The sequence below is a fragment of the Acidobacterium sp. FHG110202_01 genome (assembly GCF_059115305.1).
Window position 1 is genome coordinate 288,358 of the sequence record NZ_JBZYWJ010000002.1, and the last position, 57,671, is coordinate 346,028.

General features: G+C 56.3%; 52 protein-coding genes (1 of these 52 running past the window's edge). 31 read left to right on the forward strand and 21 right to left on the reverse strand.

Annotated features, from left to right (window positions below):
• Positions 1–108 precede the first annotated feature (108 nt).
• Entirely contained in the window at positions 109–336 is a 228-nt protein-coding gene (locus AC5S16_RS04485) for a hypothetical protein (RefSeq protein ID WP_493928831.1), read from the reverse strand.
• Between the two features lie 241 nt (positions 337–577).
• Here AC5S16_RS04485 and AC5S16_RS04490 point away from each other — a divergent pair, with 241 nt between their 5' ends.
• From AC5S16_RS04490 to groL, 4 genes are all read left to right on the forward strand, one after another.
• A complete protein-coding gene (locus AC5S16_RS04490) occupies positions 578–877 on the forward strand; it encodes a hypothetical protein (protein WP_493928832.1) in 300 nt (99 codons plus the stop codon).
• A complete protein-coding gene (locus tag AC5S16_RS04495) occupies positions 870–1,352 on the forward strand; it encodes a PIN domain-containing protein (RefSeq protein WP_493928833.1) in 483 nt (160 codons plus the stop codon). The genes AC5S16_RS04490 and AC5S16_RS04495 overlap by 8 nt, the downstream gene beginning before the upstream one ends.
• A gap of 186 nt (positions 1,353–1,538) precedes the next feature.
• Positions 1,539–1,850 carry a co-chaperone GroES gene (gene groES, locus AC5S16_RS04500; protein WP_493928834.1) on the forward strand — a complete coding sequence of 104 codons (312 nt, stop codon included), beginning with the start codon at positions 1,539–1,541 and terminating at the stop codon, positions 1,848–1,850.
• A gap of 98 nt (positions 1,851–1,948) precedes the next feature.
• Positions 1,949–3,616: a chaperonin GroEL gene (groL, locus tag AC5S16_RS04505; protein ID WP_493928835.1), complete on the forward strand. Its 1,668-nt coding sequence runs from the start codon at positions 1,949–1,951 to the stop codon at positions 3,614–3,616.
• Between the two features lie 234 nt (positions 3,617–3,850).
• Here groL and AC5S16_RS04510 read toward each other — a convergent pair whose 3' ends face one another.
• A complete protein-coding gene (locus AC5S16_RS04510) occupies positions 3,851–5,020 on the reverse strand; it encodes a S1C family serine protease (RefSeq protein ID WP_493928836.1) in 1,170 nt (389 codons plus the stop codon).
• Positions 5,021–5,131: 111 nt separating this feature from the next.
• Here AC5S16_RS04510 and AC5S16_RS04515 point away from each other — a divergent pair, with 111 nt between their 5' ends.
• From AC5S16_RS04515 to AC5S16_RS04535, 5 genes are all read left to right on the forward strand, one after another.
• Complete coding sequence (locus AC5S16_RS04515) at positions 5,132–5,599, forward strand: DUF58 domain-containing protein (protein WP_493928837.1); 468 nt, start codon at positions 5,132–5,134, stop codon at positions 5,597–5,599.
• 287 nt (positions 5,600–5,886) lie between these two features.
• Entirely contained in the window at positions 5,887–7,071 is a 1,185-nt protein-coding gene (locus tag AC5S16_RS04520; RefSeq protein WP_493928838.1) for a GGDEF domain-containing protein, read from the forward strand.
• 68 nt (positions 7,072–7,139) lie between these two features.
• Entirely contained in the window at positions 7,140–8,216 is a 1,077-nt protein-coding gene (locus AC5S16_RS04525) for a LacI family DNA-binding transcriptional regulator (RefSeq protein ID WP_493928839.1), read from the forward strand.
• 157 nt (positions 8,217–8,373) lie between these two features.
• On the forward strand, positions 8,374–8,883 hold the full coding sequence (locus tag AC5S16_RS04530; RefSeq protein ID WP_493928840.1) for a hypothetical protein: 510 nt from the start codon (positions 8,374–8,376) through the stop codon (positions 8,881–8,883).
• A 23-nt stretch (positions 8,884–8,906) separates the two neighbouring features.
• Positions 8,907–9,653, forward strand: coding sequence for a copper homeostasis protein CutC (locus AC5S16_RS04535; RefSeq protein ID WP_493928841.1), 747 nt, complete (start codon positions 8,907–8,909; stop codon positions 9,651–9,653).
• A 110-nt stretch (positions 9,654–9,763) separates the two neighbouring features.
• On the opposite strand, the gene fahA is transcribed toward AC5S16_RS04535, so the two are convergent.
• The 6 genes from fahA to AC5S16_RS04565 are packed head-to-tail and all read right to left on the reverse strand — an operon-like array spanning position 9,764 to position 16,096.
• Positions 9,764–11,050: a fumarylacetoacetase gene (gene fahA / locus AC5S16_RS04540; protein ID WP_493928842.1), complete on the reverse strand. Its 1,287-nt coding sequence runs from the start codon at positions 11,048–11,050 to the stop codon at positions 9,764–9,766.
• On the reverse strand, positions 11,050–11,922 hold the full coding sequence (locus tag AC5S16_RS04545) for a hypothetical protein (protein ID WP_493928843.1): 873 nt from the start codon (positions 11,920–11,922) through the stop codon (positions 11,050–11,052). Before AC5S16_RS04545 ends, fahA begins: the two co-directional genes overlap by 1 nt.
• Positions 11,919–13,232: a homogentisate 1,2-dioxygenase gene (gene hmgA / locus AC5S16_RS04550; protein WP_493928844.1), complete on the reverse strand. Its 1,314-nt coding sequence runs from the start codon at positions 13,230–13,232 to the stop codon at positions 11,919–11,921. Before hmgA ends, AC5S16_RS04545 begins: the two co-directional genes overlap by 4 nt.
• Before the next feature lie 60 nt (positions 13,233–13,292).
• On the reverse strand, positions 13,293–14,018 hold the full coding sequence (locus AC5S16_RS04555; RefSeq protein ID WP_493928845.1) for an SIR2 family NAD-dependent protein deacylase: 726 nt from the start codon (positions 14,016–14,018) through the stop codon (positions 13,293–13,295).
• Between the two features lie 3 nt (positions 14,019–14,021).
• Positions 14,022–15,353 carry a multicopper oxidase domain-containing protein gene (locus AC5S16_RS04560; RefSeq protein WP_493928846.1) on the reverse strand — a complete coding sequence of 444 codons (1,332 nt, stop codon included), beginning with the start codon at positions 15,351–15,353 and terminating at the stop codon, positions 14,022–14,024.
• Positions 15,350–16,096, reverse strand: coding sequence for a hypothetical protein (locus AC5S16_RS04565; protein ID WP_493928847.1), 747 nt, complete (start codon positions 16,094–16,096; stop codon positions 15,350–15,352). The genes AC5S16_RS04560 and AC5S16_RS04565 overlap by 4 nt, the downstream gene beginning before the upstream one ends.
• Before the next feature lie 265 nt (positions 16,097–16,361).
• Between AC5S16_RS04565 and AC5S16_RS04570 the strand changes: the two genes are divergently transcribed.
• From AC5S16_RS04570 to AC5S16_RS04600, 7 genes are all read left to right on the forward strand, one after another.
• A complete protein-coding gene (locus AC5S16_RS04570) occupies positions 16,362–16,964 on the forward strand; it encodes a YkgJ family cysteine cluster protein (protein WP_493928848.1) in 603 nt (200 codons plus the stop codon).
• A gap of 23 nt (positions 16,965–16,987) precedes the next feature.
• Positions 16,988–17,893 carry an SAM hydrolase/SAM-dependent halogenase family protein gene (locus AC5S16_RS04575; RefSeq protein WP_493928849.1) on the forward strand — a complete coding sequence of 302 codons (906 nt, stop codon included), beginning with the start codon at positions 16,988–16,990 and terminating at the stop codon, positions 17,891–17,893.
• A gap of 56 nt (positions 17,894–17,949) precedes the next feature.
• The gene (locus AC5S16_RS04580; RefSeq protein ID WP_493928850.1) at positions 17,950–19,617 is read left to right on the forward strand and encodes a tetratricopeptide repeat protein; all 1,668 of its coding nucleotides are present in this window, start codon (positions 17,950–17,952) and stop codon (positions 19,615–19,617) included.
• A 344-nt stretch (positions 19,618–19,961) separates the two neighbouring features.
• Complete coding sequence (locus AC5S16_RS04585; RefSeq protein WP_493928851.1) at positions 19,962–23,654, forward strand: TonB-dependent receptor; 3,693 nt, start codon at positions 19,962–19,964, stop codon at positions 23,652–23,654.
• A gap of 89 nt (positions 23,655–23,743) precedes the next feature.
• Entirely contained in the window at positions 23,744–24,727 is a 984-nt protein-coding gene (locus AC5S16_RS04590) for a tetratricopeptide repeat protein (RefSeq protein WP_493928852.1), read from the forward strand.
• A gap of 4 nt (positions 24,728–24,731) precedes the next feature.
• The gene (locus AC5S16_RS04595) at positions 24,732–26,483 is read left to right on the forward strand and encodes a tetratricopeptide repeat protein (protein ID WP_493928853.1); all 1,752 of its coding nucleotides are present in this window, start codon (positions 24,732–24,734) and stop codon (positions 26,481–26,483) included.
• Positions 26,484–26,588: 105 nt separating this feature from the next.
• The gene (locus AC5S16_RS04600) at positions 26,589–28,469 is read left to right on the forward strand and encodes a CRTAC1 family protein (RefSeq protein WP_493928854.1); all 1,881 of its coding nucleotides are present in this window, start codon (positions 26,589–26,591) and stop codon (positions 28,467–28,469) included.
• A 1-nt stretch (position 28,470) separates the two neighbouring features.
• Here AC5S16_RS04600 and AC5S16_RS04605 read toward each other — a convergent pair whose 3' ends face one another.
• Positions 28,471–29,463: a COX15/CtaA family protein gene (locus AC5S16_RS04605; protein ID WP_493928855.1), complete on the reverse strand. Its 993-nt coding sequence runs from the start codon at positions 29,461–29,463 to the stop codon at positions 28,471–28,473.
• A 242-nt stretch (positions 29,464–29,705) separates the two neighbouring features.
• Here AC5S16_RS04605 and AC5S16_RS04610 point away from each other — a divergent pair, with 242 nt between their 5' ends.
• Positions 29,706–30,842, forward strand: coding sequence for a glycosyltransferase family 4 protein (locus AC5S16_RS04610; protein WP_493928856.1), 1,137 nt, complete (start codon positions 29,706–29,708; stop codon positions 30,840–30,842).
• A gap of 69 nt (positions 30,843–30,911) precedes the next feature.
• Here AC5S16_RS04610 and proC read toward each other — a convergent pair whose 3' ends face one another.
• The 7 genes from proC to AC5S16_RS04645 form a co-directional block, all read right to left on the reverse strand.
• Positions 30,912–31,736, reverse strand: coding sequence for a pyrroline-5-carboxylate reductase (gene proC / locus AC5S16_RS04615; RefSeq protein ID WP_493928857.1), 825 nt, complete (start codon positions 31,734–31,736; stop codon positions 30,912–30,914).
• Positions 31,737–31,745: 9 nt separating this feature from the next.
• Entirely contained in the window at positions 31,746–33,419 is a 1,674-nt protein-coding gene (locus tag AC5S16_RS04620) for a DUF885 domain-containing protein (RefSeq protein ID WP_493928858.1), read from the reverse strand.
• A 163-nt stretch (positions 33,420–33,582) separates the two neighbouring features.
• Positions 33,583–34,488, reverse strand: coding sequence for a hypothetical protein (locus tag AC5S16_RS04625; RefSeq protein ID WP_493928859.1), 906 nt, complete (start codon positions 34,486–34,488; stop codon positions 33,583–33,585).
• A gap of 29 nt (positions 34,489–34,517) precedes the next feature.
• Positions 34,518–35,510, reverse strand: a complete 993-nt coding sequence (locus AC5S16_RS04630; protein WP_493928860.1) for a sigma-54-dependent transcriptional regulator — start codon at positions 35,508–35,510, stop codon at positions 34,518–34,520.
• 83 nt (positions 35,511–35,593) lie between these two features.
• A complete protein-coding gene (locus AC5S16_RS04635; protein WP_493928861.1) occupies positions 35,594–35,785 on the reverse strand; it encodes a hypothetical protein in 192 nt (63 codons plus the stop codon).
• Positions 35,778–36,455 carry an ABC transporter ATP-binding protein gene (locus AC5S16_RS04640; protein ID WP_493929190.1) on the reverse strand — a complete coding sequence of 226 codons (678 nt, stop codon included), beginning with the start codon at positions 36,453–36,455 and terminating at the stop codon, positions 35,778–35,780. Before AC5S16_RS04640 ends, AC5S16_RS04635 begins: the two co-directional genes overlap by 8 nt.
• Before the next feature lie 132 nt (positions 36,456–36,587).
• Entirely contained in the window at positions 36,588–37,961 is a 1,374-nt protein-coding gene (locus AC5S16_RS04645) for an efflux RND transporter periplasmic adaptor subunit (protein ID WP_493928862.1), read from the reverse strand.
• A gap of 292 nt (positions 37,962–38,253) precedes the next feature.
• Here AC5S16_RS04645 and AC5S16_RS04650 point away from each other — a divergent pair, with 292 nt between their 5' ends.
• The gene (locus tag AC5S16_RS04650) at positions 38,254–40,026 is read left to right on the forward strand and encodes a GWxTD domain-containing protein (RefSeq protein WP_493928863.1); all 1,773 of its coding nucleotides are present in this window, start codon (positions 38,254–38,256) and stop codon (positions 40,024–40,026) included.
• 145 nt (positions 40,027–40,171) lie between these two features.
• Positions 40,172–41,890 carry a carboxypeptidase-like regulatory domain-containing protein gene (locus AC5S16_RS04655; protein ID WP_493929191.1) on the forward strand — a complete coding sequence of 573 codons (1,719 nt, stop codon included), beginning with the start codon at positions 40,172–40,174 and terminating at the stop codon, positions 41,888–41,890.
• Between the two features lie 472 nt (positions 41,891–42,362).
• Here AC5S16_RS04655 and AC5S16_RS04660 read toward each other — a convergent pair whose 3' ends face one another.
• The 3 genes from AC5S16_RS04660 to AC5S16_RS04670 all read right to left on the reverse strand — a co-directional run bounded on the left by AC5S16_RS04660 (position 42,363) and on the right by AC5S16_RS04670 (position 45,236).
• The gene (locus tag AC5S16_RS04660) at positions 42,363–43,451 is read right to left on the reverse strand and encodes an isoaspartyl peptidase/L-asparaginase family protein (protein ID WP_493928864.1); all 1,089 of its coding nucleotides are present in this window, start codon (positions 43,449–43,451) and stop codon (positions 42,363–42,365) included.
• Between the two features lie 19 nt (positions 43,452–43,470).
• Positions 43,471–43,920 (reverse strand): CBS domain-containing protein, encoded by a 450-nt coding sequence (locus AC5S16_RS04665; RefSeq protein WP_493928865.1) that lies wholly within the window; start codon positions 43,918–43,920, stop codon positions 43,471–43,473.
• Positions 43,921–44,021: 101 nt separating this feature from the next.
• A complete protein-coding gene (locus tag AC5S16_RS04670) occupies positions 44,022–45,236 on the reverse strand; it encodes a threonine synthase (RefSeq protein WP_493928866.1) in 1,215 nt (404 codons plus the stop codon).
• A gap of 112 nt (positions 45,237–45,348) precedes the next feature.
• On the opposite strand from AC5S16_RS04670, the gene AC5S16_RS04675 reads away from it, so the two are divergent.
• The 10 genes from AC5S16_RS04675 to AC5S16_RS04720 all read left to right on the forward strand — a co-directional run bounded on the left by AC5S16_RS04675 (position 45,349) and on the right by AC5S16_RS04720 (position 54,894).
• Complete coding sequence (locus AC5S16_RS04675) at positions 45,349–46,251, forward strand: HAD family hydrolase (protein WP_493928867.1); 903 nt, start codon at positions 45,349–45,351, stop codon at positions 46,249–46,251.
• Positions 46,252–46,256: 5 nt separating this feature from the next.
• Entirely contained in the window at positions 46,257–46,991 is a 735-nt protein-coding gene (locus AC5S16_RS04680; RefSeq protein ID WP_493928868.1) for a lytic transglycosylase domain-containing protein, read from the forward strand.
• Positions 46,988–48,034, forward strand: coding sequence for a lysylphosphatidylglycerol synthase transmembrane domain-containing protein (locus tag AC5S16_RS04685; RefSeq protein WP_493928869.1), 1,047 nt, complete (start codon positions 46,988–46,990; stop codon positions 48,032–48,034). The genes AC5S16_RS04680 and AC5S16_RS04685 overlap by 4 nt, the downstream gene beginning before the upstream one ends.
• Before the next feature lie 73 nt (positions 48,035–48,107).
• Positions 48,108–48,938 (forward strand): MBL fold metallo-hydrolase, encoded by an 831-nt coding sequence (locus tag AC5S16_RS04690; RefSeq protein WP_493928870.1) that lies wholly within the window; start codon positions 48,108–48,110, stop codon positions 48,936–48,938.
• 61 nt (positions 48,939–48,999) lie between these two features.
• Complete coding sequence (gene nrdR / locus AC5S16_RS04695; RefSeq protein WP_493928871.1) at positions 49,000–49,482, forward strand: transcriptional regulator NrdR; 483 nt, start codon at positions 49,000–49,002, stop codon at positions 49,480–49,482.
• A 122-nt stretch (positions 49,483–49,604) separates the two neighbouring features.
• A complete protein-coding gene (locus AC5S16_RS04700; protein ID WP_493928872.1) occupies positions 49,605–50,621 on the forward strand; it encodes an isocitrate dehydrogenase (NAD(+)) in 1,017 nt (338 codons plus the stop codon).
• 74 nt (positions 50,622–50,695) lie between these two features.
• A complete protein-coding gene (locus AC5S16_RS04705; protein ID WP_493928873.1) occupies positions 50,696–51,460 on the forward strand; it encodes a carboxypeptidase regulatory-like domain-containing protein in 765 nt (254 codons plus the stop codon).
• Between the two features lie 205 nt (positions 51,461–51,665).
• The gene (asd, locus tag AC5S16_RS04710) at positions 51,666–52,730 is read left to right on the forward strand and encodes an aspartate-semialdehyde dehydrogenase (RefSeq protein WP_493928874.1); all 1,065 of its coding nucleotides are present in this window, start codon (positions 51,666–51,668) and stop codon (positions 52,728–52,730) included.
• Complete coding sequence (lysC, locus tag AC5S16_RS04715; protein WP_493928875.1) at positions 52,727–54,211, forward strand: lysine-sensitive aspartokinase 3; 1,485 nt, start codon at positions 52,727–52,729, stop codon at positions 54,209–54,211. The genes asd and lysC overlap by 4 nt, the downstream gene beginning before the upstream one ends.
• A gap of 2 nt (positions 54,212–54,213) precedes the next feature.
• Entirely contained in the window at positions 54,214–54,894 is a 681-nt protein-coding gene (locus tag AC5S16_RS04720; protein ID WP_493928876.1) for a 4-hydroxy-tetrahydrodipicolinate reductase, read from the forward strand.
• Here AC5S16_RS04720 and AC5S16_RS04725 read toward each other — a convergent pair.
• A complete protein-coding gene (locus AC5S16_RS04725; protein ID WP_493928877.1) occupies positions 54,885–55,226 on the reverse strand; it encodes an LbetaH domain-containing protein in 342 nt (113 codons plus the stop codon). The two genes, AC5S16_RS04720 and AC5S16_RS04725, sit on opposite strands and share 10 nt — an antisense overlap.
• 342 nt (positions 55,227–55,568) lie before the next feature.
• Here AC5S16_RS04725 and AC5S16_RS04730 point away from each other — a divergent pair, with 342 nt between their 5' ends.
• Positions 55,569–56,558: an aldo/keto reductase gene (locus AC5S16_RS04730; protein WP_493928878.1), complete on the forward strand. Its 990-nt coding sequence runs from the start codon at positions 55,569–55,571 to the stop codon at positions 56,556–56,558.
• A gap of 11 nt (positions 56,559–56,569) precedes the next feature.
• On the opposite strand, the gene AC5S16_RS04735 is transcribed toward AC5S16_RS04730, so the two are convergent.
• The gene (locus AC5S16_RS04735) at positions 56,570–57,268 is read right to left on the reverse strand and encodes an FkbM family methyltransferase (RefSeq protein WP_493928879.1); all 699 of its coding nucleotides are present in this window, start codon (positions 57,266–57,268) and stop codon (positions 56,570–56,572) included.
• A gap of 68 nt (positions 57,269–57,336) precedes the next feature.
• On the opposite strand from AC5S16_RS04735, the gene AC5S16_RS04740 reads away from it, so the two are divergent.
• A protein-coding gene (locus tag AC5S16_RS04740; RefSeq protein ID WP_493928880.1) for an FAD-dependent oxidoreductase crosses the window boundary here: on the forward strand, positions 57,337–57,671 show its 5' end (the start). The gene runs 1,348 nt beyond the window's last position; only the first 335 of its 1,683 coding nucleotides appear in the window; it begins with the start codon at positions 57,337–57,339; the stop codon falls past the right edge of the window.

Genomic DNA, 57,671 nt, shown 5'->3' on the forward strand with positions numbered 1-57,671 from the left:
GCTTGCACTTGTAGAGATGGTGCATCGAAAGTACGGATCGAAACAGAATTCAAAAAGCAGAAACGCCGCCCATAAAGGCGGCGTTTGCTTCTTGAACACTTCAGTTACTTACAAAGAGGACTCGATCTCGAAGCCCCACGCTTCCAGCAGCGCTTCAGGAATATACTTCGAGTTGCGGTTGCGGCGTGCCCACTCGCGCAGGCGCGTGGAGCGAATGTACTGATCTGGAGTGAGCTTGTATTCCTTCACAACCTGTTCGAAGGAAGTCACAGTAGGCACGACCGGACCGATGGGCTCCGGTTTGCCCCAGTTTGGATTACCACGACGTTTTGCCATTTTTTTTAATTACCCCTAGCAAGTAAGGTGACGTGCAGAATCTCCGGCGAAGAAAGGGATGGGATACCAACAGACCCGCCGGGAAGTCACAAACTCTTTTATTTTAGGTAGATTTAATTCAAAAATCAATAGAAAAACGGGCTTTGGAGAAACGCCTTCTGGCTAAAACACACTATTTTTAAATCGGCAAAACAATCATAGCCATGTTGCTATCTATCTAGAGAGGCTACTCTGAAAATAGGTGCTGAAATTCATTTTTGCACCGAATTTTGATTCGGTGTATCATGATGACATGAGAGCAAATGTGAATATCGATACGGAAGCCTATGCTTTTGCCTCAGCTTATGCGAGTGCAAAAGGAATCCCGCTCGGACGCGCGATCAGTGAGTTGTTGCGGCGAGCTGCAGAAGCACCGGAGCTTCCGGTCAGTGCGTCGTCAAAGCTGAAAACGGATGAATACGGTGTGCTGGTCGTCAAGGCAACAGGCCAGCCCATCACACCGGCGATGGTCAAGGTTGCTCTAGAGGAAGACTTTGACTAAAACCCGCTATCTGATCGACGCGAATGTGCTCATAGCTCGCGTTTTTGAAGGTCACATCCACCACTTTCTTGCCAGCACCTGGTTAGCAACCCCCGGCTTGAACTGGGGTCTGTGTCCTCTCTCAGAATCCGGATATATGCGCTATGCGACTGCGCCTGACCGGGGCAATCTCAGCATGAGCGAAGCTACCGCCGTTCTTGAAAAGCTGACACAGCTTCCGGGTTTCGAGTTCCATCCCTCAGCACAGGATTGGCGCACGCTGACAAAGCCATTCTTCAAGCGTTTACAGGGCTACAAGCAGGTCACAGATGCTTACCTGCTCGGCCAGGCCATTATGGAGAATCTTGTACTGGCGACCTTCGATAGCGCCATTTTGCATTTGGCTGGAGAATACAAGCAACATATTCACCTGCTAGAGCCCGGGTCCATGCAGGGGCAAAATGTGCACCGCTCGGAAGATATCGGTAGAATATGAGCGTAATTCACTCATATTTCATCTGGATTGCTTGACAAACCTCCAATCCCTTCTCTACATTAGCAGTCGAAGAGTGGAAGTGCTAAAGCATGGTTCGTACCCATCCACTCCTCAAGCTTGCAGTAAATTCCCAATTTTCAGCATTCAATATCGCGAGCAAATCTCGCGTGAAGGAGAAGCATCGCAATGGCAACTGCAACTGTAGCCACCACCTTTACTCCGCTGCACGACCGCATCCTGGTTCGCCGCGTGGAAGAGGCCGAGACCGTTCGTGGCGGCATCATCATTCCCGACACTGCCAAGGAAAAGCCGCAGGAAGGCGAAGTGATCGCCGTCGGCAAGGGCAAGTCGAACGAAGAGGGCAAGGTTTTCCCGCTCGATGTGAAGGCTGGCGACCGCGTTCTTTTCGGCAAGTACTCCGGCACCGAGATCAAGATCGACGGTGAGGAGTTCCTGATCATGCGCGAGGAAGAAGTCCTCGGCATCCTCAAAAAGTAGAACTATGGGTGCCCCAGGTTCGCGAAGCTAACCTGGGTTTTTCCACCAATCAAGAATTTACACGGAGCATAGGCTCCTCGTTGTAAGGAGAATTGAAAATGGCAAAGCAGATTCTGCACGGAGAAGATTCGCGTCAGGCAATTCTGCGCGGCGTGAACACTCTGGCCGACGCAGTGAAGGTGACGCTCGGTCCCAAGGGCCGCAACGTCGTCATCGAGAAGAAGTTTGGTTCGCCGACCATCACCAAGGACGGCGTGACCGTAGCCAAGGAAATCGAGCTGAAGGACGCGCTCGAAAACATGGGCGCGCAGATGGTGCGCGAGGTTGCATCGAAGACCTCTGATGTTGCCGGCGACGGCACCACCACCGCCACTGTTCTGGCCCAGGCCATCTATCGCGAAGGCGTAAAGACCGTTGCCGCCGGCGCGAACCCGATGGCGCTGAAGCGCGGCATCGACAAGGCTGTGGAAGCCATCAACGGCAAGCGCGACGAGAACGGTGTGGTCACAGGCGGCGCTCTCTCGAAGCTCTCGAAGCCGGTTTCCGGCGACATGATCGCCCAGGTCGGCACCATCTCGGCCAACTCGGACGCGACCATCGGCACCATCATTGCCGAAGCCATGAAGAAGGTCGGCAAGGACGGCGTCATCACGGTTGAAGAGTCGAAGACGCTCGAAACCCAGCTTGACGTAGTCGAAGGCATGCAGTTTGACCGCGGCTACCTGAGCCCCTACTTCGTCACCGATCCGGATCGCATGGAAGCCGTGCTCGAAGATCCCTACATCCTGATCTACGAGAAGAAGATCAGCTCGATGAAGGATCTGCTTCCCCTGCTTGAGCAGGTGGCGCGCAGCGGCAAGCCGCTCGTCATCATCGCGGAAGACGTGGACGGCGAAGCGCTGGCGACCCTCGTGGTCAACAAGCTGCGCGGCACGCTGAACGTGGCTGCCGTCAAGGCTCCGGGCTTCGGCGACCGTCGCAAGGCCATGCTGGGCGATATCGCCATCCTGACCGGCGGCAACGCCATCACCGAAGACCTGGGCCTGAAGCTTGAGAACCTCAAGATCGAAGACCTGGGCAAGGCGAAGCGCGTCACCATCGACAAGGACAACACCACGATCGTCGAAGGCCGTGGCCAGTCCAAGGCGATCGAGGGCCGCGTGAAGGAAATTCGCAGCCAGGTTGAAAAGACGACCTCTGACTACGATCGCGAGAAGCTCCAGGAGCGCCTTGCGAAGCTGGTTGGCGGCGTCGCTGTCATCAAGGTCGGTGCAGCCACCGAAACCGAGATGAAGGAGAAGAAGGCCCGCGTGGAAGACGCGATGCACGCAACCCGCGCTGCCGTGGAAGAAGGCATCGTTCCGGGCGGCGGCGTTGCCTTGGTTCGCTCCGCTTCCGCTGTCGACGAGCTCCTCAAGACGCTCGAAGGCGACGAGAAGATCGGCGCCCAGATCGTCCGCCGCGCCATCGAAGAGCCACTGCGCCAGATCGTCGGCAATGCCGGTGAAGAGGGTGCTGTGGTTGTCGGCAAGATCAGCGAGCACAAGGACTCTCACTATGGCTACAACGCCGGAACCGGCGTCTACGAAGACCTGGTGAAGGCCGGCGTCATCGACCCGACGAAGGTAACGCGCACTGCCCTGCAGAACGCGGCCTCCATCGCCGGACTGATGCTGACCACCGAAGCCATGGTCTCGGAAATCCCCGAGCCCAAGGCCGCTGCTCCGGCAGGTGGCCACGGCGGTGGCATGGAAGGCATGTATTAACCACCCCAGCGCACGAAACCGCGTGCGCCGGGGACCCCGGTCAGACTGGCCATCCAGGCACACGCGCTTACGCGCAAAAAGCCCTCGCCTCACGCGAGGGCTTTTTATTTTTGCTTCAAGATAGAGTTGTCATCCTGAGCGAAGCTTCACGCCGTGAAGCGTAGTCGAAGGCTATAGCCACAGTGGTTGAATCGCTCCATCCAACAATCTTGGCAATGGTGGACAGCAACTGGGCTATTTTTCAGATTTTTGGGAACCTTCCTGTACGTCTTGCCTCAACAACAGTCCGGGTTGACCGATATGTGGACGCAGTTTGCTTTTCCATCCGTGCCGATGAACGATAGTGTTTCCGCCATCAACTAGCACATCTGTAGCTTTTTCTTCCCACAAGAGACGACCTGTTGCGTCATAGCATTGAAAATAGACTGTAGCAGCTAGTGAGGTCAGCCCCGGTTCCGTTTTTATGTATAACAGACTGTCCGCACCTGCATTTGGCAGTCTTTCAAGAATCGTAGATAGTGGTATAAAGCCGTCTGTAACACTCAGCTTTCCATGATTGGCAAAATCCACGCCAGCATCATCTAGCATATTCAGAACATCCATATACACTTCTTCAAAATGTGCAGACCCTCTTCCCGCAACCCATACTCCCTTGTGCTGTCCGGCCTGTGCCGTCAGCGGTTCAAAGGCTTTCTTATTCGAGGATAAAGATAGGTTGTCCAATTTCCCGCGTACATAGTTAATCGGTATTGTGAAATTCAGGTTTTCTCCATTTACTAGCTTGAAAGACATAACGCCAATGGCCTCACCGTTCCGATTCAGAAGAGGTCCGCCACTGCTTCCGGGGCTTGCTGCTGCTGATGTTTGAAGGACACGAACACCATTGTTGTCGATACGAATGCCACTAATCAATCCATTTGAGACTGTCTGCTCAAGTCCTTGTGGAGTGCCTACTAGCAACACCTCATCACCGACTTGTGCGTTGCTAGAGTTTCCGAGTGGTATTGTCGGCAGGTCAACCGCTTCTATCTTGAGAAATGCAAGGTCATTGATGGGGTCCGAACTGAGGAGATACACGTTTTTATACACTTCCCCTGATGGGAATCTGACCGCCATTCCTTTAGCATTCGCCACGACGTGATGGTTGGTAACGATGATTCCATCCGGCTTGATAATGAACCCGCTGCCGAACCCTTCATCGGTTTCAATAACCACAACCGCAGGCCGAGCATGAGCAACGATTTCAGACCAATTAGCAGTCTTACTGTCGGACGTGGTTGCGAGTTGTGCTTTCACTTCGCCAGATGTTTTTTGTAATGACTGTTGTGCGTTTGCGTTGATTACATAGGCCACGGCAAAGAAAGCGAGCGTCAGCAAGCGAAGGGTTCTTTCTCTTGTGTTCATCGTATTCTTCAAGAATTCAGACTTCGCCGCATTATATCGTTTGGCATAGCTGCAACCACCGCTCCATGATGAGGCTCATTGCGTTGACCTGTGACTTGAGGAACTAAGCCCTTGCCCCAGGCTGGACATACTGTGTTGCTGGTGGACGTTTCCGGCAGCATGGTGGTTCCGCTCTCGCGCCTGTCTGAGGTATACCGGACCGACGCCGCTTACGGCCTGGCTGTTTTGCTGCGGGAGATCGCAGAAAAGGTGAGCATCTACACCTTTTCTGATGCGCTGAAGCGCGTGCCTCCGCGCCGTGGATTCGCATTGCGCGATGCTCTTGACCAGAGCCAGCCGCACATGGGCACCAGGCTTGGCCACGCATTGAACCGGATCGATGAGAAGTACGACCGGATCATCGTCATCACCGACGAGCAGTCGCACGACCATGTTCCTGTGCCGAATGGCAGGGGCTACGTCGTGAACATAGCCAGCTACCGGAACGGCGTTGGCTACGGCAAGTGGACGCACATCGATGGCTGGAGTGAAGCAGTCATCGAGTATATCCGCGAACTGGAACGCGCTGAAGAAGTCTAAACAAGCCAGCGGAGATAGATTCCGCTGGCTTTCTTTTTCAGTAATCTTTCAGAAAATCTGGTTACTAAATCCTTCCGCAAAGCGTTACTTTTAAACGATTACCATCTACCCCTGTTCTTATCGCTACAGATGGCGATAGTTTATCTATAGCCCCCCAGATATTTCGTAGGGACAGAAGTCCTATAACGATCAATAAAAATTGACCTGCGACGCGCACTTTCGCGGGCTGACACATAACGCTTGCTGCCGGCAGGTCACTACCAAGCCAGAGAGAAGAGACAACAGAAATGGACATGCATACGCTGCATGTAGAACATGCAGTCTTTCTGGGCCTTTATACGGTTCTGACCTTCGTCAATTCGTGGATGCATCGCGACACGAAGGGTGTCTTCTGGTTCCCCGTCTATAACCTTTGCGCCTTTACCGGCTCAGTGCTGATTGCTCTGCGCGGACAAATTCCTGACAGCCTGTCAATCTTTGGCGGTGATGTCTTCTTCCCCATTGCCTACCTCTGTCTGCACCGGGCAATAACGGAGTTTTTTGGTGAGGACTCTGTGCGCGGCATCACGGGCTGGCCAGTGCAGGCAGGACTGACTCTGGCCATCGCTGCCGGCATTGGCCGCTACGGACTGATGGCTCCGAACACAAAGAACCGCCTCGTTGTGTTCAGCTTGCTGCTGAGCATTCAGCTCGCCCTGACCGCAGTCGTCATCTTCAGGAACGCCTCCGGAGCGGTAAAGACCTCTGCCGGCCTGATGGGCGTGGTCGTGACTCTGATGAGTCTCGGTAATGTGATCCGCCTTTTCGGTCTCTTCCTTCATGGAGCGCCGGCTAACTATCTGCGCGGCGGACCGTTCCTCACCTGGACAGTCATTAACAACTCGGCATTGCAAGGCGCCGTCACTGTTGCTTTTGTCTGGATGACCGCAGCCGTCCTCCGCTATGACCTGCAGATACAGGCCTCCACCGATCCATTGACCGGGCTGCTGAATCGGCGGGCCATTGAACGCTCCGCGGAAACAGAAATCATCCTGAGCCGGCAGAACCGCACGCCATTGTCGGCAATCCTGATTGATCTCGATGGCTTCAAACAGATCAATGATTCGTTTGGTCATGAACAAGGCGACGCCGCTCTGATCGCAGTGGCCCGCTGTCTGCAGTCCCATGTACGCTGCGTCGATCGGGTCGCCAGGATCGGTGGCGATGAGTTCGCCATCCTGCTGCCGCAGACAACTGTCGCCTCCGCTGTCGAAATCGCACAGCGGCTGAGGGTTTCGTTTGAAGAACTGCGTATAGGATCACAAGGAACGGTTCGGGGCATTCGTGCAAGTTTTGGAGTAGCCGAAGTGCAAAGCACGCACTCCGGATGGAGCCACTTGATGGCGCGGTGCGACAAGGCGCTCTACGCTGTGAAAGATACCGGGGGCAACTCCATCAAGCAGATGAATGGCGATCTGGCGGTGGCGCAGTAAATGCTGTCTCACTGATTTCGGCCCGTTTTCGGTTGAACATTTCGTCTGTAACCACTACAAAAACAGATATGCCGAAATCGAAGTCTCCGGCCCAAAAAGAAAAGAGTCCTTTCCTTCCCGGCCGGCCAATCAGCCTGAAAATTTTAGGCGACTATCTTGATCTTTCTCCTGCAACCATCTCCCTGGTGCTGAATAACGCTCCCGGCGTGCGCTCCATTCCGCAGGACACACGCGACCGCGTGCTGGCTGCCGCGAAGAAATTTGACTACCGCCCGAGTTTTTATGCACGGTCATTGCGGCGCAAGCAGACATTTTCCGTCGGTGTGCTCGTCCCCGAGTTGAGCGATGGCTACTCTGTGCTGGTCATGGATGGCATCGAAGAAGTTCTGCTCGAAGAGGGTTATTTCTATCTCACCGCGAGCCACCGGCGCAAGGCCGACCTGATCGAAGAGTATCCGCGCCTGCTGATGGAGCGGGCCGTCGAAGGATTCATCGCCATCGACACTGCGCTGCAGCACCCGTTGCCGCTACCTGTGGTGGCTGTGGCCAATCACAAAAAGATCGAAGGCATCACCAGCATTGTGCTTGATCACCGCAGAGCCGCCGAACTGGCGATGCATCACCTTTATCAACTGGGCCACCGGCACATTGCCTTCATGCGCGGGCAAGCATTCAGCTCAGATTCGGATGACCGCTGGAAGAGTTTTACATCTATCGCAAAAAAACTCGGTATTGAAGTGCATCCAGAGCTGACCGTACAGCTTGAGGTCAATGTCTCATCACCGGAGCTTGGCTATCCGGTGGTGCAGCAGTTATTGGCACAGAAGCGGCCCTTCACAGCGCTCATTTCGTTTAATGATGTTGCAGCCATCGGTGCTATCCGTGCTTTCCGCGATTACGGGCTGCGCGTGCCGGAAGACGTATCTGTCGTCGGCTTCGATGATATTCAGGGAGCCGCCTATCACAATCCCAGCCTGACGACTATCCGCCAGCCCCTGCACGCCATGGGCACGCATGCAGCGCGCACTTTGCTCAGGCGCATACAAGGAGCAAAAGATCTTCCGGATGAAATGGCGATTGTTCCGGAGCTCATCATCCGCGAGTCCACTTGCCCACCGAACTCCAGGCGCACAGCGCGCAAATAAAACCGAACTGTGCTGTGGACCATTGCCTCTTTGAAGGCTCCGTGTTCTCCGTGGTAAAGAAAGTTTTCCTGGCGCACCTTGGCGTCCTTCGCGCCTTGGCGGTAGATTCTGGAAGCAAAGGTTTATACTGCAGCTTAGCTATTCCAGGAAAGAACGCATGAAGTCCACTCTTCGCCGCATGGCTCTCATTTCCCTTTTTGCTGTTTTCTCGCTTGCATCTTTTGCGCAGTCCGCAGCGCCGGTGATTCTGCATGCGGCAGAAGCAGGCAAGGCATTGCCGGATGCGGTCTATTTCCGCGGACAGTCGGCGCAAGTGCAGGCACGCAATTCGGCGGGCATCCACTTCCCCGACGATATGTATGTCCTCACAGCACTGGTCGACAACTCCGGCTATTCGAGCGGACTGCAACAGAAATACCAGGCCTACTTCATTACGGAAGCATCTCTTGATTTCAGCGGGCACACGCTCAAGCCGGGCGCGTATGGCGTGGGCTTCATAAACGGTAGCTTTCTGGTTATGGATATTGCAGCGAATGATCTTTTCACTGCCCCGGCAACGCACGATGATCAGATCAAGCGCCCGACTCCGCTGCAGCTCAACGCCAACGGCAATCACTACCGTCTCTACTTCGGCCGCAATTACGTTGTCTTTTCCCGCGCCAAATAGCTCAACTCAGCATTGACTTCATTATGAAAAAGAACATCACACTCGAAATTTGTCTTGAATCTGTCGACTCCGTCATAGCCTCGGAACAAGGCGGCGCACAGCGCGTCGAGCTCTGCGCAAACCTGCTCGAAGGCGGCACTACTCCCAGCGCTGGAACCATCCGCGCAGCGCGTGAACGATCGAAGATCGGAATCAATGTTATGATCCGTCCGCGTGGTGGGGACTTTCTCTATGACGAAACAGAATATCTTTCCATGCAGCATGACATCCGCACAGCCAAAGAGCTGGGCGCAAATGGCATCGTCCTCGGACTGCTGAATGCTGATGGCACGGTCGATGTAGAGCGCACACGGCAGCTCGTCGAGCTGGCTGCACCGCTTCCTGTCACCTTCCATCGTGCAATTGACGTCTCGCGCAATCTGCTCGAAGCGCTCGAAGCTGTCATCTCCACTGGAGCTGCGCGCGTGCTCACCTCCGGAGGACAGCCTTCCGTCGTAAACGGCGCGCCGATGGTAGCGAAGATGATCGAAGCCGCGAAGGACCGCATCATCATGATGCCGGGCTGCGGCATTCGTTCGGACAATGTGCTGTCCATCCTTGAAACGACCGGAGCGCACGAAGTGCATATCGCGCTCGATGAAGAAACACCCAGCAGCATGCAGTTCCGCAAGGCTGAGATTCCCATGGGCGGCGTCGACGGACGCGAATACCTGCGCTTCGTCACCCCGGAAAGCGCTGTACGGAATGTGGTTGAAATCCTGAACCGTTGAAAACTGGATGAACGGAAACATGGGGTGCCCCACGTTCACGAACCGGGGTCCCCGACATGCGCGGTGTTCGCATGGTGGGGTGGGAAGCTAACGTGGGAGGTTGCAGGATTCTAGAGGGCTGCAGTAATCACTCCACGGCAGTCGCCAAAGCCGACGCGCGGATGCCCTTCCCGCTCGCAGTATCCACGCAGGATCACCTCATCGCCATCTTCGAGGAACCTGCGCAACTCTCCGGTGGGCAGCGTAATCGGCTCTGCGCCACGCCGTGTGATTTCAAGCAGGCATCCGGCTGCATCTCTTTGTGCACCCGAGACGGTTCCGGTTCCGAGCAGATCGCCTGCTTGCAGATTGCAACCGTTGCTCGCATGATGAGTGAGCATCTGCGCCAGTGTCCAATAAAGATCGCGCATGTTGCCCCTGCTTAATCTAGCGGGTGGGATTTTTTCATCGCGCATGCGTTGCGAAGAGAGCCAGACTTCGAGTGTCACATCGATGTTGCCTCGCTGCTGGTCTTCCTCCGAGTAGAGATACGGCAGCGGCGTTGGGTCACTGGCCTCGCGCTGAAACGCCGGAACGCGAAACGGTTCAAGCGCGTCCGGTGTAACAACCCATGGAGAGATGGTCGTCGCAAAATTCTTCGCGAGAAACGGCCCGAGAGGCTGATACTCCCATGCCTGGATATCGCGCGCTGACCAGTCATTCAACAGGCAGAGTCCAAAGATGTGCTCTGACGCCTCTTCGATGGGAATGTTTTGGCCGCGATCATTGCCTCTACTCACAAAGAACCCGACTTCCAGCTCGTAATCAAGCAGCCGACTCAAGCCGAAGCTGGGCACTTCAGCCTCTGCGGCTTTCGTCTGACCGCAGGGCCGCTTCACCTCCGCGCCGCTGACTACAATCGAAGAAGAGCGCCCATGATAGCCGATGGGTACATACTTGTAATTCGGCAGCAGCGGATTATCTGGACGAAACAACCTGCCCACATTCGTTGCATGATAGATGGAAGCGTAGAAGTCGCTGTAATCGCCTATCTCTGCAGGCAGATGCATCGTGGCCTGCTCTACCGGAACCAACAGCGGTTCAATTTTGCTGCGTAATTCAGATGAGGCCTCTTCATCCAGAAGCTCCGTGATGCGCTGACGCACAGCTGTGGCAGCGCTGCGGCCCAGCGCCATAAGCGAATTCAACACAGCCGCGCTGCAAGCCTGCTGAATCTGCATGTCCAGCCCGCCAAACAACCCGTGCCGTACACTGGCCCGCAGGTCAAGCACGCGATCACCAATGGCAACACCAATCCGCTGCTCTTGCCCGCCAATCGAAAACACTCCGAATGGCAGGTTCTGAATGGGAAAATCCGTAATACCGTCGTTGGCGGATGCAACCCAGCTTTTCAGCATCAGAGCCATCCCAGCGCTGCGAGATCGTCGATTGGCTCTGTAAACGAACAGGAGCCAAAGCTAATGGCAAAGTTCTCGCGCGCCTTCTTGATCTGTTTTGAAGAAAGCTTCCGGTCGCGCCATGCGAGCGCTTGGCCGCTCCACTGAAATGCGGAGGCATCCTGTTCGCTCAACACCGCCAGCACATTTTTCCTGCTCGCTCCGTAATATGCAATCGTAGCTGCTACAAATACATTGATGAAGCCATACATCAGTGTGGAGGCACTCTCTGGCTCATAGGTCATTTTATGAACTGCGCCTATGGGATGATGCAGCCCTGCAGTCGCCTTGAACGGAACCTCAGCCTCCGCACAGGAAACAAGGAAATGCGCAAGCCGTTCCACGTCGGGAAATGCTTCTGTCGTGATGCCGCCGGTACGAACCTTCGCAAGCGCACTCGCCTGCTTCAGAATCGGAAGCATCTCCGTGCTTTGCTCCAGCGGGAATTCCACGTAAACAGTGAGCTCTTCCGGCACGGCTGACAGGATCTGCTCCGCCTGACCTGGATTCGCTGCTTTGCATTCGATAACATCAACAAACGCTGCGCCTTCGCCGAAGGCCGCTATCAAGCGCGCATCTTCCGAAGGATCACCCGTGCTGAGCACGCTCAGAAGCCATGGAGCCCTTTGCTCATCACAACAGGCGTCAGCAAATGCTGCGCTGAACTCCGTCAGCCTCTCGACAGGAAGAATAAAACGGCCAAGTGCCCAGGCATGCTCACCGGAATGGTAACTGACATAGTTACGAACTACTGTCAGCATGTCAAGACCGGCGGGAGGAAACAACCCGGCGTAGTCAATCAATCCATCCAGCAGAGCTTGAATCGCCGTCATCCCTTTTTGCCTTTGCCCGCCTTGAAGTGCTTCTTCAATCCCTGCCAGCACTCGTAATATTCGTGCTGCAGAATCTTCGTCTCCAACGCGAATTTCGTAGGACGTACCGCGAGCTGTGTCTCGAACATGAAGGCCAGGGTATCGCCCAGATAGTGCGGCTTGAGCTCCGCAGCGCTGGCACGCTCGAATGTCTCAGCATCAGGGCCATGGCCGGCCATGCAGTTATGCAGGCTTGCGCCTCCGGGCACAAAGCCTTCAGCCTTGGCATCGTACTGGCCGAAGATCAGCCCCATGAATTCATTCATCATGTTGCGGTGAAACCATGGCGGCCGGAAAGTGTGTTCAGCCACCATCCAACGCGGAGGGAAGATGGCAAAATCGACATTTGCAGTCCCTGCAATCGTGCCCGGCGAAGTCAGCACAGTGTAGATGGACGGATCAGGATGATCGAAAGAAACCGTATTGATACAGTTGAAATTCTTCAGATCATATTTGTACGGCGCATAGTTGCCATGCCATCCCACAACATCGAGCGGTGAGTGGTCGATCTCTGCATACCAGAGGTGACCAAGAAACTTGCTGATGATCTGGAAATTGCCTTCGCGGTCTTCGTACGCTGCTTCGGGATAAAGAAAGTCACGCGGATTCGCAAGGCCGTTGGCGCCGATGGGGCCGAGATCAGGCAGCCTAAACTGCTGACCGTAGTTTTCACAGATGTATCCACGTGCCGTCTTCTCGTCCAGCACAACGCGGAATTTCAATCCACGCGGCAGGACACAGATTTCTCCCGGAGCAACACAGAGAATGCCCAGTTCCGTATGAATATGAAGCGCTCCCTGCTGAGGAACGATGAGCAGTTCTCCATCAGCGTTGTAGAAGAACCGGTCCTCCATCGACTGATTGGCAGCGTAAACATGAATGCCGACTCCGGTCTGCATCGCTGGATCACCATTGCCGCCAAGCGTGACGATGCCATACACAAAATCCGTCGGCTCCGATGGAATCGGAATCGGGTCCCAGCGCAGCTGGTTCGGCGGCGTAGGAACCTCAGTGAACGGTCCGCTGCGAAGAAGCCTTACCGGCGCTTCTTCATACGGCTTGTGCGTGACGGAAGGCCGGATGCGATATGTCCACGTACGGCGGTTCGTGTGTCGCGGCGACGTGAATGACGTGCCGCTGAACTGCTCGGTGTAAAGGCCGAGCGGATGCTTCTGCGGAGCATTCTGCCCCTGCGGCAATGCACCAGGCACAGCCTCGGTGGCAAACTCATTTCCAAATCCAGAGTTGTACTTCAATTTCGCAGCGGGCATGCTTCTCTCCAGTCAAAACTCTATAAGCTATCTGCTGGCGAGGTGCTTTGGCAACGTGCGCTACTTCTCCGCAATAAACAAGCCCGGCAGCGTCTCTCCCGCTTTGCCCAGGATGACTTCTGTAAAGACACTGGCATTCAACGGGCGCTCCGGACCGACATAGAACGTTCGCACGCGGCCGCGCTGACTGGCCCAGTGCACAAAGCTTGCCGCTGGATGCACATTGCCCGATGTGCCGACCACGATCATCACATCGCATCGGTCGATCTCGCGCATCACACGGTCCATTTCCAAGGGATACTCGCCAAACCAGACAATGTGCGGGCGGATGCTTGCGCCGCATTTGCAGGATGGAATCTGCACTGCCGATTCATAGAGGCCGCGGTCAGCAAAAACAGGCTCACCGCAACCAGCTTCACAGCGCGAAGAAAACAGCTCACCGTGCATGTGCACAAGATTGCGCGACCCCGCGCGTTCATGCAGATCATCGACATTCTGCGTGCAGAGAAAAACCCGCTCGCCTATTTCGGATTCGAGTTCCGCAAGAGCATGGTGCGCCGGATTCGGGCCGCAGCGCTGCGCATCGCGCCGGCGCATGGAGTAGAACTGCCAGACCAGTTCCGGGTTTGTCTCCCATGCCTCGGGCGTGGCCACTTGCTCGATGCGATAGCCGCTCCAGAGGCCGTCGCTGTCACGAAACGTTGGGAGTCCACTCTCTGCACTGATGCCAGCTCCGGTAAGGACAAAGACCCGCTCCTGCGGTCCGATCTGAATGCCTGCGCTCACACGTCAAGCGTAACGGAAAAGCATCATGAAACCGAAGTCCATGTGGCTCTGCTGGTGGCAGTGAAAAAGCGTCATGCCGGGATTCGCCGCTACAAAATCCACCTCCGCAGTGCTCTTCGCCTTTACGACGATCACATCTTTCATCAACCCGCTTACCGGAACGCCGTCGAGACTTGTGACCTCAAAAGTGTGGCGATGCAGATGCACAGGATGATCATCCATGCTCTGGTTCTGCATCACCAGCCGATAGCGCTTTCCCTCTGTGAGCGGAATCGTATCTGTTTTTGGAAAGGATTTGCCGTTGATCATCCAGTGGTCGAAATCACCGTGACCTGTGAACTTCGAGCGAATTGTCAGTGGAATGCGCTCGTCTGGTTCCATCGCCTTTTGTCGATGTGCAAATTGCGAGTAGTCCCACAGCATCTCCGGAGGAGCAACCCATTGTGGCCTGCTCTGCTGGTTCGCGTATTCCACCACAATGCCCATGCCGGCTTTTCGTAGATCATCGCGCGTTTCGCCAAGCACCCATACACCTGGCTGCTTCATCTCGATGACAACATCGATGCGCTCCGCAGGAGCAAGGCGAATGGCGTTCACACTCTTCGCTACAGGAACAGGATTGCCGTCCATGGCGACAACTTGCATCGTGTGTCCGGAACAGGCGAGCCAGTGCGTCAGCGTCGCGCTCGCATTCAGAATGTGAAAGAGCACGCGCTGGCCTTCCTTCACGCGAATCGGCTCTCCCGCTCCGAGCATCTTGTCGTTGATCGTCGAAAAGTCGTAGCTCACATCCATCGACGCGTCGCCGCCTCCGCCCATGTAGGCGTTCCAGTCATGCAGCGCCAGAAAAATTTCCTGATCATACTTGCCGGGGTTCTCTTTCGGCTCGATATAGAAGCACCCGAACTGGCCTGTGTACGCGGCCTTCCTGAGATCATGCCCCGCATAGGTGTGCGTGTGATACCAGCGAAAACCCGTTGGCCGCGGTGTGAAACTGTACCGTTGGCGACCCTGCGGTGGAATCATCGGCGAGCCCTCTTCCATCGCGCCATCCACATTTGATGGAATCCAAAGTCCATGCCAATGCACGATCTCCGGCACATCCGTCCGATTCATAACCTCGATGGTGATGGGCTTGCCTTCAGGCCAGCGAATCAGCGGCCCCGGCACTGCTCCGTTGTAAGCAATCGTGCGAATCATTTTTCCCGGAGCAATTTCCAGCTGCAGCGGTGCGATGTTCAAAGTAAAGTCGGCTGGCTGCTCCTGCGCCTTCAAGCACAACGCCGATGCAGCCGCGACTGCTCCACACCCGGTAAGAAATCTGCGCCGGTTCATTGCACACTCGTGGAGCTGCCGTGTTCATGGTGGCCTGACCAGTCAAACCGCCTGCCGATGATGGCCTTCACAATCAGATGGTCAGTGCTAGCTGTCGGGCCAATGCCAACGCCAAAATTGATCTCCCAGTTTGGCGAAACATTCAGATCGATGGCCGGGAAAAACTGCTGCTGCTGATTATGAAAGTTGTCGAAGTCCCCAAGCCGCCCATACGATGCGTAATACTCCAATCCTCCGGTAATGACCTTGGTGAAGTCATAGCTGATCTTTGCGTTCGGAGAAAATCCCACACCCTGCGAAGTACCCGGACCGTGAAAGGAACGCTCCAGCGCCGGATTCAGCGCAAAGTACCAGCGCCCGATTTGCTTATCGACAATCGGGCGAATCTCCCATGTCCATGTATCGGTAGAAAACTGGCGGCGCTGATAACCAATCTCAGTCGAAAGGCTCACGCCAACCGGCCAGTGCCAGCTGTCGGGTACGCGCACGCGCGGACGGATATGGTCGCCAACCCACTGAATGCCCTGCCCGCTGCGCTCACTGGTAAAAATATAGAAACCCACTTCAGACCAGCTGGTCAGCCCTTGTGTGATCTCGATCGACTCGCGCAGGGCATGGTTCGTCGGATAGGTGCCGTCCGCAGAGTATTTCGATCCGGGGAGAGCGTTCGACCCATCCACAGAAAAATTACTGTGCAGCTCCAGCATGGTAGTCTTTGGCGCAACCGTTTCCGAACCATACACCTGAATTTCGTAATTGTCCTGTGCTGCAAGAGGTCTGACCGGAATAAAAATCCAGAAAAGACAAGCGGCGCAAACAAGAAAGGTGGGCCTGTGCTTCAGCTTCCGCCAAAGACTATCTGCTGACAAGCAAATCTCCTATCTTCAAAGCGTGCAGGTATCGAGTATCGTAAAAAGAGGCGAAGTTCTGGCTGAAATGAGGTTGATTTAGCACCCCTCATTCCTTATGTTTGCACGGAAAAATTGCGATCAAATTTGTCCTTTTTGAATGATGCTTCCAGCGCTTGATATCCAGCTCGTACAAATCGTGGATGCGGCCCTCGCCGATACGGCACGTCGCAGCGGCGAGTGGCTCGCCTGCCGTCCGGGGTGCACACAGTGCTGCATCGGCGCATTCGCTATCAGCCAACTCGATGCGGAGCGGCTTCGCACCGGACTCAATCAGCTCACAGTGAATGATCCTCAGCGCGCCGCACGCGTCCGCGAGCGGGCACACGTTTACGCTGCTCGCGTTGCCGCGGATTTTCCCGGTGACACGCAAAGTGGTCTGCTTGATGAATCACCTGAGGCAAAAGAACAATTCGAAGACTTCGCCAACGATGAGATTTGCCCAGCGCTCGATCCGGAGACAGGCATGTGCGATCTGTATGAGGCGCGGCCTATGACCTGCCGCATCTTTGGGCCGCCTGTGCGCTCTGAAGATGGGTTAGGCGTCTGCGAGCTCTGTTACCACGACGCCAGCGATGAAGAGATTGCCGCATGCGAAATGCATCTCGATACCGGCGAGCTGGAAGCACAGCTCACAGCAGAAGCAGAATCGGAGACAGGACTTCACGGAAACACCATCGTAGCTTTTGCCTTGCTTCGCTAGCTTCTCCTGCTACAGTCATGTTCATGCGCAAGCATCTTGCCACGCTCTTCGTTCTTGCAGGATTGTGCCTTTCGATTGCCGCGTGCCGCACCCAGCAGACTGTGCCTGCACCCGCACAGCACGTTATTGGGTTCATGACCGACTTCGATGTACGCGACGATGCTGTAGGTATCTGCAAAGCGGTGATGGATGGCATCGCTCCAGGCGTGCATGTCATCGATATCACGCACCAGGTCACGCCATTTGATATTGCAGAGGCCGCGCGCTTTCTTGCCGGATCTGCGCCATACTTTCCTAAAGACGCAGTCTTCGTCGCTGTCATCGATCCAGGAGTTGGCAGCACGCGAAAAGCGATCATTGCCAAATCGAAGACTGGACAATATTTCGTTGTCCCCGACAATGGCCTTCTGACTCTTGTGCAGGATCACAATGGAATCGAGGCCGCGCGTGAAATTACCAACCCGCAATGGATGATCGGCGCAAAGCTCTCATCGACTTTTCATGGGCGCGATATCTTCTCGCCTGCGGGCGCACACCTCGCACGCGGTGACGATTGGACGCAGGCAGGACCGGAACTCGACGTTGCAAAGCTTGTGCGGCTTGAGATCCGCACGGCGGCCGTCGATGACAAGGGCCTGCACGGAGAAGTCATCGGGACCGATGGGCCTTTCGGAAATCTTGTGTTCAATGTGCCTGCAGATACTTTTGCGCAGCTCGGTTATCAGATCGGAGATACAGTTCCGATAACACTCGACGGCAGGAAATACGAATTCCCCTTCAGGAAGACTTTCAGCGACGTTCCCGTAGGCAAGCCATTGTTCTATATCGATTCGCGCGGAAGACTGAGTCTGGGCATCAACCAGCGAAATTTTTCCGAGACATATAAAGTCAACGCTCCAGCCGCACTGACGATTCCGAAGAAGCCCTGAATTAGCGCCCATATAACATTGGCTGCGATGGTATACAGGTAAGTCGTCATCCGGTTATGCGGCTGAATCAGATTCTTCGCATTTTTGCTTTTGCTGCGGCAGTTGCCGTGGTCCCTCTGCGTATCTCTTTCGCCGCGCCACCTGAGAAACCAGAAAACCCTGAGGCAGCATGCGCAAAGTGCCATCAGCAGATTTATACGGAATACGAGCGCACCCCTATGGCACACGCCAGCGGCGCAGCAGCCGACGGACTCATCCCCGGCGATTTTGTCCATGCTGATTCAGGAATCCGCTACAAGCTTTTTCTGAAGGACGGCAAAGCATGGCTTTCCTACCAGCGTGCAAGCAATTCGCCTGTGCGTTCGCTCGATGGCCAGCAGGAGCTACTCTATTACCTTGGCTCAGGAAGGCGCGGCCGCACGTATCTCTTTCAGCAGGACGGTTACTGGTTTGAGATTCCCGTGAACTGGTATGCGAAGAAACGCGTCTGGGACATGACACCGAATTACCTTCATGTCACGGAAATGCCTCTGACGCTTCCCGTCGATCCTGGATGCCTGCACTGCCACGCCAGCAATGTGCAGTCGACGCTCGCGGGAAGCAGAAATCATTTTGCAGGTGCGCCCTTTCTGCATGGCGGCATCAGCTGCGCATCGTGTCATGGAGATGCTTCAGCGCACCTGGCACAGAACGGCAGAGGCCCTATTCTGAATCCTAATAAGCTCGACGCAGTACGCCGCGACTCTATCTGCCTGCAATGCCACGTGGAAGGTGAATCGACAATCGCCCGTCTCGGCCACAGCCTGACCTCCTATCGCCCGGGCGAAAATCTTTCTGACCACGTTGTTTTCTTTGTTCACAAAAGCCGGCAAGGCCCGGCTGGCCGAGCTACCAGCCAGTGGGAAGCATTGCTTGAGAGCAGGTGCAAACAGCAAAGCGGCGACCGTCTCACCTGCACCACATGTCATGATCCTCACCGGTCGCCTTCACCTGAAGAACGTGTCAGTTATTACAGAGGCAAATGTCTCGCCTGCCATAATGACGCTTCCTTCGTCGCGAAGCATCATCCTGAAAACCCGGACTGCGCATCATGCCATATGCCGCGGCAATCGACTGAGGACATTGCACATGAACAGGTGACCGATCATCGCATTCAGCGTATGCCTGCGAACGCGCCGCAAAACTCCGGGCAGAAATCCGGAGAACTGGCAACCGCAGGCAATTTGCCGGCAACTCCGCGAGAGTATGGCCTTGCCTATGCGCAAATGGCTCTGCATGGAGACAGGTTTGCGTTAGAGCAGGCACTTAAGCTGCTGCAGACAGCCGAATCTGTAAACGGTGGCGCAGCCGATCCGCAGCTGCACACGCAGCTTGGATTTCTCGAACAGATCAAAGGCGAAAAAGCGCAGGCAGAACAGGAGTATCAAAAAGCGCTCAAAGACGATCCGCTGAACAATACGGCTGCCGGCAACCTGGCAGTGTTGCGCGCGCAGAACGGTAACACGGCAGACGCAATACGTCTGCTGCAATCCGTCTTCGTTCATGATCCGGCACAGTTTACCGCCGATTACGACCTTGCTACAATGCAATGCGCACTGGGAGATGCTGCCGGCGCGGAGCGGACACTCCGTCGCCTGCTTCTCTTCTCACCTGACAGCAGCCGCGCCCGCGAATTTGCGCTGGCTCTTGCCAGCGGCGAGAAACACTGCGGCAGCGAGTATTGAATTGTGGGGTTCTCGAGAGAATTATTTTGGCTAAAGGCTTTTACGGCCACTGACTCTTTTATCCATGTAGCTTCTTTTATTAACGCCAGAGATTCATACGCTGCCTCACACTTCTTTGCTTTTCTTGACAATCATACTTTTGGCTGACTATATTTCCCACTCGTCAGGGGCAGTGTACCGCTGGCAGAAACAGAAAATTAGCAGCTCGCAGTCCCGCTGCTACCTGATGCATTTGGCGAAAGCTCGTCTTCAGCAGGTAAAAGTGAGACCGCCCTCCTCGTACTACAACGAACACGGTACCAGGAGAGCTAAAAAAGGGCAGTACGGTTTTTCGGGAGACCAAAATGATCACACGCGTATGCAAGGCCCTTGCCTGCGGCTTGGGTGCTGTTGTCATCGCGCTTCTTCCCTTCTCAGTTCACGCCCAGGCAGTTTACGGCTCTATCTACGGCACAGTGACAGACAATACAGGCGCAGTCGTTCCAGGTGCCACCGTCACGATTACAGATGAAGCAAAGGGAACAAGCATTACCGTCCAGACGAATGAGTCCGGCGCCTACACGGCTGAACACCTGATTCCGGATAAGTACGATGTGACGGTCAATGTGTCGGGATTCCAGACCTATGAAGCCAAAGGCATCCAGGTCTTTGCTGACACCTCCCCGAAAGTCGATGCCCAACTCCAGGTTGGAGGCGCATCGCAAACGGTTACGGTAAATGCCGACACTATTCCGGTATTAAAAACAGACCGCGCAGATGTCTCAACCGTTTTCAGCACACAGACCGTTTCCGATCTTCCCCTTGTCAACCGCAACTTTACCAGCCTTCAGTTGCTGTTGCCCGGAGCACAGGCGCTGAGCTGGTCGCACGCTGCCGACGAAAATCCGCAAGGCAGCCAGCAGATCCAGATCGATGGGCAGGCCTTCGGCGGCGTCGCTTATGAACTGGACGGCACTGACAACCAAGACCCGATCCTCGGCATTATTGTTGTCAACCCGGCACTGGACGCAGTTACAGAAGCGAAGATCGCAACGCAGAACTTTGACGCCGAGTTCGGCAAAGCCGTGTCCGCTGTCGTTACCGCGCAAACCAAATCAGGCTCAAATGATTTCCATGGCAGCGCTTTTGATTACCGTCAGAGTAACGCCAACCTCGCTCGTGATCCGTTCTCGCAATTTGCGCGCAATCCCGTGACCAACCAGTTCATTCCTGGCGGTCTTTACAACCAGTTCGGCGGATCCATCGGCGGTCCCATAATCAAAGACAAGCTGTTTTTCTTTGGCGACTATCAGGGGGTGCGGCAGAAGCTAGGCAGCTCTGCCATTATGACTGTCCCATCTGCACATCTCATCGCAACTTGCTTAGGACAGGCAGCCCCTAATGCCGGCAGTGTTCAGGGATGCGACTTCAGCGAGTATCAGCAGGTGCTGGCTCCAGGAGGCAACCTCATCTATGACGCAAACAATCAGCCCTATCCCAACAGCGTCATTCCGGCCAGTCAGTTGTCTCAGCCGGCCCTCAATCTATTGAAGCTTCTCCAGCCCTATCAGCCGAACAGAGGCACTTCTGGGCAACTTTCCAGCCTGCAAGCCAATTATGCAGGTAGTGGCAATGGCCTGTTCAACAACAATCAGTGGGATGAGCGTGTTGACTGGCAGGCGACGGAAAAGATTCACGTCTTCGAGCGCTTCAGCCGGTTTACCGATACGCTGAGCGGCGGCACATTATTTGGTGAGGCTGGCGGCGCTGGCTTCGGGCTGAATGGTTTCGGTGGTACATCCACCGGGGCCAATGACAGCCTTGCTTCTGGCGCAGATATCGCCATCAATTCGACATTGCTCACGGACTTTCGTTTAGGGTATTACCGCTATAACATTGTGACCGGCAAGTATGACCAGGGCGAAGCATTTGCACAAAACCTGGGCATCCCAGGAATAAATTTCGGCGACCGCTTCACTTCAGGAGCCTCCGGGTTCAATATCACCGATGTCGGATCGACTGCCGGAAACTTCAATCAGAATCCGAGCAATACTCAAAGCCAGGGTCCGCAATATGGCTCAGGCCTGAATATTACTCGCTGCAATTGTCCGACCACGGAAAAAGAAGATCAGTTCCAGGGCGTGAATAACTGGACGAAAATTCTGGGTAATCATTCCTTCAAAATGGGCGCAGATGCACGCTATGCGCGTAATCTGCGTGTCCCCAGTGACACAGACCGCGCTGGCTTATTCGGTTTTGGCAACGGACCAACATCGAACAATGGTACGGGTGGCCTCGGCTTCGCCACCTTTGTTCTCGGCGATGTGACAGCCTTCGGTCGATATATCCAAAACGGAGATATTGCCGGCTCGCTCAATGCAAAAGAGTTCCAGAAACGCCTTTTCTTCTATGCGCAGGATACCTGGCGCGTTTCGAGCAAACTAACCGTGAACTACGGCCTGCGCTGGGAACTGTACTTCCCTGAAACCGTAAACGGTGCAGCACATGGCGGCCTGATGCGGCTGAACGACGGCTTCCTTCGTGTTGCCGATGTGGGCGGCGTTGGCAGCAACATGAACTGGGATCCGGCATGGAAAGCACTCGCTCCCCGTCTGGGAGTTGCCTACCAGCTTGATCCGAAAACTGTCCTTCGCGCTGGATATGGCCGCAGTTTTGATCTTGGGGTCTTCGGCTCCATCTTCGGGCATACCGTAACGCAAAATCTTCCCGTGCTTGCGAACCAGAGCGTAAACGCAACGGGCGGAAACAAATCCGCTGCCTTTGCTCTCTCTCAGGGACCACCGGCCTACGCTTTCCCGACGATTCCATCTTCTGGGCTGCTGCCGGCACCCGGTTATCTTGTGAGCCCCAAGGCCCGCCCGAATCCAATCCGCCTGCCTACGATTGACGCGTGGAACTTCAGCATTCAACACTCGCTGACGCCTTCTCTTTCTGTCACGTTGGCATACGTAGGCAATAAAGGAACGCACACCCTGAGCGCCGGCGATGGGAACAGCACGAACCCCAACGAAGCTGCCATCTTCCTTCCGGCCCAATACAGCGTGAATGGCAGTGCCCTGCACTACGACAGCAGTGTTTCCTCAGGGATCTCAGCAAATGGAGGCACCAGCAATTCCACACTGCTGAGCCGCTATTATGCGGGCACGCTTGCTGCCTGCCAGGATGCCGGCTATATCGCGCAACTTCAGGCGTACCAGACGGCGAATCCGGGTGTATTTCCAACTACAGTACAGCCTGGCCAATGCGGCTGGACAAACAGTATTCAATACAACGGAGATGACCAGGACACGCATTTCCACGCTCTGCAGATAACGATAGAAAAGCAGATCACACATGGATTGCAGTTCAACGCCAACTACGCCTGGCAGCGCGCCTACAACTGGAATTCCAACTTTGTGACGTGGGACCGTTCGGCGGTGAAAGGCCGTGACGATACTCTTCGTGAGCAACAGCTGGTTTTCTATGGTTTGTATCAGTTGCCTTTTGGGCGCAATCAATGGATTGCTCCACATGCAAACAGCATTGTGAACGAGATTATTGGCGGTTGGCAGCTCAGTCCGATCCTGACGCTCTCCACTGGCCTGCCGTTTACATTTACCTATTCAGAGTGCGGAAGCAATGTTCCCGGAGATGCGCCATGTTATCCCAATGGCCGCGGCTCGTTCCTGGAAACCCATGTAAGCAGCTATGATCCAATTGCTCACAATCAGAAGTTCTTTGACGGGATCACTCTCGGGGAGCATGGCGTCACGAATCCCGGCCTCGACACGATCGGGAACATGGGCCGTAACAGCAAATTCGGACCGGGTTACTTCAACACAGACATGGCCCTGCAGAAGAACTTCCCCATTCATGAGAGCATTTTTGCGCAATTTCGCGTAGATGCTTATAACGTGTTCAATCACATCAATCCTGGACTCAATGCAGGCAGCACCGTTCCCGTGGATTCCGGGGCTCAATTCCTCAGTCAAGGCCAGGGCGTTGGCGGTTCAGCTGCTCCACGCAAACTGCAGTTCTCGGCCCGCATTCAATTCTGACGTGAACTGCAATCCATCAGGAAGGGGAGCCATCCGCTCCCCTTCTTATTTGGAGTACACTTCGATCAATCCGGATGATGTATAAATCCATGCTCCTGTGTGGTCTTGTGCTCTGCGCGTTTTATACTGGCGCCCAGCAATCCACAAACCCATCTCTCGATCACGCGCGGCAGCTCTTCACTCAGGGCAAAGCTGAGCAGGCTCTCGCCGAAATCGACACTCTGAGCAAACAGAATCCTGAACCGGAAGGAACGGAACGCCTGCGCGGCTTCGTCTATTACCAGCAGAACAAGCTGAGCGAAGCCGATGCCGCCTTTGCCAAGGCCGTCGTGCAAAACCCGAAAGACACAGAAGCCATGCAGATGCGCGGCGCTACGCTCTTCCGCATGGGGCGCGCTGAAGATGCGATCCCGCTGCTCGAAGCAGCGCACGCTTCTGTTCCCGATGCCAACATAGATCCGAATTATGTGCTCGGCGCTTCCTATCTTCAGGTGCGCCGGTATGACGATGCCCGCCGCGCCTTCGCCGCGCAGTACGGATTTCCTCCCGACTCAGCGCCGGCCTACCTGCTGGTCGCGCGCCTGTGCTTGCATCAGGAACTTCTTCCCGCAGCAGAACAGCTTGCGCAGAAGGCGCTGCAACTCGACCCGAAATTGCCCGAAGCGCACCTGCTGCTCGGCGAAATCGCGCTCGCCAAAATCGACCTTCCCCACGCGATTGCTGAATTTGAACAGGAGCGCGAGATCAATCCTTTGAATGGAGCAGTCTACGATCGCCTGGGCGATGCCTATGTGCGCAGCGGACAATACGACAAGGCGCAGCACGCGCTCAACCGCGCCATCCTGCTCGAGCCCAACACGACCGGGCCGTATATTCTGCTGGGAAAGACCCTGCTGGGGCAGCAAAATCCTGTGATGGCCGCTTTGTATCTGGAACGCGCTCTGCGAATGGATCCCGGCAATTACATCGCCCACACGCTGCTCGGGCAAGCCTATCGCGACGCAGGCCGCAAGGAAGATGCTACGCGTGAGTACCAGACTGCCGAGAAACTTCGTTCAGGATCACCGCGATAGAACCATGCCGATACGCTGCAAATTCCTGTGGGCCGCTTTGTTTGTGTTAACAGCCACGGCCAGCGCGCAACAGAGCGCCGCTGCGAACGATCGCCTGCACGAAGCCGACGCTGCCTTTCGCGCCGGATATGCCGCAGCGTCAAGCGGTGACCTGGCCACAGCGCGACGGCAGTTCCAGCGCGTCGTCGAGCTTGCTCCGCAGATTGAAGAAGGCCACAGCGCGCTCGGCAGCGTGCTCTATCAATCAGGCGATTATCCAAGCGCAATCAAGGAGCTTGAAAAAGCGCTGTCGCTGAAGCCATCCGACAAAGCCGCGCAGGAAAATCTCGCGCTCATCTATGCGCAAACCGGCAATCCACAAAAAGCGCTGGCATTATTTGCAAAACTCGACAACCCCGATGCGCCAACACTCGCTGCGTGGGCACGCGCGCTCGCTTCGACGGGAAAGACTTCTGAAGCCATCGAAAAAACGCAGAGCGCCATTGCCGCATCGCCACAAAACGCGGCATTGTATGACCAGCTTGGCTCACTCTACGCGCAGACGCAGAACTGGCCGCAGGCGCAGCCGGCTTTTGAACATGCGCTCGAACTCGATCCGCAGCTTGCTTCCGTGCATCTACACCTCGGCGTTGTCTTCTCCAATACGCAACAGCCGGACCGCGCGGTACAGGAATTGACGCAATCCATTCAGCTCGATCCGAAGAATCCTGTCGCGCATCTGGAGCTGGGTAAAGCACTGGCGACAGCAAACCAGGATGACAACGCCATCCCGCACTTTCAGCAGGCGCTCGCGCTCGATCCATCGCTGACCGAAGCAAACAATCAGTTAGCAATGGCGCTGCAGCGCAACGGCAAAGAGCAGGAAGCGATTCCGCTTTTTGAAAAAGTTATCGCCGTCGAACCCAGGAATGCCGGAGCACTGACAAATCTCGGCCTTGCCCTTGTGCAGACCGGGAAAGCCAAAGAAGCCACTCCGTACTATCAGAGAGCGCTTGCCGTCACTCCCAACGATGCAACCGCCCATCAGGATCTTGGAGTAGCCTACCTGCAGCAAAGCAACCTTGATGACGCTATCCGCGAGTTTCATGCGGGACTCGCGATCGCGCCGGATAACCCACAGCTCCATTACAACCTCGGCCTTGCCTTCAAACTCAAAGATGATCTCCCGCACGCCATCCCGGAACTTGAAACCGCAGCAAAACTCGATCCCGCTTCTCCCGACCCGCCGTATACGCTCGGCATCCTTTACATGCAGCAGGGGCACTTCGACGATGCAGCCGCCCAACTGAGGACTGCTCTCGACCGCCGCCCGGAAAATGGCGATGGATGGGCTCTGCTCGGCAGCGTTTACAAACAGCAGGCGAAGAATGATGAAGCCGCAGATGCTCTGCGCAAGGCCATTGCCCTCCTGCCTAATCAGCCCGGACCGCACATCACGCTGGCCAGCGTTCTGCAGGAGCAGGGTAAGCGCGAAGAAGCGGCAGCAGAGCGCAAAACTGCCGCCGACCTCACCCGCGTTGCCGTAAACCGTCAGCGCGCCGTCTTTGCCACGAACACCGGCAACGCGCTTCTGCAAAAAGGCGAGGTCGCCGACGCCATCGCACGTTATCAGGAAGCAATCAGCAATGATGCATCCTACGCCGAAGCGCATCGCCAGCTCGCCGCAGCCTATGACCGCCAGGGACGCTCCGGTGATGCAACCGCAGAGCGGCAGAAAGCAGCGGAGATGGAGAGGAAGCAGGGAAATAGGGAATAGGAAATTAGGGGGTAGGGAGATAGGCCCTTTACTTCCTGTTTCCCTATTTCCCTCTCTTGCTACTTCCCTACTTCCCTGCTTTTAACTAAAATTCTCCCCGACCCGATGAATCGCCGCTACTTTCTCAAGTCTTTGAGTCGCACAGCGCTCGTTCTGCCGTTTTCCGATGTTCTGCTGATGGCCACTCCTCCATGGAAGCGCAATTGGAAACGTGCATTCATTCAGGAAGCCCAGCAAAGCCATCCCAGCGCCCAGCAGCCGTATGACGCCAAGCCAGTCGCGCCGCCGCCCGGCCCGAAGTCGCCGATTGCCGGCACGCCGCTCGGCCTGCAATTCATCGACATGGCTACACAGTCCGGCCTGAACGCGAAGACCATTTACGGCGGCGAAGGCAAAAACAAATACCTGCTCGAAACCACAGGCTGCGGCGTCGCTTTTTACGACTATGACCAGGACGGCTGGCTCGATATCTTTCTGGTCAATGGATGGCGCCTCGAAGGCTTCCCTAAAAACCAGGAGCCGACCTGCCATCTCTTCAAAAACAATCGCGACGGTACATTTACTGACGTCACCGCGAAAGCCGGCCTCGCTCGCAGCGGATGGGGACAGGGCTGCTGTGTCGGCGATTACGACAACGACGGCCACGATGACCTATTCGTCAGCTATTACGGGCAGAACGCGCTCTTCCACAACAACGGCGACGGCACGTTCACTGACGTCACAGCGAAAGCGGGCCTCACGCAGCCGAAAATGCGATGGAACTCAGGCTGCGCCTTTCTCGACTACGACCGCGACGGCCATCTCGACCTCTTCGTCGCCAACTACATCGACTTCGATCTGAAGACCGCACCTGTGCCTGAATCCGGCCCCTGCGAGTACAAAGGCATTCTCGTAGCCTGCGGCCCTCCCGGACTTCCCGGCGGCAAGAACATTCTCTACCACAACAACGGCAACGGCACGTTCACTGACGTCTCGGAAAAAGCCGGCATGTGGAACACCATCGGCAACTACGCCCTCAGCGTCGCCGTAGCCGATCTCGACAACGACGGCTGGCCGGACATCTATGTTGCCAATGACTCGACCGCTGCCACGCTTTACGAGAACCAGAAGAACGGCACCTTCAAGGACATTGCCATCGAAGCAGGAGCGGCCTTTTCACCCGACGGTAAACCGCAGGCTGGCATGGGCGTCTCCATCGGTGATTACGACCGCGACGGCAATTTAGATATCGTCAAAACGAACTTCGCCGGAGACACTGACTCGCTCTACACGAATCTGGGCGACAGCACCTTTGAAGACCACACCTATCTTTCCGGACTCGGCGTCAACACACGCTACCTCGGCTGGGGCGTCGGCTTCTTCGATATGGACAACGACGGCTGGCTTGACATCTTCATGTCAAATGGCCATGTCTACCCCGAGGTCAGCACATCGAAGACCGAAGCTCCGTACGCCGAACACAAGTATCTTTACCGCAACCTGCGCAACGGGCGCTTTGAAGAAATGACTGACAAGGGCGGCCCGGGCATCACGGCGGCTGTCGCGGCGCGCGGCTGCGCCTTTGGCGACTACGACAATGACGGCGATATCGATGTTGTCATCAACTGCGTCAACTCGCTGCCGCAGCTGCTGCGCTGCGATTCCGAATGGAAGCGCAACTGGATCAAGATCAAAACCATTGGCACAAAATCAAATCGCACTGGCATTGGCGCGCGCATCAAAGTCGTAGCGAAATGCCAGCCCGATTCGCAGCAGCCACTGTTACAAATCGATGAGGTCCGCAGCGGAGGCAGCTATTACTCACAGAACGACCTGCGCCTTCATTTCGGACTCGATCAGGCCAAAATTGTCGATCTGGTCGAAATCCGCTGGCCCTCGGGCCAGGTAGACACCTTCAAAAATCTTGAAGTGAACCGACTGTACACAATGGAAGAAGGAAGCAAAATGCCCAAAGCAGAAATGCTTACTGGTTTGAAGAAGCCTTGAGCTAAGCGCGGCAGAGGTTCTCAGTACACCCGATGGGGCGGATGCAAAGGCGGGTAGCGAGCACAACAATTGCGATCCAGAGCAGGTCAGCTCCGAAAAGATGGAGCACCTGGATCCAGGTACGCGCAAGGAACAGGACATCGGCAACGCCAAGCGCGTATTGAAAAAACAAGAAAAACACCACGCTCAAAGCCAGACTTCGGTTCGCAGCGGTGCGCAGCCCTACAAAGACGATCCAGATAATAAAGGCTCCGGCGACGATACTCAAAGCCGGATGAACCCAGCGCAGGCGAATGAGCCAGCTTCCATGTGTTGCGAAGTCCTGAACGAAAGCTTCGCGCAGGCTGGTTGCGGGATAAAGAGTGTCACCAAGCGCAGCAAGCGAACCAAGAACGCCTACGATGAGCGTGGCAACTAAACCAACCACCGGAATCGCAGGCCGCTGCCATTCGACACTGCCGCGCATAAAACCACGCGTACGGCTGAGGAAGTGCGCAGTCAGTGTAAGCGCAGCAAGCATGAGCAGCGTATTGGTAAGGTGCAGAGCAAGATACACCGCGCGAGACGTGGACTGGTCATGCGCGACCTTTCCCAGCAGAACAAGCAAAGCCCCGAGCAGGGCTTCATTCAGTACAAGAATAAGCGAGGCGACAGCAGCAACTCGGGCCAGATGGCGACGTGCGGTCACGCGAAAGGTCCAGAAAAGCAGGCCCAGGATTGCCATGAGCGCAATACCGCTCATGGATCGGTGCGTAAATTCAATCAGAGTAGCTACAGTTGGGTGATTCTGCACGACAGAACCATTGCAGAGCGGCCAGTGCTCCCCACAACCCGCGCCGGACCCAGTCGCGCGAACAATTGCGCCCCAGAGAATCACAGCAACGTTATAAACAAGCACGGCCCAGGCAAAGCGTCGCACTCCTTTGGTGGAATGCGCCTCTGCGGGAAAAAACGAGATTGCGCTGGTTGTCAAAGCGCCTGTCCTGGTAATCATTCTAACCGTCCGCGCTGGTTCGTCTTTTTTTCTATAATTTAGGCAGTAATTTTACTTACCATTTGCATCAAAAGTAACTTCTATCTTTATACTTATGTAACGTTTAGCTGTTCTTTTTGCTGTCCTTGCAGTCTTGAAGTGCTTCTTCTGAGCTTTTATTCCCCACACCTTGTTCCAGGTGAAAGGCCCGGTCGATGCGGATCTTCGTTAACGAATTTTCTGGTCATCCTTTTCAGCTGCAATTGAGCCGAGAACTTGCCCGCCGTGGGCACGATGTCCAGCACGCCTACTTTGCAGGAAACATATCCACTCCAAAAGGCGCCGTCAACGGCACCACTGTCCCCAATCTCAACATCACCGGCCTGAATATACGCGGGGAGTTCGCGAAGCACTCGCCGCTCAAACGTCGCGCCGCCGACATCGAATACGGCAAGGTCGTCGCCGATGCAGTACGCTCCTTCAAGCCCGACGCAGTCATCTCCTCCAACATGCCCCCCGACGGGCAGAAAATCCTCATCCATGAAGTCCGGAAGCACAGGGCGCGGTTTGTCTACTGGCTTCAGGACGTGTATGGCCCGGCGGTGCGTTTTGTTCTGGCGCGCCGGACGAAATTTCTCGCCCACATTGGCGGCACCTACTATGAGCTTCTGGAAAAAAGACTGGTGCGGCAATCCGATTCCGTAGTCTGCATCTCCGACGGCTTCGTCAATTACGTAAAAAACTGGGGCATCGCAGAAAACAAAATCCATCTCATCGAGAACTGGTCACCGCTCGATGAAATCACGCCTATGTCCAAGGACAATGCCTGGGCCCACGAACATGGCGTTGCCCATAAATTCTGCTTCATGTATTCCGGCACGCTGGGGATGAAGCACCGGCCGGAACTGCTCCTGAGCCTGGCTCAGCATCTCGCAGAGACATGCGACGCGACTTTGATTGTGAATGGCGCAGGTATTGGAGCCGAATGGCTCCGTGAAAAAACCAAAGACCTCTGCCCGGAAGTATTCCGCCTGCAGCCCTTCCAGCCCTACGAACGTCTCTCAGAGGTCATGGCGTCGGCCGATGTGCTCATCACATTGCTCGACTCTGATGCGGGAAGTTTCGCCGTGCCCTCGAAGACCCTGGCCTATCTCTGCGCCGCCCGCCCCATTCTGATGGCCGCTCCAAAAGAAAACCAGGCGGCAAAAGTCATTGCACAGGCAAATGCAGGCCTTGTGGTCTCACCTGACTCACCGGAAGATTTCGTAGCCGCCGCCCGAAACCTCATGCAGAACTCGCCGGAACGCCTGCAGTACGCGCAGCAGGCCCGCGGCTATGCAGAAACCAATTTCGACATTACTCGCATCGCCGACCGCTTCCTCGGCCTGATGCAGGCCTGACCCGCCCAGTTCGCTGGGTGCCCCATCCTGATTGCACCGCTTTTTGCGCAGTCAGTGTGGGAGAGAACTTTAGCCCGCCGCTAGCTCACGCGCCCGCTGTGCAGCCCGCATCACTGCCTTGATGAGCGTGACGCGCAGCCCGCCTTCTTCCAATTCAAGAATGCCGTCGATTGTGCATCCTGCCGGAGTGGTCACCGCGTCCTTCAGCAGCGCCGGATGATAGCCCGTATCGAGCACCATCTTCGCCGCTCCGAAGGTCATCTGCGAAGCAAGCAGCGTGGCCGTGTCGCGCGGCAATCCGACCTTTACCCCAGCCTCCGCCAGCGCTTCAAGAACGATGTAGATATACGCCGGGCCGCTGGCAGAAAGCGCCGTCACCGCGTCCATGTGCTTCTCATCGACTACAACTGTACGGCCAATGGTTTCAAAGATGCGCTCCGCCAGCGCCATCTGTGCATCGCTCACATGGCATCCGCGGCACAGGGCCGTCATGCCCACACCCAGCATCGCCGGAGTATTCGGCATCGAGCGAATTACCGGCAACGCAACACCCGCGGCCTCTTCCATCGAAGCCGTCTTCACGCCTGTCGCGAAGGAGATGAGCATTTTTTCAGCAGTGAGTGCCGGCTTGATCTGCTTCACAAGATCGGTTATCTGAAAGGGCTTCACACCCAGCAGAATCAGGTCGGCCTTCTTCGCCGCGGCCAGGTTGTCGGTCGTCACCTCGACGCCCCACTGCGCCGAAAGTACCTGCGCGCGCTCCTCATGCGCGACTGTGGCCGCAATCTGTTCCGGAGTAAAAAGCTGCTGCTTCAGAAATGCCTGTAACAGGATGCCGCCCATTTTGCCGGCGCCAAGCACAGCGACGTGGAGTTGCGAAAGGTCCTCGTTCATCTTTCCAGCTTACTTCCCTTTTTGCTGTGTGATCCACGCACCGATGCGTTCATCGAGTACATCGAGCGGCAGCGCACCTGAATCCACCACCTGATCATGGAAGGCGCGCAGATCGAATTTGCTGCCCAGTTCCTTCTGCGCCCGTGCGCGCAGCTCCAGAATTTTCAGCTGCCCCATCTTGTATCCGAGCGCCTGCGCCGGCCATGCAATGTAGCGGTCTGTTTCTGCATTGATGGTGGCGTCATCCAGTCCCGAGTGCTCATGGAAGAACTGCACCATCTGGTCGCGTGTCCAGTGCTTCGAGTGCACGCCTGTATCAACCACCAGCCGTATCGCGCGGAAAATATCCGCTTCGAGGCGTCCGTAATCCGAGTAAGGGTCCTGATAGAAGCCCACATCCTTGCCCAGCCGTTCAGCGTAGAGCCCCCAGCCTTCGGTGTAGGCCGTGTAGTGCATGTACTTTCGGAATTCAGGCAGACCCGTCAACTCCTGCGCAATTGAGATTTGCAGATGATGCCCGGGAAGCCCTTCGTGATACGCAATCGACTCAGCATTTGCCAGCGAGCGATGCGCAAAGTCATACGTATTGACATAGACCATGCCGGGGCGCTTGCCATCCGGCGTTCCATTGTCGTAGTACGCAGGTGCCTGGTCCTTCTCGATAAAGGCTGGTACCGGCTCAACCACCAGAGGGGCCTTGGGCAGGCGGCCAAAAAGTTCCGGCAGCTTGGCCTTCATCTGGTCAATGTCGTGGCGGTAGAGATCGAGCAGTTGCTCCTTCGTCTGCGCGTGCAATTTCGGATTGTCGGCAATCGAAGTGCGCAGCGATTTGAGATCCTTGAAGCCCAGCTTCTGCGCGATCACCAGCATCTCTGCCTCATCGCGCTTCACTTCATCCAGGCCAATCTGGTGAATCTGGTCCGGAGTCAGGTCGGTCGTCGTGCTCTGGTGCACGCGGAAGGCATAGTATTTGTCGCCATCAGACAGCGACCAGATTCCCGGCTCCGTACGTCCTGCCGGAATGTACACGCCCTGCAGAAACTTTGCGAAGCGCGTGTACGTGGGCAGTACCTGCTTCTGGATGGCATCGAGCATCTCCGCCTTGATGCGATCCTGGTCGGCGGCAGCGATGCCTGCGGGAAATTTCTTCAGGGGCCGCGCGAATGGCGTGTCTTCCGGCTTCTGCTGCGCAATGGTGTTCACCTGCACCAGCACTTTTTCCAGCAGATATTTCGGCGGAACGCGATGGTCTTCAACGCCTGTCATCATGTTGTCTGAAATCTGCTGGAAGACAGTGGGAACTTTTTTCAATCGCGCAATGTAATCTTCGTAGTCCTTCACCGTATCGAAGCTGAGCTGCGTCACAAGCTGCGGCAGCTCCGACTGGATTCCGTTGAACTGGTCGACCGGCATCTCCCATGGCTTGAAGACCGCCGCTTCCTGCTCATCGGCAAGCTCGCGCGCCATCAGGTCTTTGCTCAACTGCTCCTGGTCGCTCAGCCCGGCCGTGTCGATCCCGCCCAGCCGAATCAGGTAGTCGCGCCCGCGGGCCAGCCGCTCGTTGTATGCGGCCACCGAGTAGTCGGTCAGCTGGTCGTTCCAGCGCTTGTCGCCAATCGAAGAAGCAAACTCAGGCGAATGCTGCAGGCGGTCTTCCCATATCTCGGCAAACAGCGCGTTCAATGCCTTGCTCCGGTCAGCCGCGCTCTGCGGTGCCTGCGCATAAGAGCAAAATGTGACAGAGCAAGCAAGTGTAAGAGACAGAATATTTTTCATCGCTTCGTGTAAATCAACACAAGATGTATTCTGCGCAGTGTAACAGGGTGAGAGACTCTCTGTATCTGCTTCAGGGCTGCACTGCGTTGCATAGATTGGGTGAAAGAGAATCGATTTTGCGGGAATCTTTCCGTAAGCGATAGTGCAACCGGAGAAACTCCAGGCCCCAGATATGCAATATGTGGTCGGCTCTTATTGCTCCAGGAGCTGAAACATAACTGTGGATTCCTTCCTGCAGGCTACGCAGATAGCGTACCCAGGCAACGCCGCTTTCTCCATGCACTACAAAATAAAATCCCGGCTCTCCAAATGAGCGGCCATGCGAGAGCACAGAAAAAGATCCATCAGGATGTACTACCGGTTTCATCAGGACAATCGCATTACCATTTGGCAAAGGAAATACGACCTTGATACACGGAGTCACACAGCCGGGAATATTACAGACTGCATAGCCGCCGGCATAAAGAACATTCCTGCTGCCAATCAACTCTCGTATCCAGGCCGTCTGTACGATTTTGGCCGATTTCGCATGTCTTAACTGAATTACTTCGCTTGTGATTCCATGGCTTGTGTCTAGAGAAGAGAGAGGAACGTTCAATTGCTGCAGGCGGCGGCTGAACAACATCGCAAGAGCAGCGCCAAAAGGCTTGAACATTCCGCTCCATTCGGACCATGCATCCATTTCATATTCAGAGGTTCGCTCATAAAACTCTCTGATTTGTGGATTCACTGCGGTCATGTCAATTGCCAGATCACGAAAGTCAGGAATCAATCCTCGGCATCCGCTACGAACAATCTCAAGGCCGCGTTCTTTGGCATAGTCTGCAAAAAAATCTTTGCCAATAAGACGCATGTTACCAATTGGGCCATCCAGCCAAGGGAACTCCGCAAGAGAGATGCGCCTGCCTGTAAGTCGCACCCATTGTTGCGTCGTCCAGTCATTTAAGTAGCCGCGTTGATCGCCTATCCAGATCACGCGAACAGTATGCCATGTGAAAACTTGGCCTACGACTGAGAAACGATGTTTTCCGGTTCAATCAATCTATATAGCGTCGACCGGCTGATGCCGAGCAGTCGCGCGGCGCGCAGCTTGTTGCCCCCAGTTTTTTCAAGAACGCTCTTGATATGACGCACGATCATATGATCGAGGTTCGGATCATCCTCCGCCTCCATCGCCGTCACCAGGGACTCAACCTGCTGCTCGATACGCGGCGCTGCAGGCATGAGCGCAGGAATATCGATGGGCCGGATCCACTGCCCTTCGCACTCCATCACGGCATTCATCATCACCGCTTCGAGCTCGCGCACATTTCCCGGCCAGTGGTGCGTCATCAGCCGAGGCAGAGAACCCGGGCCGAGCCCTCGTACAGGCTTGCCGCGCATGGCGGCGCAGTGGACAGCAAAATGCTCAGCCAGCGTGCCTATATCTTCGCGGCGCTCGCGCAGCGGAGGCAGAATGAAGCGCACCGCAGTCAGCCGGTAGGATAAGTCCGCACGAAGCCTGCCGTTTGCTGAAAGCTGGCGCAGCGGCTGCTGCGAGCTGACGAATATCTGCCGCGGCAGAGATGTGGTTTCGCGTGCGCTGCGGTGCTCCCACCATTCGAGAAAGTCAAAAAGCCGCGATTGCTGGTCTGCCGTCAGCTCGCTGACACGCGTCAGAAAGAGCGTGCCGCTGCGTGTTTCGTCAAGCAGCGCCTGCACATCAGCGGAAGCGAAACGCGTCGCCGCGCAGGCGACGAAAGGCGCCGCAGAAGCAGGACCGAGCCCGTGCAGCGTCCTCGCCGCAAGAGCCTTGCCTGTTCCCGGGTCGCCTTCAAAGGTAACGATGCGCAGATGGGGGGCCGCATGTTCAAGGCGCGCAAACAGACGCTGCATTACCAGGCTGCGCGCCACCATATTGCCCAGCCGTGAAATGGCTGCTCCAGAAATAGTTGCTTCGCCGGATTGCGGCGCAGTGACCCTTCGTGCCTCGCGCCATTGTGTTGTTAAGACACCCACCGCTCTCGTGCCCCCTGAAAAGATGACTCAAGTACTTAAGTCATCTATCGGCAGCAGACGGGATTGCTTGAATTTTTGGCAAATCAGAAAAGAACGAGATGGTGCGGATTTTCATCCACGGGAAATTCGGCCCCCAGTTTGCCTTCACCAACAACAAGCGACCCGGTTACGAGTTCACCCTTGCCTGATTCGGCCAGGACTTTTTCCGCCGGACAACCGTCATCTGCATGGTGTTCCGTTGAATGAGCGGGACTATTGGCCTTCATTTTACTCATCCGCCTTCACCACAGACGTACGGACACGGCTGGAAGGCTGATCGGAAAAGATCTTCCCGTCGCGGATATGCACCACGCGATGCGCGAACTCCGCAATATCCGGCTCATGCGTTACCAGGACAATCGTGTTCCCCTTCGCATGCAGATCATCGAAGAGCGCCATGATCTCATCGCCTGTCTTTGAATCGAGATTGCCGGTCGGTTCGTCAGCCAGGATGATCGACGGGCGGTTGATCAGCGCGCGCGCAATCGCGACACGCTGGCGTTGTCCGCCGGAGAGTTCGTTGGGCTTATGATGCATGCGGTCGCCCAATCCGACCGCGCGCAGTGCCCCCTCCGCGCGCTCCACGCGCTCGGCTGAGTGCGTTCCGTTATAGATGAGCGGCAGCTCCACATTGTGCAGCGCCGTAGCGCGCGCCAGCAGGTTGAAGGTCTGGAAGACGAAGCCGATCTCCTTATTCCGGATGCGCGCCAGCTCGTCATCATTCAGGTCGCTGACCAGGTGGCCGTTCAGCCAGTACTCGCCTTTGCTTGGAGTATCGAGGCAGCCAATCAGGTTCATCAGGGTCGATTTACCCGAGCCCGACGGCCCCATGATGGCGACATACTCATTCTGCTTGATACGCAGCGAAACGCCCTGCAGCGCGTGCACCTGCTGCTCCGACCCCATGTCGTAGGTCTTCCACAGGTCGTGGACTACGATAATGTCGCCAGGCCCAGGGCCGTTGTCTCCTCCATTGCCCGAGCCGACGGTGGTGCGCGCTTCAAATTCGCTGGTTGTCTGGATCATCATCCATTGCTCCTATGTCGACGAATCGGTTTTCACCGGGGTCGTGTCACGCTTCACCAGCGCATCGTCCTTCAGATCCCGCAATACCCGATAGGTCCCGGTTACGATCTCGTCGCCTTCCTTCAACCCGCCGGTTACTTCAATGTCCGTTGCGCCCGTGATGCCTGTAATCACAGGGACGAAATGCGCCCGCAGCTTGCCGCTCTTGTCCGCGCGCAGTACAAAGACGCCCTGCGTCTTCTGCGCGTCCGAGGCAGCATTCGAAGCCGCGGTCTGCTCGACATGCGGCTTCTTGTCCTTTGGATCATCCGGAGCGCGCATAGTGAGCGCCTGAATCGGAATCGACAGCGTGCTGTCGCGCCGCGCCGTGGTGATCTTCGCCGTTGTGGAAAGGCCGGGCTTCAGCTGGTCAGTCTGCTGGTCGAGGGTGACGACTACCTTGAAGTCCTTGGCTTCTTCTGTGCCGCTGGTCGACTGGCTGGTAGCAAGGCCCGTAGAGCGCAGCAGCGCCTGGTCGCCCACTTCCGTCACATGGCCCTTGAAGACCTTACCCGGAAGCGCATCGACAGTCACATCGGATTCCTGCCCAAGCGAGACATTGACGATATCTGTCTCGTCCACCTTTACTTCAGCAGTAATGACGGACATATCCGCCAGGGTCATCAAGGTTGAGCCTTCGGCATTCTGAATGCCTGTGACCATAGTTTCACCCTCGCGTACCGGCAGGTTCGTCACCAGGCCATTAAAGGGAGCGATGCTCACCGTCTTGTTCAGAGCATCCTGGTTAAAGCGCAGGGTCGCCACCTGCGTGCCCAGGTGCCCGCGTGCCGAGTCCGTCTGCGCCTTGGACTGCACCAGCGCCGCCTGGGACTGATCCAGAGTGGCAATATCGGTATCGTAAGCCGCCTTCCTGGCATCGTAGTCGGCCTTTGAGACCAGCTTCTCGGCATAGAGCTGCTGATAGCGATGCCAGTCCAGCCGCTTCTGCTCGAGATCGGCCTTGGCATGCTCGACATTGGCTTCCGCCGTCTTCTCCGCCGCGATATAGGAAGCGATATCGGTCTTGGCCGCCGCAATGGCCGCCCTCTGAGCATCCACGTTGGCCTCTGGCTGGACACTTTCGATGGTTGCCAGGGTCTGGCCCCTTTTCACGTGATCTCCTTCTTTTACATAGAGATGCGTGATACGCCCGAATGCTGTAGCCCCTATATTGACATAGGTTTTGGGCCTGATCTGCCCAGTGCCGCTAACAACGGAAACAAGGTTTCCCCGAATGACCTTACCCGTTAGCACTTTTGTGTAACCGGACTGCGCCCGCACAACCGTGAGAGCAACAATTCCGGCAACAGCCAAGACAACAGCCACTATGATGATGATTTTTTTCAAAGCAGTTTTCCCTGTATCTATGCAGTACTTCGCTGTATCCGCCCCAGTCGTCCGCTCGAAAATACGCAGCGCAAGCGTCTGAGGTTCCGCAAAAGTTGCAAAGTCTGAATAGCCCCCGAAATGTCTCCCGCCCAGGTGGCATCCATGATATCAGGCGAATACATCTTTTTATTCCCCGAAAACGCCCCTCACCCGTCTAATGATCAGAGCTTTCCCTGATTAGTAACGCTTGTATTCCATCTTCATGAGTCCGTAAAATTAGAAAGCGGTAGAGGGGTACAAAAGAAACAATATGTTGAAGGGTCGTTTTTCTATATTTCTCGCGATCTCCCTCGGAGTGTTCGCGATTTCTCAGGCACAGACGCAGAGCACTCCACAGCAGACTTCTACCCCGAATCAATCAGACCCGCAGCTCGTCCAGCGGGGCTCTGCGCAGGACAACAGTACTCCGTCTTCCGACGACAATCAGGACCCCCTCAAGCGCAAGCTCTCGGACAAGGAGCGCTTCAAGCAGCAGAAAGAGCTCAAACAGGAGCTCAAAGGCCCCTATAAAAAGTGGGTCGATGAAGATGTCCGCTGGATCATCACCGACCAGGAAATGAAGGCCTTCAAGAGCCTCAGCAACGATGAGGAGCGCGATGCCTTCATCGAGCAGTTCTGGCAGCGCCGCAACCCCAATCCCGATTCCCCCGAGAACGAATTCCGCGAAGAGCACTACCGCCGCATCGAGTACGCCAACGAGCACTTCGCCGCCGGCAAGCCCGGATGGAAAACTGACCGCGGCCATATCTACATCGCCTACGGCAAGCCCGATTCGACTGACTCGCACCCCAGCGGCGGCACCTACGACCGCCCCATCGAAGAAGGCGGCGGCACCACTTCGACCTTCCCCTTCGAAGTCTGGCACTACCGTTACATTGAAGGCATTGGCGAAAACATCGACATCGAATTCGTCGACACCTGCATGTGCGGCGACTACCACATGACCATCGACCGTTCTGAAAAGGACGCGCTGCTGCACGTTCCCGGAGCCGGCCAGACTCTCTACGAGCAGATGGGCATGGCCAAGCAGGCAGACCGCTTCCGCGGCGGTCTCGAGTCGCTGGGCAACGGCCCCATGAGCAGCATGCAGCAGAGCAAGCAGTTCGATCGCCTAGAGCAGTACGCGAAGCTGCAGGCGCCGCCCGTCATCAAGTTCAAGGACCTCCAGCTTGAGTCGTTCATGTCGAACCACAAGCTGATGACCGGCCCCTACTTCCCCTTCGATGTGCGCACCGATTATGTGAAGGTCACGGAAGAAACAGTCATGGTTCCGATCACGCTGCAGATCAAGAATCGTGACATCACGTTCAATACCAAGGACGGCGTCGCTACCGGCCAGGTCCACATCATCGGCCGCGTCTCGACGATCACCGACAAGATCGTACAGAGCTTTGAAGAAACAGTGGAAGTGCAGGTGCCGGCGGAACTGCTGCCAAAGACGCTGGACAACAAGCAGCTCTATTGGAAAGCGCTGCCCCTGCGCCCCGGACGCTACCGCGTCGACATAGGCATCAAGGATGTCAACAACCCTGACCACCTCGGTGTCTTCGCCCAGGGCATCAGTGTTCCCCACTATGACGATGAAAAACTGGCCGCATCTTCGCTGATCCTGGCCAACCGCATGGAGCTCGTTCCGTCGAAAGAAATCGGTGCAGGAAACTTCGTGATCGGCAACACAAAATTGTTGCCAGCCGTCACCTCGAACCCTACAATTCCTGCATCATTCCAGCGGTCGCAAAAACTGAATTTCTGGATGCAGGTCTATAACCTGGGAATCGACGAAAAGAGCAAGCAGAACGCAGCCACCATTCAGTACCAAATTATCGATCTCGCGTCTAATAAAGCGATCCTCGATATGCAGGAAGACTCGAAAAAGCTGGCGGCAACATCGGACCAGGTCACGCTGGAGCGCGCTGTCCCCCTTGCGAATCTTCAGCCGGGCAAGTATGAAATTAAGATACTGGTGAACGACAGCGTCTTGAACCAGCAGATCGCGCAGTCGGCTCACTTTACAGTAGAGTAGATTTACAAGGACCAGCAGCCGCCAAGAGCTGCGCATGTCCTCCGACAACGATTTTCGGGGCACGGCCAGGAGTAAGGCCGCTTGACGTTCTTCGGAAGGGTTCCGCGGGGCGCCAACCGGTTCGGATGACACGAAATCGGTGACGATGACAGTTCCCAACCTGCGAATCAAGATCGGCCCGGCGCTTGCCTTGCTGATCACTCTGCTGGCCCTGCCAGCCTGCGCAGAGGGTCCGTCTGCTGCCCCAGGCTCCGCCATCTCGGGTGTTGTCCGCGACGCCAAAGGAGCTCCCCAGGTCGGAGCGCTCGTCGAGCTGCTCGGACCCAACCTCGCCATCCTCGCCCAGACCTTCACTGACGACCATGGCCGCTATACCCTTCCCGGAGTCACTTCCGGAACCTACAACATCAAGGCCACCGGATCGCTCTTCCTGCCTACGCTGCGGGAGAATCTCCGCGTCCTCGCAAACTCGAAGATAGTCGTCAACCTCACGCTGAATACGCTCTACGAGGCCTTCCGCTGGCTCCCCGCGCAGCCGCGCCAGGCTAGCGAGCCACAGGACGACTGGACCTGGACGCTGCGCCTCTCGCAGAATCGCCCTCTGCTGCGCCTGCTGGAAGACGGACCTCTCGTCGTGGTCTCTGACGGTAACGGAGCCGCTCCGGCACTCAAGGCTCGCGTGACCATCCGCGGCGGTGCAAATCAGTTCGGCGATGGCGGCGTACACAACGATTTCGAGATTGCGCGTTCGAATGGGGACGGTGCGCAGGTGCTTCTGCGCGCCGATCTCGGCCAGGCAGAAAATTCCGGTGCTACTACCTCTGTCAACACCTCCGTCGGCTACGCGCGTCAGCTCGATCCGGCCCACACTCTGCGCGCCGTCGTCTCTTTCCAGGACCGTCCCGACATTGAGGGCGGCATCCAGCAGCAGGGCCTCCAGGCCGTCGTTCTGCGCACCTCGGAAACCATGGAGATGATGGACGGCGTCTCGGCCGAAGTTGGCAGCGAGCTGGAGGCCATCCATCTCGGCGAAAACCAGTTCGCCAACCATCCCTTCGGCGGGCTCACGCTGCACAACGACAACAACGAAATTTCCTACCGTGTGGCCACTTCTCCAACCGCGCAGCATGCCAGCGAAATTGATCGCGAAAGCACGCTTGCTCCGGCGCTGACTGAGAAGGAAGGCAAGCTGCTCCTTGAAGAAGGCCTTCATCAGGAGATCACCGTAGCGCGGCGCGAAGGCAACGTGAGCATGCGCATGACCCTCTACCGCGACAATATCCGGAACCCGGTCATCAACGGCGGCGGCACGCTCTCCGTGGCCGACTGGAACAGCGGCAACCTGCTCTACGATGTAAACACCGACCTGCTCAAGGCCACAGGACAGAACTTCTCCTCAAACGGAATGCTGGCTGAGCTGAATGACCACCTCGGCCGCGACCTCTGGCTGAGCTTCGCCTGCGCCACCGGCAATGCTCTCACCATGGACACGCCTTCCGGCCCCGTGAACCTCAAAGAAGGTATCGGTGGCCTGCGCCCGCGGAGCGCTGCAATGGCCGCAGCCAGCATGACCGGCAAGGTCAAGCACACCGGCACGCAGTGGCGCGCCTCCTACCGATGGCAGCCGACCGATACGGTCACAACCGTCGCCCCCTTCAACGCCGCGTTACCCTCGCCTTACCTGAGCTTCTATGTCCGCCAACCCATCCACACCCGCATTCTTCCCTACCGCATGGAAGCGCTGATCGACGTGCGCAATCTGCTGGCGCAGGGCTACCGCCCCTTCGTTACCCAGGACGGCAGCACCCTCTACTTCGCCCAGGCCGCGCGCAGCATCCAGGGCGGCCTCGCCTTCAACTTCTAAAGCCAGAAGCCGTCATCGCTGAGCTGGCAAAAATCAGGTTGTCATCCTGAGCACAAATTTCAGGTTGTCATTCTGAGCGAAGCGAAGAACCTGCTTTTCGCGTCGATAACCACAAATAGCCGTTCTGGGCCGTAAATCTGATTCCGAAATTACAGAATTTTTTGTCAAGAGAAAAATTCTGTAACGTATTGATACAAAAATACTTGCGGCTGCAAGTATTTTCCGCTTAATTTGCTAAACTGAAAATAGAAGGAATGGCTCAAACGCCATTCCTTCTATTTTCCTTGTTTTTTCCGATAACCCGTTGAAAACAAAGGATCTCCGTACAGCCTCGCACCGTAAATGATTGAAAACAAACATTCTCCGTACAAAACAGGGGGAGGGGTGCAAATCAAGCGAGCAAGGGGGAGCGATCGGGACCCGGGGCACTCCACTCCGGCAATGATGGCGCGCAGCGCGTGTGCCTGGACGGCTAGTCCTTGTACATGCCGATCTCTGGCGTTCCGCCTTCTGCCACCCGGGCGCGGTACATCCCCGGAGAATTGAAGCTCCACACCATGTCGCCTTTGCGGTTAATGGCAATGATGCCGCCGTCGCCTTTGAGCCCGGTCAGCTCGTGCTGGATGACCTCGTCAGCGGCCTCCTGCAGGCCCATCCCTTTGTACTCGACCAGAGCGCAGATCGTGCGGGCCACTGTCAGACGGATGAAGTACTCCCCCGTCCCCGTGCCGGAGACAGCGCACGACTGGTTATCGGCATAGGTCCCCGCCCCGATGATCGGCGAGTCTCCGACACGCCCCCACATCTTGGCGGTGAGCCCACCGGTTGAGGTTCCGGCAGCAATATTGCCCTGCCGGTCAAGCGCGACTACACCCACTGTCCCGAACTTGTGGGCCTCGGGCGATTCCACCGGCAGCATCAATTCAGAAAGCGGCTTGCCCGGCACTGGCTCAGGCGGTGCTCCTGCCGGACGCGGCGGAACGGGCTTGCCTTCCTTCTGCAGTTCCTTGACCAGCCCCTGCCAGCGGCGCTCGGTAAAGAAGAAGCTGGGATCGACCATCTCCAGCCCATGCTCCTGGGCAAACTCGTCGGCCCCCGCGCCAATGAGCATGACATGCGGCGACTTCTCCATCACCGCCCGCGCCAGTGAAATAGGATGACGGGTGCGCGTCACTCCGGCAACGGCCCCGGCCTTCAGCGTGGCGCCATCCATGATGGCGGAGTCGAGCTCATTCTTCCCTGCGGCAGTAAAGACAGCCCCATGCCCCGAGTTGAAGAGCGGATCATCTTCCATGTACCGAATGGCTGCCTCGACCGCATCGAGCGCCGAGCCGCCTTTGTCGAGCGTGTCCGAAGCAGCCTTGAGAGCCGTCTGGAGCGAGGCGCGGTAGGCAGCCTCGGTCTTCGGATCCATGTGGCTGCGCTCAATCACCCCCGCTCCACCATGAAGAACGACAGCCCATTTATGAGTAGGAGCGCTTTGCCGGGCGCAGGACGGACCAACAGCAGTTATAAATACAGCAATGAGTCCACTGCAAAGAAGAGTCAGAGATTTGTGCATGGCGGCATGATACACGCCGCTACGACGCAAGCCCGCTGATGTATGCCTCGAGGTGACGAATTGTCTGCTGCTGCTCGCTGATGACCCAGTTCACCAGGTCGCCGATCGAGACGATACCGACAAGCTCGCCGCCCTCGACCACCGGCAGATGGCGGATGCGCTTGTCGGTCACAATGCGCATGCAGTCGGCCACGGTGTGCTGCGGCGTGATGGTTGTGAGGTCGGAGGTCATGATATCGGCCACCGGAGTGTCCTTCGACGAGCGTCCTTTGAGGATGATCTTGCGGGCATAGTCGCGCTCGGAGAGGATGCCAATAAGCCGGCCCTGCTCTATGACAGGAAGCGCGCCAACCTGCTTTTCCGCCATCATCTCCACAGCCTGGTAGACGGAGGCATCCGGCGCAATCGACCAGATATCTTCGGCCTTGTTCTTGAGGACTGCACTGATAGTGCTTGCCAGTTCTGCCATAACCCACCTCGGGGAGAGGATGATAGTCCGCAAGGGAAGAAGGGTCAATGGTAAGAATAGGTCACAGGGCGCAGAATTCAGCCCCTGTGACCTGAGCCCAGTTACTGAGGTGTAATGATGCCCCCCACAGGCACTCGCTCCGGCAGGTTGCCTGTATCCGGACGGCGGACACCCATGGCCTCAGCGATCATATCGACATATTTGAGGCCAGCTCCGGTATTGAAGATCACAACGCGGTCGCTGGGCTTAAGGAACCCGGTCTCGATGAGATGGTCGTAAGCTGCTGTAGCAGATGCTCCTTCGGGCGAGAGCAGCAGGCCTTCATCGCGCGACCAGTCCAGAAGTGAATCGAGGATTTTCTCATCCGGCAGATCGACCACCGTTCCGCCGGACTGGCGGACAACGTCGAGGATGATGTAATCCCCGTAAGGCTTGGGAACGCGCAGACCGGCTGCGAAGGTCGCAGCGTTCTCAAACATCTTCGAAGCTTCCGCACCTTCCTTGTAGGCACGGGCAACAGGAGCGCATCCGGAAGCCTGAATGGCGATCATCTTCGGACGCTTACCGCTCACCCAGCCCAGCTGTTCCATCTCTTCAAAGGCCTTCCACATGCCGATAAGGCCAACGCCGCCCCCGGTGGGATAGAACACCGCGTCGGGATAGGTCCAGCCCAGCTGCTCTACCAGCTCGTAACCCATGGTCTTCTTGCCTTCGACGCGGAAAGGTTCTTTAAGGGTCGAGATGTCGAACCAACCTTCCTTCTCCTTGCGTTCATTCACAATGCGGGCGCAGTCGGAGATAAGGCCATCGACCAGTGTCACATTGGCGCCATAAGCCACGCCTTCGAGATAGTTGGCGAAAGGAACGTCCTTGGGCATGAAGATGTGGGCTTCGATACCTGCCGCAGCGGCATAGGCGGCGAGCGCGCCTGCGGCATTTCCAGCGGAGGGCGCAGCCAGCTTCTTCAGCCCGTAATGGCGTGCCATGGAGACAGCCATCGACATGCCGCGCGCCTTGAATGTTCCGGTTGGATTGGTAGCCTCTTCCTTGAGATAGAGATTTGCATTGCGCCGGCTCGAGAGCATCGGCGTCCAGCCCTCGCCCAGAGTAATCGGGTCCACGTCGGGCAGAACGCTAGAGTAGCGCCACATGGATTGGCTGCCACCTGCTTCAGGGCGGGAAGCTTTTTTCTTCAAGACACTTACGTCATAGCGGACATAGAGCGCCCCGGCACAGGCAGGGCAGACGGTCTGGTACTGGTCGGCAGAAACATGCTGGCGGCAACGGGAGCACTCAAGGAAAGCTATTGTTGACATAGGTTTAGAGTAACAGCCGATAGAGCTCAGGCCACAGAGCTCAGGGCTCAGGGGGAGTGAGCCAAATCCTGAGACCTGTGCCCTGCGACCTGAGCCCTGTAAAATATCGCTGATGGCCGATTTTCCCGCCTTGAACGCTTCCCCAATAAAACTGATTGCCATTGATATTGACGGCACGTTGCTGCCATCGGCCGGAACAGCAGTCAGCGAGCGAACCAGCCAAGCTCTGCGTCTGGCTGAGAGTGCGGGACTGGAGATCGTGATCGCTACCGGACGGCGGCAGGCTTATGCTGCTCCGCTAATTGCGCCCATCGGTCTGAAGCCGGAGACGGTTCTGATTACCTCGAACGGCACCGTGACGCGCACATTCGCCGGAGACCGCATGGAACGGACACTGCTGCCTCTGGAAACCGCACGCGGGCTCTGCGGAATGCTGCGTCAGTTTGGAGGAACCACGGTCTTCACCTTCGACCGCGATGGACAGGGTGAGTTGGTGATCGAATCGCTCGAACAGGTGCATGCGCGCATCTCGCAGTGGGTGGAAGCGAACCGGCCCTGGATCGAAGTCATCCAGCCGCTTGAGCGGGCCTTCGACGCAGGCGAACCACCAGTGCAGGGCATGGTCTGCGGCACCGTTGAAGAAATGATTCATGCCGAGGCGTTGCTGGCCTCAAGCCATTATGCAGAAATGATCGAGATGCACCAGACACAATATCCAAAGCGGAACCTGAGCATCCTCGACATTCTCCCTCCGGGCTGCTCGAAGGGTGTAGCGCTGCGCAGGCTTGCAGAGCAGCGCGGGTTGCCGCAGGACGAAATTATGGCCATTGGCGATAACTTCAATGATCTTGAAATGTTGGAATACTCCGGACGTCCTGTCCTGATGGGCAATGCCTCGGCGGAGCTCCTCGCTCTTGCAGGCGAACGCGGCTGGCAGATTGCTCCCCCGAACGACCAGGATGGCGTAGCCGCCGTGATTGAAGAAACTCTTTGTCACATGAGCGTGGTAGAGTGAGCGTCATGCGGCTGGTTCGATTTGATGGAAGAGCTCGCGCTGTAACACTGCTCGCATTGGTGTCTTTGCTTTTGCACACCGATTCCTATGCTGCCGAGCATGTCACTTTGAAAAATGGCTTCGATCTGGTTTGCGATCACCGCCAGGCTGATGGCGACCATGTACGGCTTTATCTTGATTCCAATAGCACGAATTTCGTGGATGTAGGCGCAAACGAAATTGTGAGCGTCGAGCATGTTGACCTGCCCCGAGTTGCTCCAGATCCAGCACCATCTTCAGCCGACACAAAGCTGACTCTACTGGACACACATGAGCTGCTGGCGCGTGCCGGATCGGCGCATGGTCTGGACGTTGACCTCCTTGCCAGCATCGTAAAAGCAGAGAGCGGCGGGAATCCTCATGCCGTAAGCCGCACCGGAGCGCAGGGCCTGATGCAGCTGATGCCGAAGACCGCAGCGAATCTGGGTGTCCATGACAGCTTCGCCCCCGACCAGAATGTCAACGGCGGTACAGCTTACATTGACGCGCTGCTCAAGAAGTATCATGACAATCTGGCGCTCGCACTGGCTGCCTACAATGCCGGCCCGGCGGCGGTGGAGCGCTGGCATGGAATTCCACCGTACCGTGAGACCAGAGCTTACATAGCGCGGGTGATTCACGAATTCAACCGGAGATATGCGGAGCGCATGGCGGCCGGCACCACACAGGTTGCTATGAGCCGCGGAGCGGGAGGCCGGTGAAATACGGAAAACTGATCGCAGGCATCGTGGTGTTTGCGGTGCTCGTGGGCTTTGGCACATGGGCCTATCGGCATGTGGGATTCAATTTCGTTGCTTTTCGCGCACAACTGACTGGCGTGAGCTGGGCAAAAATTGCCATCGGATTCGGTTGCATCTATCTGGGCTACGTTCTGCGGTCTGTGCGGTGGGCACTCTTGATTCGCCACAATAAACGCGTGTCTTTACTGTCGCTTCTGGGCACACAAGTAATCGGATTCACCTCAGTGGCATTGGTAGGCCGCGTGGCCGATCTGGCGCGCCCCTACCTGGTCGCGAAAAAGACAGCGCTCCCCATCAGCACACAAATTGCGGTCTATATTGTCGAGCGCCTTTTTGACGCCGGGTCGATGGCATTGATGTTCTCCTCGGTCATTCTCCTCGCGCCCGCCGGTGCTCTGCCTCACCCTGAGATCTTCAGGAAGTTCGGCTACTGGGGACTAGCTGGCACCGTGGCTGGAGCTTTGTTCCTGGTCGCAGTTCGGCTTGCAGGCGGGGTGATAGCATCCTTCTTCGAGCGCGTGCTTGGCGCCATGTCACATGCCCTGGGCAAGGCGGTCGGCGACAAAATCCGCGAATTCCGCACAGGACTCGATACGCTTCGTACATTTGGCGACCTGGCAACAACCCTGGGCATTTCGCTGGCGATGTGGGGGTTGATCATGGCTTCATACCTGATCACCACACGTGCCTTTGAGGCCAGTCCGCAGCTCGCGACTATGACTCTGGCCAAGGGCATGGTGCTGATGATCGTAAGCGGCGGAGCCAGTGTCCTGCAGCTACCGGTGCTGGGATGGTTTACGCAGATCGGAGTGGTCGCTACCGCCCTTTCAAGTCTCTTCGGTGTGCGGCCCGAACCGGCAACCGCCTGCGCGGCCATGCTGCTTGTAGTAACTTTTCTGGCAATCGTACCGGTAGGGCTCATCTGGGCGCAGTTTGAACATATAAGCCTGCGCAAAGTCGCTGAAGAGAGCGAGCAGGCAGGCGAAGAGATCGCTGCCAACTGAGTCTACTCACCTGATTCCGTTGAAAATGAGCGGAAAATCCAGCATCTGATGTCAGCCAGTCACACGAAAAATCATGCTGCATCGCAATGATGAGGCGCGTCATCTGCTCGAGGGAGGTATCCCATCCATGACAGACAAGCGCTCCCTCAAGATCACCTATATTGGCGGCCCGACTGCGCTGATCGAATTCGGCGGATTAAAGCTGCTGACTGATCCGGCATTTGACCCTGCTGGCGGAGAGTACACAACCGGGCCTGTCACCTTATGGAAGACAATGGGACCAGCCGTAGATGCGGCTTCCCTGGGCCATATTGACGCTGTTCTTCTCAGCCACGATCATCACTTCGATAATCTGGACCACGCCGGCCGCGCATTGCTGTCTCGTGCAGGCACTGTGCTGACGACACAGGAAGGAGCGCGGCGTTTGGGTGCGAACGCTGTCGGACTGGATCATTGGGGGACGCAAGAGCTCAAAACTCTGGATGGACGAACGTTGCTGGTGACCGGAACTCCAGCGCGTCATGGCCCGGAGGGTGCCGACCGTGGGCCGGTGATTGGGTTCATACTGCAATTTACCGATGATCCGGAAAACGGGATCTATGTTTCCGGCGACACGGTCTGGTATGAAGGCGTGGAAGAAGTCCTCCGGCGCTTCCCTGTCAAAACTGCGATTCTGTTTATGGGCGCAGCTCACGTGCAGGTCGTACCTTCGCACCTGACCTTCACGGCGGAAGAAAGTGTGAAGTTGGCGCGTGCAGTGCCTGACGCGAAGATCGTTCCGCTCCATTTTGAAGGATGGAAACATTTTTCTGAATCGCGCGATGTGATTGCGCGCACGTTTGCAAATGCAGGATTGAACGATTGTTTGCTGTGGCTGGAAGCTGGACAGCCTGTGAAGATATAGCGGCCGATCAAGAGGGGACGCGGGTTTTTCTCAACATCCTTGTTAGAATCAAAACAGCAAAATGAAGTGTCCTTACTGCGGGTTTACGCAAGACCGTGTGGTGGACTCGCGCGAGAGCAAAGAGGCTGACTCGATTCGGCGGCGGCGCGAGTGTGAGCGTTGCAACAAGCGCTTCACCACCTATGAACGCATCGACGAAATTCCCTACATGGTTGTGAAGAAGGATGGCCGCAGGGAACGCTTCGAACGGCAGAAGGTGTTGAGCGGTCTGCTCCACGCGTGTGAGAAGCGGCCGATCTCCGCGGGAAAGCTTGAGTCGCTGGTCGATGAGGCGGAAACCTACGTTATGGATTCGCCCGAGCGCGAGCGCACCACAACCGAAATTGGCGAGCTGCTGATGAACAAGCTGAAGGCTCTCGACACCGTCGCCTACATCCGCTTCGCCAGCGTTTACCGGGATTTCAAGGACGTGCGCGAATTTAAAGAAGAGCTGGAACAGTTATTGAGCGGGAAGGAACACGGGAAGAAGAGCAAGCATAGCTAAAAAGCGGTCAGCAAAACTCCGGTCAACAAAAGGCGCGCTTGCAGAAGCCTCCATCGTTTCCAACTCACATGCCGGACAGCTGGCCGCCGTTTAACTGACCGCTTTTCAGCTTTCAAGAGATTATGACTAATACAAAAACACACAAAGTAACGCTGATTCCCGGCGATGGGATTGGACCTGAAGTCACCGACGCCGTCGTTCGCATCCTTGAAACCACGGGGGTGAAGTTTGACTGGGAGCGCTTTGCTGCCGGAGCGGAAGCATTCGAGAAATACAACGAATACATTCCCAAGGAGCTTTATGAATCGATTGAGCGCAACAAGCTTGCGCTGAAAGGCCCGGTAACGACGCCGGTAGGCGGCGGCTTTGCTTCCATCAATGTGACCCTGCGCAAGAAGTTCGAGCTCTATGCAAACTTCCGTCCGGTGAAAAGCCTGCCTGGGCTTGAGACACGCTATCCCAATGTCGATCTCGTGATTGTGCGTGAAAACACAGAAGGATTGTACGTGGGCCTCGAGCATGAAGTCGTTCCCGGCGTAGTGGAATCACTGAAGGTAATTACCGCAAAGGGTTCGACCCGTATCGCGCAGTTTGCCTTTGATTATGCGCGCAAACACGGCCGCAAAAAGATTCACGCCATTCATAAGGCCAATATCATGAAGCTCTCTGATGGCCTGTTCCTGAAGTGCGCGCGCGACGTAGCCAAAAATTTCCCTGAGATCACTTATGGCGAGCACATCATCGACAACACCTGCATGCAGCTCGTGCTGAACCCCTACCAGTACGACGTGCTGCTGCTTGAAAATCTCTACGGCGACATCGTCAGCGATCTGTGTGCCGCATTTGTCGGCGGACTTGGACTGGTTCCCGGCGCAAATCTGGGTGCGGAGGCAGCGATCTTTGAAGCAGTGCACGGCTCGGCTCCGGACATTGCCGGCAAAGACATCGCCAACCCCACGGCACTGCTGCAATCCGCTGTCCTGATGCTGCGCCATATCAACGAAGATGCCGCGGCAGATAAAGTCCAGCAAGCAATCGAGAAAGTCTACAGCGAGAAAAAGACCCTGACACGCGATGTGGGCGGATCGAGCGGAACAAAGGCCTTTGCTGATGCGGTGATTAAAGCTCTTGAAGAGTAACCAAAAGCCCAGGTCCTTCTTTTGCGGACCCGGGCAGCTATACTTGCATCACAACCAGTAGAGACGAGAAAACAATGAGGAAACAGTTTTGGGCGGCAGCCGCGGTCTGCGCTTTGCTGCTGCCGTTTGCCGGATGCAAGAAGCCTTCAAGCACGACCGAATCCGAATCAGCGGCGCACTACACCCAGATTGACTGGAACACCGCCGGCTCCATCAGCGGCACGATCCACTTTTCAGGGACGATGCCCGCTCCTGTTCAGATTGACATGGCTCAAGACCCGGCCTGCAACATTGGCGCTGCAAATTACAGCGAGCAGTACGTAGGCAAGAATGGCGGCCTCCAGAACGTCTTCATCTACGTGAAAGACGGGCTCGGCAACAAGCTCTACCCTGCTCCATCAACGCCGGTAGTGATGGATCAGAAGAATTGCCGCTACATACCTCACGTCATCGGCGTGATGGAGGGCCAGCCCGTCCGCTTTACCAACAGCGACCCCACCATGCACAACGTCCACATGGTCTCTACAGTCAGCTCCAACCAGACTGTCGACATCTCCCAGCCGCCCACCGGCGCAGCGGATATGCGCACCTTTCATGACTCTGAGCTGATGATGCCCGTGCGCTGCAACAACCACCCCTGGATGCAGGCTTTCATCAATGTAGTGACGAACCCGTTCTATGCAGTCAGCGATACTGACGGGCATTTCGAGATCAAGGGGCTGCCGCCGGGAACCTACACTGTCGTAGCTGTGCATGAAGTATCCGGCCAGCAGACGGCAACGGTAACAGTCAGCACAAAACAGACAGCGAAGCAGAACTTTACATTCGCAGCGAAATAGTCCTGCAGGTGCCCTGTCTTCTCGAAACTATAAGGCACCTGCGCGATATTCCACATTGAACTCCTAGTTCCTATTCAGGAACTGCCCTCTCTCCAGACGTGCATCTGTGTTCTTTGAACAGTTACACTAAGTAGTACAGCGAACAGTCCAGCTCATAGCAAAATATGGGCGGCAGTGCACTCCTTCGCTGATGGGAAAGAGACACATGCAGCGGCAGAAGATCGGTATTCTTGGTGCGACTGGAATGGTCGGCCAGCGTTTCATCCAGCTTCTCGAGCACCATCCGTGGTTTGAAGTGGCATGGCTTGCAGCCAGCGACAAGTCGAGCGGCAAGCGCTACGGAGACGCGGTAAAGTGGAAGCTCGACACAGCGATTCCTGCGCACATTGCCGAGATGCAGGTTTCGCCAGCTACTCCCGAAGGCGCGCCCAGGATTATTTTCGCCGCGCTCGATTCCGATATCGCCCGTGAACTCGAGCCGAAGTTTGCTGCTGCCGGATCTGCCGTCATCTCCAATTCGAGCGCCTTCCGCATGCAGGAAGATGTGCCCCTCGTGATTCCGGAAGTCAACGGCGACCACCTGCCGTTGATCGAAAACCAGAGCTGGCGTAAGCAGTCCGGCGGATACATCGTCACCAATCCCAACTGCTCGGCCATCGGTCTGGTTCTCGCTCTCAAGCCGCTCGAAGAGCATTTCGGTATCGAATCCATCTTCGTCAGCACAATGCAGGCGGTCAGCGGCGCGGGATATCCGGGCGTGCCTTCGCTCGATATCCTTGGCAACGTTGTTCCCTTCATCAAGAACGAAGAAGAAAAGATGCAGGAAGAGACGCTGAAGCTGCTGGGCTCGCTCAAGGGCATGCGCATACAGTCTCTCGATGCGAAAATTTCCGCCCACTGCAATCGTGTCGCAGTCGAAGATGGCCACACGGAAAGCGTGAGCATCAAGCTGCGCAAGCCTGCCACGCGCGAGCAGATTCTTGCCGCATGGAGCGAGTTCCGGCCGCTCGCCGGGCAGGACCTGCCGACAGCTCCCGCGCAGCCAATCGAATTTGCCACAGCCGATGATCGCCCTCAGCCGCGGCTTGACCGCATGCGCGGCAATGGGATGGCGGCAACGGTAGGCCGTCTGCGACCCTGCACTCTGCTTGACTGGAAGTTCACCGTGCTCTCGCACAATACGATTCGCGGCGCTGCCGGCGCTGCTCTGCTCAACGCGGAACTTCTGGCAACGCTGGGCAAGCTTGAACCTGTGGCGGTCACAGCATGAAGAAGCTCGTCGTGATGAAATTCGGCGGAACCTCCGTCGAAGATGCTGCCGCTATCGATCGCACCGCTCGCATCGTTGCCGGACGCCGCAGCAAAGATGTGCAGCCCATCGTCGTCGTGAGCGCGATGGCGAAGGTCACTGATCAGCTGCTGGCCGCAGCCAACGCGGCATCCCGCGGAGACCGCAACGGCGCGCTCGCCATCACCGCACGACTGCGCAGCCGCCACAAGGAAGCAACCTGCAGGCTGATATCACAGGCCGAAGGCAAGCCGGGAAACGACTGCTCTGACTTTACCGGCCCCGAGCACGCTGCCTCGCAGAGCTGGATCGATGCCGAGTTCGACGCCCTCGATGAAATTCTGCGCGGGCTTGCCGCGGTAGGCGAGCTGACACCGCGCATCGGCGACATGATCGTCTCTTACGGTGAGCGCCTTTCAAGCCGCATGATCGCCGAGGCCTTCACACAGCGCGGCCTCGACAGCGTCCACGTCGATTCGCGCAGCTGCATCATCACCGACGCGCAGCACGGCAAGGCTATTCCGCAGGACGACCTGATCGCCGAAAGGCTCAAGGAATACGTGCTGCCCATAGCGCTTGAAGGCAGGACAGTGGTGATGGGCGGCTTTATCGGTTCCACCGAAAAGGGCGCTACCTCGACGCTGGGGCGTGGAGGATCAGACTTCACTGCCGCGCTCGTCGGAGGAGGACTTCAAGCCGATGCCATTGAAATCTGGACTGATGTGAACGGCATTATGACTGCCGATCCGCGCGTCTGCCCTGATGCCCTGCGTGTGAAAATAATCAGCTTCGAGGAAGCCGCCGAGCTGGCCTACTTTGGCGCAAAGGTCCTGCATCCGGCAACCATTCTGCCTGCCGTTCAGAAGAACATCCCGGTACTGGTGCTCAATTCACGCAATCCCGAGAACGAGGGCACACGCATCATCTCGCTTGCGCCGCATTGCAGCAGTCCTTTCAAATCGATCGCGGTCAAGAAGCGTGTCACCATCATCGATGTGGTTGCCAGCCGCATGCTGATGACGCATGGCTATCTCAAGGCTATCTTCGATGTTTTTGACAAGCACAAATGTCCCGTCGATCTCGTTTCGACCTCAGAAGTCAGCGTTTCGCTTACTGTCGACACCACGGAAAAAATTCCTGAGCTTGCCGCCGACCTGGGCAAACTGGCCGACGTGAAATATGAAGGCCGCAAGGCGCTGGTCTGCATGGTGGGCGAGAATATCCGCGGGCAGAACGGCATTGCGGCGCGCGTTTTCGGGGCTATCCGTCACGTTAATATACGCATGATTTCGCAGGGGGCGTCGGAAATCAACATGAGCTTCATGATTGAAGAGGATGATGCGGATGAGGCAGTACGCTCGCTGCATGCGGAGTTCTTCGTGAACCCCGATCCGGAAATCTTCGATCTGGAAGCGCGCAAGGAAGCCATCTCAGGCGTTGCTTCCGAGATAAGTGCGAGGTAAACATGCTTTTTCTGGTACTGGGCCGCGGAAAAACCGGCCGGGTCGTGGCCAACGTGGCAGCAGAACACGGTCACAGTGTGCGCGTCGTAGGCGAAGAAGAAAACCGCAATGCCATGGCTCTCACGGCGCCTTTTCTCGCCGGCTTCGATGCGGTCATCGACTTCACCACTCCGGAAGCTGCCGTTTCCAACATGCGCGCCTGCCTCGCAAACGGTGCTCGCATGGTTGTGGGCACAACCGGCTGGTATCAGTATCTTGATGACATGCGCTCTCTCGCGGCACGCAAAAATGCCGGCTTTCTCTACGGAACAAATTTTTCTGTCGGCGTACAGGCCGTCCTGAAACTGGCGCGCGAGTTCGCCCTGGCAGTCCCTCACTACCATTTCAAGATCACCGAAACCCATCATGTCGAAAAAAAGGACGCTCCATCAGGCACCGCGCTTTCGATCAAGCAGGTGCTGCAGGCAGCAAACCCTTCGCTCGATATAGAGATCGTCTCCAAACGCGAAGGTGATGTCTCTGGTGTTCACCTGATCGAAGCCCGATCCAAGAATGAAGTGATTGAATTGAAGCATGAGTCCTTCTCGCGCCGCGCCTTTGCCGAAGGCGCTGTCCGCGCTGCGGAATGGATTGCCGGCAAAACAGGCGTGTGGGACTTCAGCGAGATTGCCAATCAGCTCTGAGCCTGATGGTCAGGCACTGCGCTTCTCAATCTCTCTTTTACTTTGCGGGCAGGCACTCCGGCATAGATGCCAAAAGGCTCAAGATCGCGGGTAGCAATGGCTCCCAGCGCAAGAATTGCGCCAGCCCCTACATCCACACCCGGATTCACACACGCTCGCGCACAGATCCACGAATACGCGCCAAGCCGCATAGGAAAGTGCACCAGGCGAAACGACGGATCGTTGTACTCATGCGTAGCACCGCAGATATAAGCTCCCTGCGAAACAATACAGTGCGAGCCCATGTAAAGCGGCGAGGGGTTATAAAGCTCGGCATCATCAGCCACTGCCACCAGATCCTCGCATATTAGATTCCACGGAGCCCATATCTTCGATTTAGGGTAAAACTTGCATGTGGGCCCTAATTGAGCGCCAAATAACTTGAGCAACATGGCGCGCCACGCAAAACACGGGCGCGGCGAAGTTCGGAAGAGCAGCGCATAGCAGACATTCCACCACAACCGCATGGCGCGATTTCGCAATGGGAACGCAGGCTGCTTTAACGGATCTGGCATCGAACCATTGGACAGGCTTGAATTCACCGGCCTGTCTGAAGGCTCTTGCTGGATCGAATCCGAACGCATGATACAACATTATCGTATTTGTTCCATGGCAGCCTGAAGAGAAAGGACTGGATGCGTACCACCGCGCTTGGAGAGACTGGCCTCACATCATCTGTCATCGGATTCGGCTGCTCTGCCCTTCTTGGACGTACAGGGCGAAAAGACTCTTTGCGGGCACTTGCCGCCGCATGGGATGCCGGCATCACGTTCTATGACACGGCCCGGTCCTACGGTTATGGTGAATCTGAAGCACTCCTGGGAGAATTTCTCCGTACGCGGCGCGACCGGGCAATTATCTCCACGAAGTTCGGAATACTGCCATCCCGCCAGCAGTTATGGAAGCGCGCCGCCAAACCGGTTGCCCGCACTCTTCTTTCCCTCGCGCCTTCATCGCGCGGCATGTTGCGCAAACAGGTCGCGCACCAGTTCACTCCGAATCAATTCACAGTAGAGGTGCTTGAGCAAAGCATCCATGAAAGCCTGCGCAAGCTCAAGACGGATTACATCGATTTTCTCTTCATGCACGATGCACCTGCCAGCGCGCTTCATCAGGATGAACTGCTGGCAAGACTCGAACAACTCGTTGCCTCAGGCAAAGTGCGCGTGGCCGGCATCTCTGCTGCACCTGAAATCATCGGTCTCGCTCTACGAGAACAGCCGGAAGGGTTACGAGCGCTGCAGTTCCCCTGCAATGTTTTTGATCTTTCTGCGGCTGCCATCGCCGCCGCGGCAAAGGACGGTGGATTTGCTGCAGTCGCGAATCATCCTTTTGGCGGGGTGATGAGGGTTGAGCAGAGCCGCGCCATTCTAAAAAGAATTGCAGATTCTCCCTCAACTCCGGTCGAGTTGCGCACAAAGCTGGAGACAGTAGATGATACGGTGCTCGCTGACGTGATCCTGAATATCATTCTCAGCAGCCCAGGCATTCATGTTGTAGTTCCCGCCATGATGAAGCCCTCTCATCTGAACAACAATGTGAACGCTGTTACGAAATCGCGCTTTACACCAGATGAGATTTATTGGCTGCATCAGCAGGTGACGGCAGTTGAAAACGCAGCCTGATGGTCAGGCGGTCAAGCAGCTCGCACACCCGCAAGATGAGATGGGTCAATCCAGCTTGTAGTGAAACCCATATCTTTAAGCATGGATACGATTCTTGAAGGCGCCCTCAGGAAGCCGCGTTTATCCAGCGATGTGTAATGCACCTCGATAAAAACGCTGCGGCAGACTCCGGAACGCAATTGATGGCGAAAGCCCCAGAGAACATCCTCTTCAAAACCTTCAACATCGATCTTAAGAATGGAAGGTGGTTGATGCCCCTCCTGAATCAGCTTTTCTCCGGTCTGGACGCGAATCAATTCCGCGTCGCTTGATTCACTCACGCTCGCTAGATTGTTGCCTGTGCTTCCAGGAGCAATTGGTTTCACCCTGAGTTGATCCTCTTCCGCACCGAGTGCAACTTTCAGGCACTCAACCTGGGGAAAATCACTTACTGCGGCAGACAACTGGCGGAATGCGCCTTCGAAAGGCTCGAAAGCAATCACCTTGCCGGACTCTCCTACGCGGTCAGCAAATTTCTTCGTATAGTAGCCGACATTGGCTCCTACATCCCATACGCAATCCCCGGCCTGGATTGCGCCAAGCAAAGTGTCGGAAAATTTCTCTTCGTAGCGGTGCGCTGGCCTTATAGAAGATTGGACTTTGTATGCAAATTGCTTCATGCCCGATTGCCTGAGCAGAGCGCGCATGCGTGGATCATGAAGAAGATTCATGAGGGCCCTCAATCGTGTAGCTATAATTTATCTTTAACTCGAAGTGATTTCCACTCCAGTTCCAAATTATGATCATCGATCACCTGTCTGGCAGGGAACACTTATGTGACATTTGCATCGTCGGTTCAGGCCCTGTGGGCATGTCCATGGCCCTTGAATTCGACCGCCTCGGGCACGAAGTATTGGTGCTCGAGTCCGGCGGCGCTGAAGCTGGTTCGAGGTCCACAGAGGACTCCAGAGCCATCATTGTCAATCCGCAAACGCACGCCCCTATGGAGATTGCTGTGTGCCGCACTCTCGGTGGAACATCATGGACATGGGGCGGACGATGCGTTCCATTCGATGACATCGACTTTGCGGAGCGTGATTACGTTCCCTGTTCCACATGGCCAATCAACCACGC

What these genes read in the sequence shown, in the direction of transcription:
- AC5S16_RS04635 (WP_493928861.1), bottom strand. Translation starts at nt 35,785, where the DNA reads ATGAGTAAAATGAAGGCCAATAGTCCCGCTCATTCAACGGAACACCAT.
- lysC (WP_493928875.1), top strand. Translation starts at nt 52,727, where the DNA reads ATGAAGAAGCTCGTCGTGATGAAATTCGGCGGAACCTCCGTCGAAGAT.
- AC5S16_RS04680 (WP_493928868.1), top strand. Translation starts at nt 46,257, where the DNA reads ATGCGGCTGGTTCGATTTGATGGAAGAGCTCGCGCTGTAACACTGCTC.
- AC5S16_RS04600 (WP_493928854.1), top strand. Translation starts at nt 26,589, where the DNA reads ATGAATCGCCGCTACTTTCTCAAGTCTTTGAGTCGCACAGCGCTCGTT.
- proC (WP_493928857.1), bottom strand. Translation starts at nt 31,736, where the DNA reads ATGAACGAGGACCTTTCGCAACTCCACGTCGCTGTGCTTGGCGCCGGC.
- AC5S16_RS04670 (WP_493928866.1), bottom strand. Translation starts at nt 45,236, where the DNA reads ATGTCAACAATAGCTTTCCTTGAGTGCTCCCGTTGCCGCCAGCATGTT.
- AC5S16_RS04580 (WP_493928850.1), top strand. Translation starts at nt 17,950, where the DNA reads ATGCGGCTGAATCAGATTCTTCGCATTTTTGCTTTTGCTGCGGCAGTT.
- AC5S16_RS04570 (WP_493928848.1), top strand. Translation starts at nt 16,362, where the DNA reads ATGATGCTTCCAGCGCTTGATATCCAGCTCGTACAAATCGTGGATGCG.
- AC5S16_RS04525 (WP_493928839.1), top strand. Translation starts at nt 7,140, where the DNA reads ATGCCGAAATCGAAGTCTCCGGCCCAAAAAGAAAAGAGTCCTTTCCTT.
- AC5S16_RS04560 (WP_493928846.1), bottom strand. Translation starts at nt 15,353, where the DNA reads ATGAACCGGCGCAGATTTCTTACCGGGTGTGGAGCAGTCGCGGCTGCA.
- AC5S16_RS04535 (WP_493928841.1), top strand. Translation starts at nt 8,907, where the DNA reads ATGAAAAAGAACATCACACTCGAAATTTGTCTTGAATCTGTCGACTCC.
- AC5S16_RS04730 (WP_493928878.1), top strand. Translation starts at nt 55,569, where the DNA reads ATGCGTACCACCGCGCTTGGAGAGACTGGCCTCACATCATCTGTCATC.
- AC5S16_RS04605 (WP_493928855.1), bottom strand. Translation starts at nt 29,463, where the DNA reads ATGATTACCAGGACAGGCGCTTTGACAACCAGCGCAATCTCGTTTTTT.
- AC5S16_RS04700 (WP_493928872.1), top strand. Translation starts at nt 49,605, where the DNA reads ATGACTAATACAAAAACACACAAAGTAACGCTGATTCCCGGCGATGGG.
- AC5S16_RS04590 (WP_493928852.1), top strand. Translation starts at nt 23,744, where the DNA reads ATGCTCCTGTGTGGTCTTGTGCTCTGCGCGTTTTATACTGGCGCCCAG.
- AC5S16_RS04690 (WP_493928870.1), top strand. Translation starts at nt 48,108, where the DNA reads ATGCTGCATCGCAATGATGAGGCGCGTCATCTGCTCGAGGGAGGTATC.
- AC5S16_RS04675 (WP_493928867.1), top strand. Translation starts at nt 45,349, where the DNA reads ATGGCCGATTTTCCCGCCTTGAACGCTTCCCCAATAAAACTGATTGCC.
- AC5S16_RS04655 (WP_493929191.1), top strand. Translation starts at nt 40,172, where the DNA reads ATGACAGTTCCCAACCTGCGAATCAAGATCGGCCCGGCGCTTGCCTTG.
- AC5S16_RS04665 (WP_493928865.1), bottom strand. Translation starts at nt 43,920, where the DNA reads ATGGCAGAACTGGCAAGCACTATCAGTGCAGTCCTCAAGAACAAGGCC.
- AC5S16_RS04720 (WP_493928876.1), top strand. Translation starts at nt 54,214, where the DNA reads ATGCTTTTTCTGGTACTGGGCCGCGGAAAAACCGGCCGGGTCGTGGCC.
- AC5S16_RS04660 (WP_493928864.1), bottom strand. Translation starts at nt 43,451, where the DNA reads ATGCACAAATCTCTGACTCTTCTTTGCAGTGGACTCATTGCTGTATTT.
- AC5S16_RS04650 (WP_493928863.1), top strand. Translation starts at nt 38,254, where the DNA reads ATGTTGAAGGGTCGTTTTTCTATATTTCTCGCGATCTCCCTCGGAGTG.
- AC5S16_RS04575 (WP_493928849.1), top strand. Translation starts at nt 16,988, where the DNA reads ATGCGCAAGCATCTTGCCACGCTCTTCGTTCTTGCAGGATTGTGCCTT.
- AC5S16_RS04510 (WP_493928836.1), bottom strand. Translation starts at nt 5,020, where the DNA reads ATGAACACAAGAGAAAGAACCCTTCGCTTGCTGACGCTCGCTTTCTTT.
- AC5S16_RS04595 (WP_493928853.1), top strand. Translation starts at nt 24,732, where the DNA reads ATGCCGATACGCTGCAAATTCCTGTGGGCCGCTTTGTTTGTGTTAACA.
- hmgA (WP_493928844.1), bottom strand. Translation starts at nt 13,232, where the DNA reads ATGCCCGCTGCGAAATTGAAGTACAACTCTGGATTTGGAAATGAGTTT.
- AC5S16_RS04485 (WP_493928831.1), bottom strand. Translation starts at nt 336, where the DNA reads ATGGCAAAACGTCGTGGTAATCCAAACTGGGGCAAACCGGAGCCCATC.
- nrdR (WP_493928871.1), top strand. Translation starts at nt 49,000, where the DNA reads ATGAAGTGTCCTTACTGCGGGTTTACGCAAGACCGTGTGGTGGACTCG.
- AC5S16_RS04520 (WP_493928838.1), top strand. Translation starts at nt 5,887, where the DNA reads ATGGACATGCATACGCTGCATGTAGAACATGCAGTCTTTCTGGGCCTT.
- AC5S16_RS04585 (WP_493928851.1), top strand. Translation starts at nt 19,962, where the DNA reads ATGATCACACGCGTATGCAAGGCCCTTGCCTGCGGCTTGGGTGCTGTT.
- fahA (WP_493928842.1), bottom strand. Translation starts at nt 11,050, where the DNA reads ATGCTGAAAAGCTGGGTTGCATCCGCCAACGACGGTATTACGGATTTT.
- AC5S16_RS04705 (WP_493928873.1), top strand. Translation starts at nt 50,696, where the DNA reads ATGAGGAAACAGTTTTGGGCGGCAGCCGCGGTCTGCGCTTTGCTGCTG.
- AC5S16_RS04530 (WP_493928840.1), top strand. Translation starts at nt 8,374, where the DNA reads ATGAAGTCCACTCTTCGCCGCATGGCTCTCATTTCCCTTTTTGCTGTT.
- AC5S16_RS04545 (WP_493928843.1), bottom strand. Translation starts at nt 11,922, where the DNA reads ATGACGGCGATTCAAGCTCTGCTGGATGGATTGATTGACTACGCCGGG.
- groES (WP_493928834.1), top strand. Translation starts at nt 1,539, where the DNA reads ATGGCAACTGCAACTGTAGCCACCACCTTTACTCCGCTGCACGACCGC.
- asd (WP_493928874.1), top strand. Translation starts at nt 51,666, where the DNA reads ATGCAGCGGCAGAAGATCGGTATTCTTGGTGCGACTGGAATGGTCGGC.
- groL (WP_493928835.1), top strand. Translation starts at nt 1,949, where the DNA reads ATGGCAAAGCAGATTCTGCACGGAGAAGATTCGCGTCAGGCAATTCTG.
- AC5S16_RS04735 (WP_493928879.1), bottom strand. Translation starts at nt 57,268, where the DNA reads ATGAATCTTCTTCATGATCCACGCATGCGCGCTCTGCTCAGGCAATCG.
- AC5S16_RS04640 (WP_493929190.1), bottom strand. Translation starts at nt 36,455, where the DNA reads ATGGGGTCGGAGCAGCAGGTGCACGCGCTGCAGGGCGTTTCGCTGCGT.